The organism is Arthrobacter zhaoxinii (genome assembly GCF_024385505.1).
GTDB lineage: Bacteria > Actinomycetota > Actinomycetes > Actinomycetales > Micrococcaceae > Arthrobacter_B > Arthrobacter_B zhaoxinii.
On record NZ_JANFLT010000006.1, the window covers coordinates 742,994 to 788,745 of the forward strand.

A 45,752-nucleotide genomic window follows, 5' to 3' on the forward strand; every position below is an offset into this window, starting at 1 on the left:
GGATTCTGCGGACAGCTCCACGCCGGAACTGAGCCCTTCGGACATCCAAGGGGTCATCGACAGGATCCTCGCCAAGGACAGCGCTGTGGAAACCAAGTCCGCCGCTGCCGGTGATTCTCCGCGCGGGCGCGCCCTGGCACTGTCCGACAGCGACGCCGAGCACTCGTCCCACGACGGTGAGCAGCAGGATCTGGCCGAACGCCGCGCACTGCGCCGCGTCGCAGGCCTCTCCACCGAACTCGAGGACGTCACCGAGGTTGAATACCGCCAGCTGCGGCTGGAGCGGGTTGTCCTCGCAGGCCTGTGGAGCGAAGGCACCGCAGCCGACGCCGAAAACTCACTGAAGGAACTCGCCGCACTGGCGGAAACCGCAGGATCGGAAGTCCTCGACGGAATCATCCAGCGCCGGCCGAAGCCGGATCCGGGCACGTTCCTGGGCTCCGGCAAGGCGCAGGAACTCAAAGAGATCGTGATGGCCACCGGTGCCGATACGGTCATCGTCGACAGTGAGCTGGCCCCGTCCCAGCGACGCGGGCTGGAAGACATCGTCAAGGTCAAGGTCATTGACCGGACCGCACTGATCCTGGACATCTTCGCCCAGCATGCAAAGTCCCGCGAGGGCAAGGCGCAGGTGGAACTGGCCCAGCTGGAATACCTGCTGCCGCGCCTGCGCGGCTGGGGTGAATCCATGTCCCGCCAGGCAGGCGGCCAGGTCGGCAGCGCCAGCGCCGGCATGGGCTCGCGCGGCCCCGGTGAAACCAAGATTGAACTGGACCGCCGGAAGATCCGCACCCGGATGGCCAAGCTGCGCCGCGAAATCGCCGGCATGAAGCCGGCACGCGAAACCAAGCGGGCCAACCGTCACCGCAACTCGGTGCCTTCAGTAGCCATTGCCGGCTACACCAACGCCGGCAAGTCCTCGCTGCTGAACCGGCTCACCGACGCCGGGGTGCTGGTGGAGAACGCACTGTTCGCCACCCTGGACCCCACCATCCGCAAGGCCCAGACCGAAGACGGCATCGGCTACACGCTGGCCGACACGGTCGGGTTCGTCCGGTCGCTGCCCACCCAGCTGGTTGAAGCCTTCCGGTCAACGCTGGAGGAAGTGGCCGACGCCGATCTCATCCTGCACGTGGTTGATGCCTCGCACCCGGATCCGGAGGGCCAGATTGCGGCCGTCCGCACCGTCCTGAGCGAGGTTGATGCCCGCAAGGTTCCGGAGATCATCGTGCTGAACAAGGCCGACGCCGCGGATCCATTCGTGCTTGAACGGCTCCGTCAGCGCGAGTCCCGGCACGTGGTGGTGTCCGCCCGCACCGGTGAAGGCATCCCCGAGCTGCTGCAGGCGATCTCCGAAGGCATTCCGCGTCCCGGCGTGGATCTGGAGCTGCTGGTGCCGTACGAGCGGGGCGACGTTGTTTCCCGGCTCCACCAGGAGGATGCGGAAATCCTGGCCCTGGAGCACGGCGAGGCCGGTACCCGGCTGCACGTCAAGGTCCGTGAAGGGCTGGCAGCGGAGCTGGAGCCGTTCGTGGCCCATGGGTAGGAAGGGCACGCAGGGACCGGCGCAGGTCCTGGAACTGCTTGATACAGCGGTTTCGGCCATGGGCGGGCAAAACCGCCCGGGCCAGCATGAGATGGCCCGGCAGGTGGCTGAGGCCATCGAGTCCGGCGACCACCTGCTGGTCCAGGCCGGGACCGGCACGGGCAAGTCCCTGGCCTACCTGGTGCCGCTGATTGCGCATGCCCTGGAGAGCGACAAGCCTGCACTGGTCTCCACCGCCACCCTCGCCCTGCAGTCCCAGATTGTGGGACGTGACCTCCCGCGCCTGCTGAAGACCCTGGAGCCGAAGCTTCCGCGGGAGGTTGATGTGGCTCTGCTCAAGGGCCGCAGCAACTACGTCTGCCTGCACAAGACAGGCGGCGGCTTCCCGGAAGAAGACGAAGCCGGGACGCTGTTTCTGCTCGGCGACGAGCAGGCCGTTTCGCACCCGGCACCGACCGCCGGACCGAGCTCCGCCCTGGGGCGCGACGTCGTCCGGCTGCAGGAATGGGCGCAGGAGACGGAAACCGGCGACCGCGACGAGCTGCTGCCCGGCGTCAGCGACAAGGCCTGGCGCCAGGTCTCCGTCACCTCGATGGAGTGCCTGGGCGCCCAGAAATGCCCGGTTGCCGAGCTGTGCTTCAGCGAACGTGCCCGGGCCAAGGCCGCCGAAGCGGACCTGGTGATCACCAACCACGCCATGCTGGCCATCAGCGCCTTCGAAGGCCTGGCGGTCCTGCCCGACTATGACGTGGTGGTGATCGACGAGGCCCATGAACTGCAGGACCGCGTCACCGGCGCCGTCACCGGGCAGCTCTCAGGGACCATCATCTCCGCAGCGGTTTCCGCCGCACGCAAGCACACGTCCGCGACCATGGAGCCCCTTGCCGCTGCCGGACGGGCCTTCGACCTGGTGTTCGCACCGGTCCCCTCGGGCCTGCTGGCGGCAGGACTGTCCGAAGACCAGGAACTGGTGCTGGGACAGGTGCGGGAAGCCTGCCGTACTGCCCTGTCCGATTCCAAGCCCGAAGGCTCCGACTCCGTTGACGGCGGCCGCCAGATGGCACGCTCCCGGCTGATGGCGGTCCTGGAACTGTGCGAACGCATCCTGGACGCAGTGAATTCGGGAGAGGTGCTGTGGGCCTCGCGTGCCAGCACCTTCTCTCCCGGGGCCGGTTACACCGCGCCGGAAGAAGATGCCGCGCCCACCATCAACGTCGCACCGCTGTCCGTAGCCGGGCGGCTGCGGGAAGGCCTGTTTGACGGGCATACCGTGGTGCTGACCTCGGCAACCCTGGCCATCGGCGCGGAATTCGGTCCCGTCGCCGGAGCCCTGGGACTGCTGGGCGCCGGTGCACCGAAATGGACCGGAACCGACGTCGGAAGTCCCTTTGACTACCCCCGGCAGGGCGTCCTGTACGTGGCGAAGGACCTGCCGAAACCGGGACGCGGTACGTCTGAAGAGCAGCTGGATGAACTGGAGGCGCTGATCAAGGCCTCGGGCGGCGGTGCTTTGGGGTTGTTCTCCTCCCGCCGGGCGGCGGAGGAAGCCGCCGACGCCCTGCGGTCACGGGTGGACTTCCCGATCCTCTGCCAGGGGGAATCCACCATGTCCGCCCTGGTCCAGCAGTTTGCCGACGACGACGCGACCTGCCTGTTCGGAACCATGTCGCTGTGGCAGGGCGTGGACGTTCCGGGAGCGTCATGCCGGCTGGTGATCATTGACCGGATTCCGTTCCCGCGTCCCGACGATCCGCTGATGACTGCCCGGACCCGGGCGGTCGCGAAGGCCGGCGGAAACGGCTTCATGAGTGTCTCCGCCACCCATGCCGCCGTCCGGCTGGCCCAGGGAGCCGGCCGGCTGATCCGCGCCTCCGGTGACAGGGGAGTGGTGGCCATCCTGGACTCACGCCTTGCCACCGCCCGCTACGGCAGTTTCCTGCGGGCGGCCCTGCCGCCCTTCTGGTCAACCACCGACCGTTCCGTGGTGCTCCAGGCCTTGCAACGGCTCTCGGCCGAACCGGCGGGCTCGAAGAAGTAGCCGCAGGCCGGGCTAGACAAGAACCCGGGCAGGGCAGGAACAAAAAAGCAGCGCCGCCGGCAGGAAGTTGCCGGCGGCGCTGCTTTTTGTTTGCTTCGTACGGGCTGTCCCAGAGCGTCTAGAGCGAACGCATGACCGATACGACCTTGCCCATGATGGTGGCTTCGTCGCCGAGGATCGGCTCGTAGCGGGTGTTCTGAGGCAGCAGCCAGGTGTGTCCGTTGCGCTGCCGGAAGGTTTTCACCGTGGCTTCATCCTCGAGCAGGGCGGCAACAATGTCACCGTTTTCGGCGGTGGGCTGACGCCGCACAACCACCCAGTCGCCGTCGCAGATGGCGGCATCCACCATGGAGTCGCCGGCGACGCGCAGCATAAAGAGATCGCCGTGCCCGACGAGCTGGCGCGGAAGCGGAACCATCTCTTCGACCTGCTGGTCCGCGAGGATGGGACCGCCGGCGGCGATCCGTCCGACCAGCGGAACCATGGCCGTGTCAATTGCAGTCGTGAGGTCGGACACGCTCTTTGCCGCTGTCTTGCTGTTTCCCTCAGCGGCGCCGTTCGCCTCCGCAGGCGCCGGCGTGGTGCCTGCCTCTGCCGCACCGGCGTTGCCTCGGCGTGCGGGAGCATCACGGAGCAGGAGCGGGACGAGGATTTCCATTGCGCGGGGGCGCTTGGGATCCCGGCGGATATACCCCAGCTTCTCCAGCTGGCTCAGCTGGTGGGTGACGCTGGAAAGGCTGGCGAGACCGACAATGTCACCGATTTCCCGCATGGACGGCGGGTATCCGTTGGCGTTCACCGAACGCTGAATTGTCTCCAGGATCTTGGTCTGACGGGCGGTCAGCCCCTTGGTGCGGCCAGCCGGCGAGGGCGCGGCAGGGGAGGGGGTGCTGCCATTGGTAACACGGGCCACGTCGGCTTCCCTTCACAGTCGGCCCGTGGACGCGGGCCGGATGGTTCTAGCGGTATATCAGGTGTGTTCTGCGGTGATTCTTCGTGCTGAGGTCTTTTTCGTGCGGGGTTCGGCTGCGCTGTTTATGCGCCGGACTGTTTAAACGCCGAACCGTTTTGTCAGTGGCGGATGGTTAGTTGGTTCCAGCCGCTTCCAACAGGTTCAACGCTAGGGGAGCGCAAAGGAATTTTCAAACATATATTCGAGCGAGTCTCGACAATGTTCGTAGATAAGTGCTAGAAATGTTCGAGTACAACTTAGAACATACGTTCGAGTACGGCCCGCCGACACCTCGGCGGGCCAACCAGATGTTCGAATGCAGTTTCGATCCAGGGTGTTTTTCCGGTGCTAGTGCGGGAAGGTCCGGGACCGGCACAGCAGCACTTCGGACCGGAAAGGTATTGACATGTCAGTACACGTACTTCCCTTTACCACCATCACGCCGGCCCGGAGCGTTGCGCCCGAGGCGGCTGCCCGTGAATCCGCACGGCTGCGCCTCACCCGCCGCGGCAGACTGGTCCTGGTGGGCGTGCCCCTGATGCTCGCGGCCGCCGCCCTGCTGGCCTTCATCGGGTTCTTCACCGCCCCGGCCATGGCGTCCGGAGGCTCCCCCGAAGAGACCCGCGCCATCCAGGTGAGTGTTTCCGCCGGAGACTCCCTGTGGTCGCTGGCCACCGAATTCGCTCCGGAACAGGATCCCCGCACCGTCGTCGCCGACATCGTGGAACTCAACAACCTGGCCGATACCACTGTCCCCGCCGGACGCCAGCTGTACGTCCCGGTCTCGCGGTAACCGGTTCCGCCCTCAGGGCAACCTCAGTGCACCGTCCCGGTGGAAGGTCCTAAGCTGTAGTGGTGAACGAACAGCTGGAAAACCTGAACCGACTTCCCCTGCGCGATGATCTGCGCGGCCTGACCCCGTACGGCGCTCCGCAGCTGGATGTGCCGGTCCTGCTGAACGTCAACGAAAATACCCATGGACTGCCCGGGCATGTGCGCCGGGCAATCATGGCCGAAATCGAAGCGGTAGTCGGCGGCCTGAACCGGTATCCGGACCGCGAATTCACCCAGCTGCGCGAAAACCTGGCCAAATATCTTGGGCACGGACTGGCGGCGGAGAATATCTGGGCCGGCAACGGCTCCAATGAGGTCCTGCAGCAGATCCTTCAGGCCTTCGGCGGACCCGGCCGGACAGCCATGAGCTTTCCTCCCACGTATTCCATGTACCCGCTGCTCTCCAGCGGCACCGGCACCACCTACGTCACCGGCACGAGGGAATCCGACTTCTCCCTCAGCGCGGACTCGGCTGCGGAGCAGATCCGGGCACAGGCACCCAACATCGTGATCCTCTGCACGCCCAACAATCCGACCGGAACCGCACTCGGGCTGGACGTCATCGAAGCGGCCTACGAGGCAGGCGAAGCCTCCAACGCCGTCGTTATAGTCGACGAGGCGTACGCGGAGTTCTCCCACGCGGACACCCCCAGCGCCCTGCAGCTGCTCCCCGGACGGGAGCGGCTCATCATCTCCCGCACCATGTCCAAGGCCTTTGCCCTGGCGGGCGCCCGCATCGGCTACTTCGCGGCGGCACCCCAGATCGCCGACGCCCTGCGCCTGGTCCGGCTGCCCTACCACCTGTCGGCAATCACACAGGCCACTGCGAATGCCGCCCTCACCCATGCCGACGCGCTGCTCTCCAACGTCGAGGACATCAAGGGCCAGCGGGACCGGATCGTAGCGGAACTGCGCGGACTCGGACTGGAACCGGCACCGTCGGATTCCAACTTCGTCCTGTTCGGCGGACTGGAAAACCCCCGCGCCGTGTGGAAAGGGCTGCTCGAAGCAGGGGTCCTGGTCCGGGACGTCGGCATCGAAGGCCATCTGCGCGTCACGGCAGGCACCGAGGCCGAAACCACCGCGTTCCTGGACGCGCTGCGGCAACTGCTGCCGGCCTGAGCAGCCAAGGAAGGGACGCTCCGGGCTGCGCAGGCCGGAAGCCGGCCGCGCACCCTCCATGTCCCTCGATGGCGGCGGTTTCGGGGAGTCGGCGCGTTCGGGACTAAACTGATGACCTGCCGGGGCTTTGCCTATTGCCCCGACCCCGATCTTCGTGAAGGAACCCCATGACTGTGGAGACCGCCACCGGACGCACCGCCCGCCTAGAGCGGACTACCAGCGAATCGTCCGTCATCGTCGAGCTGGACCTGGACGGCACCGGCCGCGCCGACATCAGCACCTCGGTGCCGTTCTATGACCACATGCTGACGGCGCTGGCCAAGCACTCCCTGATGGACCTCACGGTGCGGGCCACCGGCGACACGCATATCGACGTCCACCACACCGTGGAGGACATTGCGATCAGCATCGGCGAGGCGCTGAAGACCGCGCTCGGCACCAAGGCCGGCATCCGGCGGTTCGGTGAAGCCACCGTGCCGCTGGACGAGGCGCTGGCCAACGCCGTGGTCGATATTTCCGGGCGGCCGTACCTGGTGCACTCCGGGGAACCTGCCGGCCAGGAATACCACCTGATCGGCGGACACTTCACCGGGTCGCTGACCCGCCACGTGTTTGAGGCCATCACCCTGCACGCCCAGATCTGCCTGCACATGCGGGTCCTCGGCGGCCGCGATCCGCACCACATCGTCGAGGCCCAGTTCAAGGCCTTCGCCCGCGCCCTGCGTGCGGCCATCGAATCCGATCCGCGCGTCGAGGGCATCCCCTCCACGAAGGGAGCACTGTGAGTCCCCGCAACGTCACCGTCCTGGACTACGGTTCGGGCAACATCCGCTCCGCCGTCCGTGCCCTGGAGCACGCCGGCGCGAACGTTACGCTCAGTGCCAAGCCCGACGACGTGCTGAACGCCGACGGGCTCGTAGTGCCCGGCGTCGGAGCATTCGCCGCCGTGATGCAGGGACTAAAGGACGTGGACGCGATCCGCATGATCGGACGCCGCGTGGCCGGCGGGCGCCCGGTCCTGGGCATCTGCGTGGGCCTGCAGGTCCTCTTTGACGAAGGCGTCGAACACGGCGTCCGGACTCCGGGCATGGGGGAGTGGCCCGGCGTCGTCGAGCGCCTTGCCGCCGACGTCGTCCCGCACATGGGCTGGAACACCGTCACCCCGCCGGAAGGCTCGGCCCTGTTCGAAGGCATCGAGGACCAGCGGTTCTACTTTGTGCACAGCTACGGTGTGCAGAAGTGGGACTTCGATGTCACGCAGCCGGCCATGCGCCCGCCGCAGGTCACCTGGGCGGACCACGGCGGACCGTTCATCGCCGCGGTGGAGAACGGTGCGCTGTCGGCCACCCAGTTCCATCCGGAAAAGTCCGGCGACGCCGGTGCGGCGCTGCTGAACAACTGGCTCAAGACCCTGGGCTAGGCACCGATATGTGGAGCGTTATCCTTATGGGCCTGGCCGGACTGCTGATCGGCGGAGCGGTGTCCTTCCGCAGCCAGGGCATGTCCAAAATCATTGTTATCAGTTTCTGGGTCCTGGCCGGAATGGCCCTGCTGGGTGCCTACCTGCTGACCCTCGACCTCTCCTGACCCCACCACCGAAAGCCGTCACATGCCCTTCAGCGAAACCCCCGTCCTTGAACTCCTGCCCGCCGTGGATGTCGCGGACGGCCAAGCCGTGCGCCTCGTGCAGGGCGAAGCGGGCAGCGAGACCAGCTACGGCGATCCGCTGGATGCGGCCCTGGCCTGGCAGAACGACGGCGCCGAATGGGTCCACCTCGTGGACCTCGACGCCGCCTTCGGACGGGGCTCGAATCTAGACCTGCTCAGCCGCGTGGTGAAGGCAATGGATATCAAGGTGGAACTCTCCGGCGGCATCCGCGACGACGAGTCCCTGGAGAAGGCCCTGGAACTGGGTGCCACCCGGGTCAATCTCGGCACGGCCGCGCTGGAGAACCCGGGATGGACCGCCAGCGCCATTGCCCGCTACGGCCACGCGATCGCCGTCGGCCTCGACGTCCGCGGCACCACCCTCGCGGCCCGCGGCTGGACCCAGGAAGGCGGAGACCTCTGGGAGGTCCTGGCCCGGCTCGAAGAAGCCGGCTGCGCGCGGTACGTGGTTACCGACGTCACGAAGGACGGCACGCTCCGCGGACCCAATCTGGACCTGCTCCGCGAGGTGCTCAAGCGCACCGACCGTCCCGTCGTCGCGTCCGGCGGCATCTCGAGCCTCGATGACCTGGCAGCACTGCGGGAACTGGTTCCGCTCGGCCTCGAGGGCACCATCGTGGGCAAGGCACTCTACGCCGGCGCGTTCACGCTGCCGCAGGCCTTCGACGTCGCCGGGCACCCGGAACGCTGAGCGTGGCCGCACGTGAACTGCCCGGCCACATCGCTGCCGCCCTGGCCGGGGCGGGCGGTCCGGCCGACTCCGCGGGACGGGCCTGGTCCGGACGCGACCTCGCCGGCGAGGGAAATCCGCTGCATAACTTCGACGCCGACAACGGCGAGGCCGACGCCGGTTACACGGCAGCCCTGTCGAAGCTGATCGCCGGGACCGGCAGCGAAGCGGACGTCGTCGCAGCCCTCGCCACCGCCCGCGTTTTCGTACCGATCGTTGCGGTGCTCGGCGAGGAAGCCGAATCGGCCCACGGCCTGGCCGCGGACAAGCAGGCAGACATGGCGCTGGTATCGCTGACCGCTCCGGACGGACGCAAGGCGCTGCCCGTGTTCACCTCGGTGGCCGCGCTGGAACGCTGGCATTCCGAAGCCCGGCCGGTGGCGGTCTATGCCAACCGTGCAGCGCTGTCCGCCGTGGCCGAAGACGCCCAGCTGCTGGTCATTGACCCCGGTGCCGATTTCACCTTTGTGGTGCGGCGTCCGGCCATGTGGGCGCTCGCCCAGCAGCAGGAGTGGACGCCCTCCTATACCGACGCCGGACTGGCGGCCATGGCCGAAGCCGCCGCCGCGCCCGACCCCCGGATCAGAGCGGTTCTCCTGCAGCAGGGACCCGGCACTGCGTCGCGGACCGCCGGCGGTGCGCCGGTGGCGGGAGGCGGGGCAGGTCCCGAGCTTAGAATGGTGCTTCAGCTTGCGCCCGGACTGGATCCGCAGGACATCTCCGCCCTGGCGGCCGGCCTGCAGCAGCGCCTGACTGCCAACCCCGAGTTTGTTGAGCGCGTGGATTCACTGGATCTGAAAATAACGCGCTGACCCGTCCGGCGTAGCCCGCCAGAAGAGAACCGCCGTGAATTTTGGCCTGTACCGCGAAATGCTGCGGATAGCCCCCATCCGCCGTGTCCTGCTGATCGGGATGATCGCCCGTTTCCCGCATTCCGCCGCCGGCGTCCTGCTGACCCTGCACGTGGTCAACACCATGGACCGGGGCTACGCGGCCGCAGGTGCGGTCGCCGCCGTCGTCACCATCGGCATCGCGGTCGGTGCCCCCTGGCGGGGGCGCCGTGTGGACACTGTGGGCCTGAGGCGCGCACTGATTCCCTCGGTCATTGCCGAAGCGGTTATCTGGAGCATTGCTCCGCATGCCAGCTTCGAGTGGCTGCTGGTGCTGGCGCTGATCGGCGGCGTGTTCACCCTTCCGGTCTTCAGCGTCGTGCGGCAGTCGCTCGGCGTCCTGGCCACCGGCGAGCAGCGTCGCACTGCCTTCGCGCTGGATTCCATCGCCACGGAGCTCATCTTCATGATGGGCCCTGCCCTGGGAGCGGTCATCGCAACGCGTTCGTCGGTCGTCGGACTTACCGCAGTGGGGGTGTCCTCCGCAGTAGCGGGGGTGCTGCTGATGTGGTTCAACCCGCCGACCAGGTCCGCGGAACCCCGGAACGCCGTGACCGCAGCGGACGAGCAGGACGCTGCGGCGGCAGCCGCCGTTGCCGTGATCCCGGCAAACGTGCAGGAAGCACCGATGGAACTGACCGGGGCGGGCCTGCCGGACGGGCCGCAGAATCTGTTCGGCAGGCTGCGGAACGGCCTCGCGGGGAACTTCGGCTGGTTCACTCCGAGCGTGGCGGTGGTGTTTGCCGTCTCCGTGGGCGCCGGGCTGCTGCTGTCCAGTACCGACGTCGGCATTGTGGCGCTGGTGGAAACCGGTGGAAACCCGTCCGAGGTCGGGATCGTGTTTGTCGCATGGTGCGCGGCCTCCGCTATCGGCGGAATTCTCTACGGAGCCATGAACCGGCGGATCCCGCCGATGCTGCTCCTGCTGACCATGGCCGTCCTGACCATGCCGATGGCCTTCGCCACCGGAACGCTCAGCCTTGCGCTGCTTTGTATTCCCGCTGGCCTGCTCTGCGCGCCCGTGCTGTCCTCGGCATCCGAGCGGGTGGCTGACCTCGTGTCAGAGGAACGGCGGGGCGAAGCCATGGGCTGGTACGGCTCGTCGATGACAGCCGGAACGGCCCTGGGCGCTCCTGTGGCCGGTCTGGCCATCGACGTCATCGGCCCCTGGTCCGGGTTCCTGATGGCCGGCGGCGCTGCCTCCCTGCTGGTCCTGCTGACGCTGACGGTCCGGCGCTTCGTGCGGCGCCCCGTCGGCGCTGCGTAAAAGAAAAGCCCGAAGAGCCTGTCCGCGGATATCCGCGGTCCGGCGCATCGGCCGGGGTCAGGCTCTTCGGGCCTATAAAGGGAGAAAGCAGGGGAGGGGCGGGATGCCTAGCTGACGGGGCCGGTGAACTTCTCGCCCGGGCCCTTGCCCGGAGCGTCCTGGAGAATCGAAGCCTCGCGGAAGGCCAGCTGCAGCGAACGGAGTCCGTCGCGCAACGGCCCGGCATGCTGGCTGCCGATCTCCGGGGCAGCCGCGGTGACAAAACCGGCGAGGGCGGTGATCAGCTTGCGGGCCTCATCCAGGTCCTTGAGCTCTTCGGCGTCGTCGCCTTCGGCCAGGCCGCACTTCACGGCCGCCGCGCTCATCAGGTGGACGGCCGCCGTCGTAATAACCTCGATGGCCGGCACCTCGGCGATGTCGCGCATCTGCTCGACAACTTCCTGCTGCGCTGCAGCGGCAGATTCGGACTCTGCGGACGTTCCCGGGAAGGAGTGGCGGGTTGCTTCCCCTGCCGGATTGCTCTGTGGGGTACTCATACTGGTAAGCTTGTCACAGACCGACTGGTTGTCGTTACTTTCAATGCCCTTCACGGGCGGGATGAAAATCACACTTTCCTCCTGGAAGCTTCGTCACCGGTATGCAAGCGGAGAACCCTCCCACCCGCGTCAGCCTGACCGCCCTCGTAGGCGGCAGAGTTGCCGGGTTCAGGTCGGCCCCGGACGGGCTGCAGTTTTTACTGCGGTTTATTCCGGGAGCTAACTGCCTTCGAACTGGCTTCGACGGCGGCTACTGCCGACCCTCTCAGGGCCTTCGATTGCGCTTGCAATTGGAGGCCTTCTTCATTTGCAGGCGGTAGCCGTTTTGAACTACACAGGAGCTGCAACATTAGCGAGCCAAGAATCAATGATCGAATCCGCGTCCCCGAGGTGCGGCTGGTAGGTCCGGCAGGCGAACAGGTCGGAGTGGTCCGGATTGAGGACGCGCTTCGTCTGGCTGCCGAGTCTGACCTGGATCTTGTTGAGGTAGCACCGCAGGCCAAGCCTCCGGTGTGCAAACTAATGGACTTCGGCAAGTACAAGTACGAAGCCGCCGTCAAGGCACGCGAAGCCCGGAAGAACCAGACGAACACCGTTCTGAAGGAAATCCGCTTCCGCCTGAAGATCGACACCCACGACTACGAAACCAAGCGCGGACACGCCATGCGCTTCCTGGCCGCCGGTGACAAGGTCAAGGCCATGATCCAGTTCCGTGGACGTGAACAGCAGCGCCCGGAAATGGGTATGAAGCTGCTGAACAAGTTCGCTGAGGATGTCGCTGAAGTAGGTGTGGTTGAGTCCACTCCGCGGATCGACGGCCGCAACATGGTGATGGTCATTGGTCCGGTGAAGAACAAGGCCGAGGCCAAGGCCGAAGCCCGCCGCGCAACGCAGCGGGCCGATGCCAAGGCTGCGAACGAGGCAGTGAAGAACGGCGAGGCTCCGCCGCGCGTGGATACTTCTTCCGAGAAGGCTCCCATGACGCAGAGCCTTGCGGACCTGCTCCCGGACGGACTGCGTCTGGGGTCCTCCGCTGAAGCTGCCGACAAGGCACGCGCAGAGCAGGAACAGGCTGAAAAGGAACAGGCCGCTAAGCGGGCCAAGGCTGCAGCTGCCGAAAAGGCTGCAACCGAGGCACGCCGTGTGGCAGCAGCCAGCAGGCCGGCCGCAGCGCCTGCCCCTGCAGCTGCCGCTCCGTCCCAGCCCGCCGAGGCAGCCAAGCCGGCAGAAGCAGCGAAGCCTGCCGCAGCGCCGAAGCCTGCAGCGGTGCCGAAGCCGACCGCTGCAAAGCCTGCGCCCAAGCCGGCAGCCCGGCCCAAGCCTGCAGCAGCACCGAAGCCTGCCGGCAAGCCGTCCTCCTCGCGGGGGACCACCGGCCAGAACAAGCCCGGAACTGCAGAGTAGTTTTACTGCTCTGCGCCTCGTTCCGGCGTCCAGTAAAAAGCCCTGGCACCCGCAAGGTGTCCGAAGCCCCGCGGGCCTGCCCGCGGAAACCTAAAGGAGATCGGTAGACATGCCGAAGATGAAGACCCACAGTGGCGCCAAGAAGCGCTTCAAGCTGACCGGTACCGGCAAGCTCAAGCGCCAGCAGGCTAACCGCCGCCACTACCTGGAGCACAAGCCCTCCACGCTGACCCGCCGCCTTGCCAACGACAAGATCGTGTCACCGGCGGACGCCAAGGTCATCAAGAAGATGCTCGGCATCTAACTAATCCCCGACGGCTGTCCCACAAGGGCCGGCCTCACCCCATCAAAGCTTTCCCCGCTCCTGGGCCATCCAGGCGCAGTGACTTACCAAGTCGGGGAGATTTACCAAAAGGAGTACGCACGTGGCACGTGTGAAGCGGGCGCTTAACGCCCACAAGAAGCGTCGGGTTATTCTCGAGCGCGCCAAGGGTTACCGCGGACAGCGTTCGCGCCTGGTCCGTAAGGCCAAAGAGCAGCTGCTGCACTCGTTTGTGTACAGCTACGGCGACCGCCGCAAGCGTAAGGGCGACTTCCGCCGCCTGTGGATCCAGCGCATCAACGCTGCTTCCCGCGCCAACGGCCTGACCTACAACCGCCTGATCCAGGGCCTGAAGCTGGCCGAGATCCAGGTTGACCGCCGCATGCTGGCCGAGCTTGCCGTCAATGACGCCAATGCCTTCGCCGCGCTGGTCCAGCTCGCCAAGGACGCACTGCCGTCCGACACCTCCGCTCCGGCCGTCGAGGCTGCTCCGGTTGCCAAGGCCGCTGCTGCCCCCGCCGCCGAGAAGCCGGCTGCTGCCGTTGCCACCGCTCAGGGCGGATTCAAGGCTTCCGAGGGCGACGCCCCGGAAGGCTTCGTCATCAAGGGCAACCTGGGTTCGGGCAAGTACCACGTCCCGGGTTCCACCTGGTACGAGCAGACCGTTGCCGAATACTGGTTCAACTCCGTTGAAGCTGCCAAGGCTGCAGGCCTGGAGCCTGCTGGCGGAGAATCCCGCCAGAAGTTCCAGGGCTAAGTCGGTTCCCTAAACCGATGAACCTTGAAGGGCGCCCGCAGGCACCGCTTATGTCCAACCCCCGAGCTGATCGGGTCCGCGATGTAGCGAAGCTTGCCGGGCGCTCTTCGCGCTTAAAAACCGGCCGCTTCCTGGCCGAAGGGCCGCAGGCCGTGCGGGAGGCGCTCTCTGCGCACCGTGCGGCGGCGGCCGACGGCGCTCCCGCCGTCGTCCACGAGGTCTATGCCACGCAGGCGTGCCTGGACCGGCTTCCCGAACTGGCCGATCTGGCCCGCGGTGTGACGCTTCGCCTGGCCACCGACGAAGTCCTTGCCGCGATGGCCGACACCGTTTCACCCCAGGGCATCGTGGCGGTCTGTAACGTGTCCGCTGCGACGCTGGAGGACGTTCTGGCCTCCGGCGCCAGGCTCATTGCCGTGCTGTGCGAGGTCCGGGATCCGGGCAACGCCGGCACCGTGCTGCGGGCTGCTGATTCCGCCGGGGCGGACGCCGTGGTGCTCACCGCGTCCAGCGTCGATATCTACAACCCCAAAGCGGTGCGTTCCACCGCAGGATCTCTCTTCCATCTGCCCGTGGTGACCGGCGCAGATTTCGCCGCCGTCATGGACGCCGTTCATGCCGCCGGCATCACCGTCCTCGCCGCCGACGGCTACGGCAACGTGAATCTGGACCGGCTCCAGGACCTCAGTGCGGTGCGCCGCTTTGACGGCGCGGAGGGAACCGGGGCCGGCGACGACGACGCCCTGCCGCAGCTCGAGCAGCCCACGGCCTGGCTTTTCGGCAATGAAGCCCAGGGCCTGTCGGATACCGAGCTGGCCGCAGCCGACCACCGCGTAGCGGTTCCGCTCTACGGCCGCGCCGAGAGCCTGAACGTCGGCACGGCAGCTACGGTCTGCCTCTACGCGTCCGCCCGCGCCCAGAACGGATAGCCCAGGCACTTGCCCATGGCGGTCTCCGCTGATGCGGCTGCAGGCTCGTCCGGGAGTACCCGGCGGGCGGAGCAAGGAGCCACCCATCGACTACTGATGCGGGCGCCGCTGCCATGTAGCGTATTTACAGGGGCACCTTTCGGACAGCCGAACAACTAAGCGAACGCCATCAGAGAAACGGGTCCTCCATATGTCTGCCAGCGGTGGAAATAAGGCGATTGTCGCGGCCCTGAGCGCCAACCTGGCCATTGCGGTCATGAAGTTCATCGCCTTCGCCCTCACTCGTTCGTCCTCCATGCTCGCGGAGGCTATCCACTCGCTTGCCGACTCCGGCAACCAGGCCCTGCTGCTCGTGGGCGGTAAGCGTGCACGGCGCCAGGCGAGCCCCGAGCACCCCTTCGGCTACGGCCGTGAACGCTACGTTTACGCGTTCATCGTCTCCATCGTCCTCTTCAGCGTCGGCGGCCTGTTCGCCCTCTACGAGGCCTACCACAAGTGGCAGGATCCGCACCCGATCGAAGGCCGCTGGTGGTGGGTACCGCTGGCAGTGCTCGTCGGCGCGATCATTGCCGAAGCCTTCTCTTTCCGCACGGCCATCCGGGAATCGAACCACACGCGCGGCAAGCAGAGCTGGAAGCAGTTCGTGCGTACGGCCAAGGCACCGGAACTCCCGGTTGTTCTGCTCGAAGACCTGGGCGCGCTTCTCGGCCTGATCTTCGCCCTGTTCGGTGTGAGTATGACCCTGCTGACCCACAACGGCATCTGGGACGCACTGGGCACGGGCATGATCGGCGTCCTGCTGGTCTTTATTGCCGTCATCCTGGGCATGGAGACGAAGTCCCTGCTGCTCGGTGAGTCTGCAACGAAGGAAGACGTCCGCCGGATCGAAGCGGCCCTCCAGGAAGATCCCGATACCCGGATCATCCACCTCAAGACCCTGCACCTGGGTCCGGAGGAACTGCTCGTGGCCGCGAAGATCACCATGGCCAGGAGTGATACCGGCCAGGAAATCGCCGACGGCATCAACGCTGCGGAAGCACGGATCCGTGCCGCGGTACCGATCGCAACCGCTATTTACCTGGAGCCTGACGTATTTACTTCGAAGAACGCTCAGGACGCCGGTCAAGGAACCCGCTGATCAGGGCAATAGCCAAACCGAGCAGGGCGAGTACCGCTCCCACCACAGCGGGGGAGCGGTACCCCCAGCCCCAGGCGATCACGACGCCGCCCAGCAGGGCACCCAGCGCATTGGCCAGGTTCAGGGCCGCATGATTCAGTGACGATGCCAGCGACTCGGCACCGGGCGAAACATCCAGCAGCCGAGTCTGCAGCGGCGGCGTCAGCATTGACCCGATCAGCCCCACCAGGAAAACCAGCACCATCGCAGTCGCAGCGAACTGCACCGCCCACGCGTAGGCCAGCAGGATGACCACCGTGCCGCCCAGGATCGCGTAGATGCTGCCCATGACATTGATGTCGGCCAGGCGTCCGCCGGCCACGTTACCGATCACCTGGCCCACGCCGTAGAGCCCGACGACGACGGGCAGGACATTCTCGGAGATGCCTGCCACCTCGGTCATGGTGGGTGCAATGTAGGAGTACACGGCGAAGAATCCACCGAAGCCGACGGTTCCCACCAGCAGGGCCAGCCAGACCTGGGCCCGCCCGAGGGCGCTGAGCTCAGCCTTGATGCTGGCGCCGGCCAACGTGGGCTGGTACGGCACGAAACGGGCCACCATAGCGACTGTCAGGAGTCCGATGGCCGCCACCAGGACGAACATCCACCGCCACCCGGCCTGCTGGCCCAGCCACGTGGCAAAGGGCACACCCACCACGTTCGCGATACTCAGGCCCAGCATGACCATGGAAATGGCCCAGGCACGGCGGGTAGGAGCCACCAGTGACGCGGCAATGACGGCTGCCACACCGAAGAAGGCACCGTGCGGCAGGCCGGAGAGGAACCGGGTGAAGAGCAGCCAGGAATAATCTGCGGCAAAGAACGAAGACAGATTGCTCAGGGCGAAGAAGAGCATCAGGCCCAGGACCAGCATTTTCCGCGGCACTCTGGCGCCAAGGGCGGCGAGCACGGGTGCTCCCACCACCACGCCGAGGGCATAAGCCGAAATAACGTGGCCGCCCGCGGGAACGGAAATGTCGAGATCGTCCACCATTTCCTGCAGCAGGCCCATGATGCTGAACTCGGTGGTGCCGATGGCAAAGCCGCCCACGGCCAGGGCAGCGATGGCCTTGGCAACTGTGGTGTGGCGGGTGCCGGGTGTGCGCCGGCCGGACGTTGAAAGGGGCGCGGTGGTGCTCCGGGACATGTTCGCTTTCAAAAGTGGGGGGAAGCGGCTGTGCCGCTGCGGACGGCGTTCACGGTCAGCGAGCAGGAGATGCTCCTGCCGGACGCCGGGACGGCTTCGTCCCTTCCAGCCTAGTGCACCGCCGCGCACCCGGAAGGTCCCCCTGCTGCATGCACATATTCGCTGAACCTGCTCGTTTCCTGCTGCCGCGTGCGCGTAGCCGGTAGAACCGCGCACTGGTGCCGGCGGTGTTGGCCTGCCACCATAAACGCGTGCAGAGCTACGGAATTCCTGCGGGACTGGTGTCCCGCCTGCGGGACGCAGGGTGCGTCTACGCCGAAGAAGAAGCGGTCCTGCTCCTGTCCGGCGCCCCCGGCGCAGCGGTGCTGGATCTCATGGTGGCCCGGCGGCTGGCCGGACAGCCGTTGGAGCAGGTTCTTGGCTGGGCGTCTTTCGGAGGTCTTCGGGTAGGGCTGCGGCCGGGGGTCTTTGTTCCACGGCGGCGCACTGAGTTCCTGGCCGAGCAGGCAGTCCATGTGCTTGCAGGACGGAGTACCGCCCTGGTGGTGGAGTTGTGCTGCGGGTCGGGGGCGGTCGCAATGGTGGTCTCGGCGGCGGTGCCGGACTGCCGGGTATACGCCGTCGACCTTCATCCGGACGCCGTCGAATGCGCGCGCAGCAATCTGCCGCAGGCCTCCGTTCTGCAGGGAGACCTCTTTCTCGCGCTGCCTCAGGAGCTGCGCGGGAGGGTCGACCTCGTTGTGGCCAACGCTCCCTACGTCCCCACCGGCGCGCTGGCCACGCTGCCGCGCGAAGCGCGGAACTACGAGCCTGCCGACACCTTCGACGGCGGCCGGAACGGACTCGATACGGTGGGACGCATCATCAGCGAAGCTCCGCAGTGGCTCGGATTCCGGGGGAAGGTCCTGCTCGAGTGCAGCGAGGAACAGGCAGCTGCGGTGGGCGGGCTGCTTGCCGCCGCAGGACTGTCCCCGCAGATACTCCGGAATGAGGAAACCGATGCCACGGTTGCCGTGGGCAGTGCACCACCCCGGAGGATGAAGGGCATCAGGCAAACCGGTTAAGCTCGGTGGATGCATTCACAAGAGAACTCCAGCCAGGCCGGTACGGCAGCTCCCCGCCCATCGCCCGGCGTGCAGGTGGTGGGCGCCGCAATCCTGGATTCCCTGGCCCGGCCCTCGAAGCTCCTGGCGGCACGCCGAAGCGCTCCCGAGGCGCTCGCCGGACTATGGGAGTTCCCGGGCGGAAAGGTGGAACCCGGGGAAGGCTGCACGGAGGCGCTCCACCGGGAACTGGCAGAGGAGCTCGGGATCCGGGTCGAGCTGGGTGCCGAAGTCCCTGGTCCCTCGGAGCAGGGCTGGCCGCTCAACCGCACCGCCGCAATGCGCGTGTGGCTGGCAGAAGTCACCGACGGGACACCCGAGCCGCTGGAAGACCACGACGAGCTTCGCTGGGTGGACCTCACCGAAAACGCACTGATGGAGCTGCCCTGGATCCCGGCTGACCTGCCCATCGTTACCGCCCTGCAGGAAACGGTCGCTGCCGGGCTCTAGAACACTGCCGGGCTCTAGAACAGTGCCTCCTGGCTGACAGCCGGCGCGGCGTCCGGCCTTCCCGCGCCGGGAACCGTTTCCCCCGCCGGCCGCAGGAACCGGGCGCCGCCGGTGAAGCCGTACTTGGCTTTGAAGAACCGGATCCGCCCGGCCAGCCAGTCCCGGTATTCCTTGGATGCGTAGGTGCCTTTTCCGTAAAGCCGGGCGTACTTGCCGGAGAGCTCCGGGTAGTGCCGGGCCAGGAACTCCAGATACCACTCCCGTGCCCCGGGCCGCAGATGCAGGGCACCCGCAGTGACTCCCGTGGCTCCGGCTGCTGCAAGCGCGGAGAAGAGGGCGTCCAGGGATTCGTCGCCGTCGGTAAGCCACGGCAGGATGGGCATGGCCATGACCGAGCACGGCAGGCCGGCGTCCCGGAGGCGGCTGATCAGCTCCAGCCGGGCACGGGGCGTGGGCGTTCCCGGCTCTGCCCGCTTCGCCAGTTCCGGGTCCACCAGCGCCAGCGAAATGCCCATCCCGATCTCGGTCTGCGCGGAGGCTTCCTTCAGGAGCGGGATGTCCCGTGCCAGCAGGGTGCCCTTGGTCAGGATGGAGAAGGGGGTGCCGCTGTCCGCCAGCGCACGGATGATGCCGGGCATCAGCTTGTAGCGGCCCTCGGCACGTTGGTAGGGATCAGTGTTGGTTCCCATGGCCACATGGTGGTGCTGCCAGGCGGGCCGTGCGAGTTCCCGCCGCAGGACCTCGGCAGCGTTGACCTTGACCACGAGCTGGCTGTCGAAATCGGCGCCGCTGTCCATATCCAGGTAGGTGTGGGTTTTGCGGGCGAAGCAGTAAACACAGGCATGGCTGCAGCCGCGGTACGGATTGACAGTCCATTCAAAGGGCATGTTCGACCCGCCGCCCACCTTGTTCAGGACCGATTTGGCGAGAACCTCGTGGAACGTCACCCCGGCAAAGTCCGGCGTGCGTACGGAGCGGACCAGGCCCTGCAGCGGAATCAGCGGATCCGTGGTGCCGGGCACCGCCGGCAGGGGCAGTGCCGAGGCAGTTGCCGCCGTGCCTGGAGCGTCCGTGTCCGGCGGCGTTGCCCGGGAAGCTGTGCCGCAACCGGTGCGGCTATCGTCGCCCTGCACGGGCGGTGCATTGAGTTCCTGACCTTGCCACCTCATTCCCTCATTAGAACATATGTTCGAATAAGGGGGTACTTCTATCTGCTGCGGGACCGGCGGCGGGGCCGGTCCGGACCGGCAGCCCGGGCGCGCCGCCGCGGCCTTCCGGGACGGTAGCCGCCGTCGCGCAATCCTGCCAGCCGTTCAAACGGATTGGCCGACGCCGGATCCCCGGCGAAGGCCTGGGAGAGGGCCGAGGCGGCGAAGTAGGCAGGCAGGAAGAACGGACCCAGGAGCGCGTACTGCGAGCTGTGCCGGATCTCGTGGCGCAGCAGCGGGCTGTCCGGCGCGTGGATGCGGCGGGCCGAGGAGGAACGGTAGAGGACCACGTTGCCGACGGTGAACGCGGCCGCACGGGGGAGGGGCAGCGGATAGCCCCCGGCGAGGGTGGTCTGCTGCGGCCCCGGGGTCATGCTGCACCCGGTCGCACGGGCCAGCAGCACACCCGCAGGGGTGGAGAGATTCAGCAGGTTGATCCAGCGGCGGATGGAAACGGCACGCGGGCGGAGAACGACACGCGGGCGGAGAACGATCGGTACGGACGGCATGGCACCTCCCTGCGGCAGTATGACGGCCCTGCTGGGCTCGTCTACTAGACTTGCAATGATAAGCCAGAACCCAACTAGGGCCGGAAACAGGTAAGCACAGTACATGTCTAACTCCACACCGGGGACCGGTTCCCCAGATACTTCCCCTGAGGGCGCCCTGCCCGAGCCGCCGAATCCGCTGGATGAAGCCGCTATTGCCGCCGCCGTCGAGCAGGCGCTCGCCGCCATTGCCGCTGCCGCGGACCTGAGTGAACTCAAGGAGGTCCGGATTGCCGTCACCGGCGAGAAGTCGCCGCTGAGCGGAGCGAACCGGACCATCGGCAAGCTCCCCAAGGACCAGAAGGCCGCCGCCGGCAAGCTCGTGGGCCCCGCCCGCGGCCGGATCAACTCCGCGCTCGCCGCCCGTACCGTTGAGCTCGAAGCCGAGCGGGACGCCCGGATCCTTGTTGAAGAGGCCGTGGACGTCACTGCAGCTCCCCGCCGCCGGCACATCGGCGGCCGGCATCCCATCTCCACCCTGCAGGACCGGGTGGCGGATGTGTTCGTCGGGATGGGCTGGGAAATCGCAGAGGGCCCCGAGGTGGAATCCGAGTGGTTCAACTTCGACGCGTTGAACTTCAAGCCGGACCACCCCGCCCGCGAAATGCAGGACACTTTCTTCGTGGAGCCGCCCGAGGCGCACCTCGTTATGCGGACGCACACTTCTCCGGTCCAGGTCCGTTCCATGCTCGAACGCGACCTGCCGATCTACGTGCTGTGCCCCGGCAAGGTGTTCCGCACCGATGAGCTGGACGCCACGCACACCCCGGTCTTCCACCAGTTCGAGGGCCTGGCCATCGACAAGGGCCTGACCATGGCCGACCTGGTCGGCACCCTGGAACACTTCACGCGTGTTCTTTTCGGCGATGAGGCGAAGGTCCGGCTCCGCCCGAACTACTTCCCCTTCACCGAGCCCAGCGCCGAGCTGGACATCTGGCACCCGGGCGCCAAGGGCGGCCCGCGCTGGATCGAGTGGGGCGGCTGCGGCATGGTCAACCCCAACGTGCTCCGTGCCGCCGGGATCGACCCCGAGGTCTATACAGGATTTGCCTTCGGCATGGGCATTGACCGTGCCCTCATGTTCCGCAACGAGGTTTCGGACATGCACGAAATGATCGAGGGCGACGTACGTTTCAGCGAACACTTCGGGATGGAGATCTAAGTGAGAATCCCACTTTCCTGGCTGCGCGAGTATGCCCAGGTTCCGGCGGACGCAACCGCCGAAGACGTGATGGAAGACCTCGTGAAGGTCGGCCTGGAGGAAGAGGACGTCCACCGTCCCACCGACGCGCTGCAGGGACCCATTGTGGTGGGCCAGGTGCTCAGCATGGAGCCCGAGCCGCAGAAGAACGGCAAGACGATTAACTGGTGCTCGGTCCGCGTGGTGCCGGAAGGCGCCGGACAGACCCTCACCGGTGACGGCATCGACCCCTCCGGCGTGCAGGGCATCGTCTGCGGCGCGCACAACTTCAAGGTGGGGGACAAGGTTGTTGTCACCCTGCCCGGCGCCGTGCTGCCCGGAGACTTCCGGATCAGCCCGCGAAAGACCTACGGCCACGTGTCGGCGGGCATGATTGCCTCCGTGCGTGAACTCGGCATCGGCGAGGACCACGACGGCATCCTGGTGCTCTCCACCCTGGGGCTGGACCCCGAGGTGGGCACCGATGCGATGGAACTGCTCGGCCTGTACGACCAGGCGGCGGAAATCAACGTCACCCCGGACCGCGGCTACGTCTTCTCCATCCGCGGCGCCGCCCGCGAGTACGCCCACGCCACCGGCACCAAGTTCACCGACCCGGCCGCCGCCGTCGTCGTTCCGCAGGCAGACGGCAACGGCTACCCGGTACGGCTCGACGACGCCGCTCCCATCTACGGCAAGCCCGGCTGCGACCGGTTCGTGGCCCGGATCGTCCGCGGCGTCGACACTTCCCGGCCCACCCCGCCGTGGATGTCCTCGCGCCTGCGCCTGGCCGGCATGCGGTCCATCTCGCTCGTCGTCGACATCTCCAACTACGTGATGCTCGAGCTCGGCCAGCCGCTGCACTTCTACGACCTGGACAAGCTCACCGGCGAGATCGTGGTCCGCCGCGCCGCCGAGGGCGAAACGCTGAAGACCCTGGACGAGAAGGAACGCCGGCTCTCCCCGGAGGACCTGCTGATCACTGACGGGTCCGGTGCCATCGGCATCGCCGGCGTGATGGGCGGGGCCGCCACCGAGGTTGCCGGCGGAACGCAGAACGTCCTGATCGAAGCCGCCCACTTCGAAGAAGTCAGCATTGCCCGCTCCCGCCGCCGGCATAAGCTGCCCTCCGAAGCATCCAAGCGCTTCGAACGCGGCGTGGACTGGAACGTAGCCGACGTCGCCGCACAGCGTGCAGTCGACCTGCTGGTGGAACTCGCCGGCGGCACCGCCGACGAGTCCATCACCGACGTCGGCACCGCCCCCGCGCCGCGGCGCATCGACCTGCCCGCACAGTTCCCGGCCCGGTTGATCGGCCTGGACTTCACCGAGTCGCAGATCACCGGCACGCTCGAGGACCTGGGTGCCGCCGTCGAAAAAACCGGCGACGGCTACCTGGTGACGCCCCCGAGCTGGCGCCCGGACCTGGAGACGCGTGAGGACCTCACCGAGGAAATCATCCGCCTGGTGGGCTACGACAAGATCCCGTCCGCCCTGCCGGTGGCTCCTCCCGGACGCGGTCTGACCCGCCTCCAGCAGCAGCGCCGCCGCCTTATGCAGTCCCTGGCCGCGGCCGGACTCACCGAGGTGCTGGCCTATCCGTTCGTGACCGAGGCGGACAACACCACCTTCGGGGCGCCGGAAGGCACGCGGCCTGCGCTCAAGCTGGCCAACCCGCTCAGCGCCGAATACGGTTACCTGCGCACCTCGGTGCTGCCCGGACTGTTCGAGGTTGCCAAGCGGAACATGTCCCGCGGCTTCCGGGATTTGGCCCTGTTCGAATCGGGCACGGTCTTCCTGCCCGGCGAGCATCTGGGCACCGAGAGCATCCCGCCGCTGGGTGCCAAGCCGTCCGACGACGTCCTTGATGAGCTGTACGCCGGAATTCCGGACCAGCCGCTGCACGTGGGTGTCCTGCTGGCCGGCCACGAATCCGCCCCCGGTGCCGGCTCCACGCCGCGCGCCTGGGACTGGGCCGACGCCGTCGACTTCGCCAAGCTGATGGGCGACGTCCTCGGCGTGGAACTCGTGGTGGAACAGGGTACCCACCAGGCGTTCCACCCCGGCCGCACCGCACGGATTGCACTGCGCAGCGGCGAAACCGTGGGCTACGCCGGCGAACTGCACCCCAAGCTCCTGGCCGCACGGGACATGCCCGCCCGCACGGTGGCTGCGGAACTGAACGTGGATGCGGTTTTCGACGCCGCCCCTGACGTCATCGTCGCCCGTCCGATCTCCAGCTTCCCCATCTCCACGCAGGACGTGGCCCTGGTGGTGGCAGAGGATGTTCCCGCCGAGCAGGTCCGCGAGGCGCTGCGCGAGGGAGCCGGCGAGCTGCTTGAAGACGTAGCCCTGTTCGACGTCTACGCCGGCTCCGGTATTGAGCCCGGGCACAAGTCGCTCGCGTTCGCGCTGCGCTTCCGTGCCCCGGACCGGACGCTGACGGCAGACGAAGCCTCCGAGGCCCGTGCGGCCGCCGTCGCACTGGCGGCTGAGCGGTTCGGCGCCGTTCAGCGGTAGGTTTACCCTGCCAAGCGGCAGGCCCCGACGGATGTTCCTCTCCGGCGGGGCCTGCTGCGTTTAAGTCCTGCTTCGCCGGATCCTGCCGGGAACCGGACACGGCTCCGCGCTCCGGACCGTTCGCTAAGCTGTGGCGATGACTCCGCGAACGTACTGGTACCTCTTCGATTACGGCATGGTGATTTCGACGGCTCCCGCTCCGGAGGACTGGAGGCTGCTGGAACAGGCCACCGGCCGCCGGGAGCTGGAGCCTGGCACGAGCCCGTATTGGGAACGGCGCGAAGACTTTGACGCCGGCCGGCTGACCCCGGCGCAGTACTGGGGAAGCGTGCTTGGCCGGGATGCGGGGCCGGACGAGGTGGAGACACTGGAGGAGCTGGACGCAGCGCAGTGGGCGCATTTGAATCCCCGGACGCTGGAGGTCCTGGAAACGCTGCACCGCTCGGGTGCCAACCTGGCCCTGCTCTCCAACATGCCGGACCGTATGTCTCGCAGGTATTCCGCCGAGTCGCCCTGGGCGAACCGCTTCTCGAAGCTGTACTTCAGCGGGCAGATGGGCCTGGTGAAGCCGGATCGGAGGATCTTCGACCGGGTGGCTGCCGATCTGGGGGCGGCGCCCGAGGGCATCGTCTTCATTGATGACAACCCGCAGAACATCTCGGCGGCACGGGCCCTGGGGTTCCAGACGGTGCTCCACACCGGCGGAACGGACCTGCGGGCAGAGCTGGCCCGGCTCGGCCGGTAGGAGCGGACCCGGCACTGCCCTTCCGGGGTTCTTCGGGCGTTAGCAGGGCTGTCTCGAGGCACCGAGGTCCAGAGGCTTCAGCATGGAGGTCAGACCGAGTTGCCGTGTCTCGGCGCAGAAATCCAGGGTCCCGGCATATTCAACATGCAGAACGGCTTTGCCGGCATCGGTGAACGGCAGATACAGGCTGCACTCGTCATAGCGGACGCATTCCTCGTTGACGGCGAAGTCGAAACTGTCCACGAGCTCGGGAATCTGGTCGACGTCGTTCTTCAACGCCACCGACAAACCGCGGGAGTGGGCCAGCTCTGCAACAGCGCGGTTGTACGCCAGCTGGTCCTCGGCCGTCAGCGGAAATCCGGTCTCGTTGACGTACCCGTCCAGGTTGTCCGGCTCAACAGCATCGAAACCCTTCGCAGCGCAGGTATCCATCCGTGCTGCCATGATCGGCAGGAGAACGTCCGTCTGCCGGATGTCGAGCCACTCTTCGTCCGGCCAGCCGTCCAAGGGCTGCCCTCGGACGGCGACAGGAAACTCTCCTGCATCACTGCGGTATTCCTCCCGCGACCCGGCGGAGAAGTAACAGATCAGCCGTCGTCCATGCTGCTTCAAAGCGTCAATCTCTTCCGGGGTGGTGGTTTCAAAGTCCACGTCGAAAACCGCAGCGTCTACGTCCAGATCGAGTCTGCCGCTGAGCTGCCACTGCCAAGTGGAACCGGGCGGGGGCAGCCACAGCGGGACGCCGGGCTCCGCAGAGGCACCGGCGCCCCGGGCACTGCTCTCCGCGGGAGCACTGCTGTCCGCCGGAGCACATGCCGGCGAAACTGCCGCGAGGAGCAGCACCAGCATCAGCGGGACGAACTTCCCCGCAGCGCCGCCGGGCCTCCGCCGGCTATTCTTCCTCACGGGACCAGTAGTACCTTCCCCGTAGTCCTGCGTCCCTCAAGGTCTGCGTGCGCCCGGGACGCTTCTGCCAGCGGATAGGTCTGTCCGATCCGTACGTCCAGTTTCCCCGCCAGGACCGCGTCAAACAGCTCGCGGACCCGCCACTGTCGTTCCTCGGGCGTGAGCAGGTGGTGCGCCACGGTAGGCCGGGTCAGGAACAGCGAGCCGGAGGAGTTCAGCCGCTGGATGTCGAACGGCGGGACCTGCCCGGAGGCGGCGCCGAAGAGCACCATCATGCCCCGGGTGCGCAGGCTCGCCAGCGAGCCGTCGAAGGTGGCCTGCCCGACGCCGTCGTACACCACGTCCACACCCTGTCCGCCCGTGAGGGCACGGACCTGGTTCGCGAACCCGTCATAGTGCAGCACATGGTCGGCCCCGGCGCCGCGGGCAAGCTGCTCCTTTTCCTCGGTGGACACGGTGGTGATCACCGTTGCGCCCTTGGCCTTGAGCAGCTGGATCAGCAGCAGTCCCACGCCGCCGGCCCCGGCATGCACCAGCGCGGTCTGACCTTCCTGCACGGGAAAAGTGGAGTTGCACAGGTAATGCGCGGTAATACCCTGGAGCAGCAGTGCGGCCGCGGTGTCGTCCCGGATCCCGGCAGGCACCGGCAGCGCCACGTCTGCATCCAACAGCATGTACTCGGCGTAGGCGCCGCGGCCCTCCGCGGTGGCTACCCGGTCGCCTTCGCGGAAGCCCGATTCAAGTCCGGCGGACACCACGGTTCCGGCGGCTTCGGAACCGGGTGTGAAGGGATATGACATCGGATAAACGCCGCTGCGCTGATAGGTGTCGATGAAGTTCACGCCCGCTGCCGCTACTTTGACCAGGATCTCGCGGGGTCCGGGCTGGGGAAGGGCAACGTCTTCATAGCGCAGGATTTCCGGTCCGCCGGGCTGCGGGACGACAATGGCTTTGTGCATGGCATGGCCTCTTTTGCTTCGCTGTTACGTGCCGGGCAGTGCGGTGCCGCCCAATGTGGTTCCAATCATAGGTCTTGCATAAATATTGGAAGCAGTGCATAAGTGTGCTGTAGGGTGGGGGCATGACGATTTCCGTAGCAGTCTCGGGCGCCAGCGGCTATGCCGGCGGCGAAGTGCTGCGCCTGCTGGCCGGCCATCCGGAAGTATCCATTGGTGCCATTACGGCCCACAGCAACGCGGGCAGCCGGCTGGGGGAGCTGCAGCCGCACCTGCATTCCCTCGCTGACCGGGTGCTGGCGGACACCACAGTCGAAACCCTGGCCGGACACGACGTTGTGTTCCTTGCCCTGCCGCACGGTGCCAGCGCCGGGATTGCGGCACAGCTGGATCCCGGCACCCTGGTCATCGACGCCGGTGCGGACCACCGGCTCGAGGATCCCCTCGCGTGGGAAAAGTTCTACGGTTCCGAGCATGCCGGGACCTGGCCGTACGGGCTGCCCGAACTGCCCGGCCACCGTGAACGCCTCAAAGGCGCCCGCCGGATTGCCGTGCCCGGCTGCTACCCCACAAGCTCCCTCCTGGCTCTGACTCCCGGATTCACCGCCGGGCTGCTGGAGCCGGAGGACGTCGTCATCGTTTCGGCTTCCGGCACTTCCGGCGCAGGCAAGGCCGCCAAGCCGCACCTGCTGGGTTCGGAGGTCCTGGGCGGCATGAGCCCGTACGGAGTGGGCGGCAGCCATCGGCATACCCCTGAAATCGAACAGGGCCTGTCCGCGGCTGCCGGCGAGTCCGTGGCCGTGTCCTTCACGCCCACGCTGGCGCCGATGGCCCGCGGCATCCTCACCACCGCCACTGCGAAAGTGCGCCCCGGCGTCGACCCGGCAGCTCTGCGTGCGGCGTGGGAATCCGCGTATGCCTCGGAGCACTTTGTCCGGGTGCTGCCGGAAGGGCAGTGGCCCGCCACCAAGATGGTGGTCGGCTCCAACTACGCCGTGATGCAGCTGGCCTACGATCCCCATGCGAACCGGGTGATTGTCAGCTGCGTGATCGACAACCTCAACAAGGGAACTGCCGGCGGCGCCGTGCAGTCCATGAACATTGCCCTCGGCCTGGATGAAACCGCGGGACTGACACAGCAGGGGGTGGCACCGTAATGAGTGCCGAATCAGCTACCGGATCGACTACCGGCAGCGCCACCGGAACCACCGGAATCACCGCTCCGGCGGGCTTCCGCGCCGCCGGCGTGGCCGCCGGCCTGAAGGATTCCGGCGGACGCGACGTCGCCCTGGTGGTCAACGACGGTCCGTCGAAGGCAGCAGCAGCCGTCTTTACCCGGAACCGGATCACGGCGGCCCCTGTCCTGTGGTCCCGGCAGGCGGTGTCCGACGGACGGGCCGACGCCGTTATCCTCAACTCCGGCGGCGCCAACGCCTGCACCGGCACCGAAGGGTTCCAAAACACCCACACCACCGCCGAACACACTGCGGAACTCCTGGGACTCAGCGCCGCAGACGTCCTCGTCTGCTCCACCGGCCTGATCGGCGTCCAGCTGCCCATGGACAAGCTGCTGTCCGGTGTCCGGGCCGCAGCCGAGGCACTGTCGGACGACGCCGGTGCTGACGCAGCGCATGCCATCATGACCACCGACACGGTGGCCAAGCAGGCGCTCTTCACCGGCACGGACGGCTCCGGCCGGACCTACCGGATCGGCGGGATGGCCAAGGGCGCCGGAATGCTGGCCCCCGGACTGGCCACAATGCTGGTGGTCCTGACCACCGACGCGGACCTGTCGGCACCTGCCCTGGACTCGGCGCTGCGGGCCGCGACGGCCGTGACCTTCGACCGGACCGATTCGGACGGCTGCATGTCCACGAATGACACCGTGATCCTGATGGCTTCCGGCGCCTCGGGTGCCGGGCCCGAAACAGTGGACTTCGCCAGCGGACTCACCGACGTCTGCCTCTCGCTGGCGCAGCAGCTCATCACGGATGCCGAAGGTGCCAGCCACGACATTGCGATCACCACGGTCAACGCCGCGACGGTCGCTGACGCGGAAACGGCTGCACGCGCCGTCGCCCGCTCCAACCTGTTCAAGACCGCCATTTTCGGCAATGACCCGAACTGGGGCAGGGTGCTGTCCGCGGTCGGCACCACCGACGCGGCGTTCGAACCGGATCTGATCGACGTCACGATCAACGGGGTGCAGGTCTGCCGGAACGGCGGGATCGGTGATCCCCGGGAAAACGTGGACCTGGCACCGCGCGCCGTGAACGTGGAAATCGATCTGCACGCCGGCACGGAAAGCGCCACCATCTGGACGAACGATCTCACCACGGATTACGTCCACGAGAACTCTGCGTACAGCAGCTGACCGGGGGACAGCCATGATCACACCAGCAGCGGCCGGCGAACGGCTGCGGGCGCAGGACAAAGCAGAAACGCTGATCGAGGCGCTACCCTGGATCCAGCGCTTCGCGGGCACCACCATGGTCATCAAGTACGGCGGCAATGCCATGGTCAATGAGGACCTTCGGCGCGCGTTTGCCGATGACATCGTGTTTCTCCACCACGCGGGCGTACACCCGGTGGTGGTCCACGGCGGCGGTCCGCAGATCAGCGCCATGCTTGACCGGCTCGGTATTGCCTCCGAATTCCGCGGCGGGCTGCGGGTGACTACTCCCGAGGCGATGGACGCCGTGCGCATGGTCCTGACCGGCCAGGTGGGCCGCGAGCTCGTAGGGCTCGTCAACGCGCACGGTCCCTACGCCGTGGGACTGTCCGGCGAGGACGGCGGCCTGCTGGAGGCTGTGCGGACCGGCGCCGTGGTGGACGGCGTGGAAGTGGACCTGGGCCTGGTCGGGGAAGTAGTGGGGGTCAACCCCGGTGCCATCCTGGACATCATTGCCGCCGGACGGATCCCGGTGATCAGCACGGTGGCACCTGAGGTGAACGCCGACGGCGGCACCACCGGACAGGTGCTCAACGTCAACGCGGACACGGCCGCCTCCGCCCTGGCAGTAGCCCTGGGGGCCTCGCGGCTGGTGGTGCTGACGGACGTGGAAGGCCTCTACGGGGCATGGCCGGATAAATCCTCGCTGATCTCCTCGCTGACCACCACGGAACTGCGGACCATGCTGCCCGGCCTTGAATCTGGCATGATCCCCAAGATGCAGGCGTGCCTGGCCGCCGTCGAGGGGGGAGTGGACCGTGCCGCGGTCGTCGACGGCCGGATGGCGCACTCCATGCTGCTGGAAATCTTTACCGAAGCAGGGATCGGCACCCAGGTAGTACCGGAGGAACAGCCATGAGTAACCAGGAACCCCAGGGCACGCCGCCCGGGGCCGCAGCACCAGCGACGCAGCAGGCCTGGCTGGACCGCTACGACTCATCCCTGATGGGCGTCTTCGGCGCTCCGCAGCGGGCGCTCGTGAGCGGCAGCGGCTGCTACGTGGAGGACGCCGACGGAAAGCAGTACCTCGACTTGCTGGGCGGCATTGCGGTCAACTCGCTGGGCCACGCACATCCGGCGCTCGTAGCGGCTGTGTCCGATCAGCTCGCCACCCTCGGCCATGTCTCCAACTTTTTCACCAGTCCTTTGCAGGTGCAGCTCGCCGAACGCCTGCTTTCGCTCGCCGGCGCCCCGCAGGGGTCGAAGGTGTTCTTCGCGAACTCCGGTGCCGAGGCCAACGAGGCTGCCTTCAAGCTGGCCCGGCGGAATTCCGATCCCGCTGCCGGCCGTACCCGCATCCTGGCACTCGAGGGAGCGTTCCACGGCCGGACCATGGGAGCGCTGGCACTCACGGCCAAGCCTGCCTACCGGGAGCCGTTCGAGCCGCTGCCTGCCGGCGTGGAGCACCTTCCGTTCGGCGACGTCGATGCGCTGCTGGCGGCCGTGGACGAAACCGTGGCCGCCGTCTTCCTGGAACCCATCCAGGGCGAGGCCGGTGTGCGGCCGCTGCCCGAGGGCTACCTCCGCGCCGCCCGTGATGCCACCCGCGCTGTGGGAGCCCTGCTGGTCATTGACGAAGTACAGACCGGGATTGGCCGCACGGGCAAGTGGTTCGCTTCCGAAGGCGTTCTTCCGGACGCCATGACCCTGGCCAAGGGGCTGGGCGGCGGGTTCCCGGTCGGTGCGCTGCTGACCTTCGGCGAAACGACGTCCACCCTGCTGGCTGCCGGGATGCACGGGACCACCTTCGGCGGTAATCCCGTGGCCGCCGCTGCGGCCCTGGCCACCCTCTCGGTCCTGGAATCCTCGCAGGTGCTGGCCAATGTGCGTGCCACCGGGGAATACCTGCGCCGGGAACTGGCGGCCATGGAGTCCGTGGCCGAGGTGCGGGGCGAAGGCTTTCTGATCGGCATCGACCTGGACGAGGACGTTGCTCCGGCAGCGGTCGCGGCTGCATTGGACGCCGGCTTCATCATCAACAGCACCGGCCCGGCAACCCTGCGGCTGGCTCCTCCGCTGATCCTCACCGCAGAACAGGCCGGGAGCTTCCTGGATGCGCTGCCGGGCATCCTGGGTGCGGCCCGGGCCGCATCAGCAGCACCCGCTTTCTCCAGCACAACCACTGAAGGAAAACCATGACCCGTCATTTCCTGGTCGACACCGACCTCACGCAGGCGGAGCAGGCCGAAGTCCTGGATCTGGCCGATGCCCTGAAGAAGGACCGCTACAAGCACCAGCCGTTCGCCGGCGAATCGACCGGCCGCAAGACCGTCGCGGTCATTTTCGACAAGACCTCCACCCGGACCCGGGTGTCCTTTGCCGCCGGCATTTCGGACCTGGGCGGCGTGTCGCTGATCATCGGTGCGGGGGAGTCCCAGCTGGGACACAAGGAGAGCGTCGCGGACACCACCAAGGTGCTCGAACGCATGGTCTCCACCATTGTCTGGCGGACCTATGCCCAGTCCGGCCTGGAGGAAATGGCAGCGAACTCCTCGGTGCCGGTCATCAACGCCCTGTCCGACGACTACCACCCCTGCCAGCTCCTCGCGGATCTCATGACCATCCGCGAGCACAAGGGCACGCTCGCCGGCCTCACTCTCGCCTACGTCGGCGACTGCGCCAACAACATGGCCAACTCCTACCTGCTCGCCGGTGTCACCGCAGGCATGCACGTCCGGGTTGCCGGCCCGCTGGGCTACCTCCCTGATCCGCGGATAGTGGACGCCGCTGCCGCCCGGGCGGAAGAGACCGGCGGCTCCGTCACCATCACGACCGACGCCGTGGAAGCCCTGGCCGGAGCCGACGTCGTCGCGACCGATACCTGGGTGTCCATGGGGCAGGAAGCCGAAAAGGCCGCCCGGCAGGAGCTGTTCCGCAGCTACGCCGTGGACGCCGACGCCATGGCGTCGGCCGCGGAAGACGCCGTCGTGCTTCACTGCCTGCCCGCCTACCGCGGCTACGAAATCTCCGCCGACGTGCTTGACGGACCGCAGTCCGTGGTGTGGGACGAAGCCGAGAACCGCCTGCACGCCCAGAAAGCCCTGATGGTCTGGCTCATGGCGCAGTCCGGCCTCACCGGGATTCCGGAGGCTCGGTCATGACCATGCCGGCGACAAAGACCGCCCGCCAGGCGCGTATCCGTACCCTGCTGACCGGCCTGTCCATCCGTTCCCAGGCAGAACTTGCCGCACTGCTGGCCGACGACGGCGTGCAGGTGACGCAGGCGACCCTCTCCCGCGACCTGGTGGAACTGGGAGCGGTGCGCATGCGCGGCAAGGACGGTGCCCTGGTGTACGCCGTTCCGTCCGAGGGCGGGGAGCGGGCGCCCAAGTCAGGCGTCACCCAGGAAGTCCTCGACGCCCGGCTGGCCCGGCTCTGCGGAGAGCTGCTGGTCACCGCCGAGGCGTCGGCGAATATCGTGGTGCTGCGGACTCCGCCCGGTGCCGCGAATTTCCTGGCGCTGGCGATCGACCATTCCATCCTGCCGTCCGTGCTGGGCACCATTGCCGGTGACGACACCGTCATGATGGTGACGCGGGACCCCGAGGGCGGGCCCGACCTGGCCGCCCGCTTCCTGCGCATTGCCGACGAAGCCAGCAACAACGGCTCCGCGCCCGAGAGCCGGATCCTGTAACCGAAGGTCCGCTGAGCAGCGGACCTTCCACCAACTTTCATCCTGAACCAACCAGCGGACCGTACGGGCCGCGACCAATGCAAGAGGAGCAAAACCTGTGAGCGAACGTATTGTTCTGGCCTATTCCGGTGGCCTGGATACGTCAGTGGCCATTGGCTGGATTGCCGAGGCAACCGGTGCTGAAGTCATCGCCGTAGCCGTGGACGTAGGGCAGGGCGGCGAGTCCCTGGAAACCATCCGCCAGCGGGCCCTGGACTGCGGCGCCGTCGAAGCCTACGTGGCGGACGCCCGCGAGGAATTCGCCACCGAGTACTGCATGCCCGCGCTGAAGGCCAACGCCCTCTACATGGATGCCTACCCGCTGGTCTCGGCACTTTCCCGCCCCGTGATCGTCAAGCACCTGGTGGCTGCTGCCCGCCAGTTCGGCGCCACCACCGTCTCCCACGGCTGCACCGGCAAGGGCAACGACCAGGTACGCTTCGAAGTCGGCATCCAGACCCTGGGCCCGGACCTGAAGTGCATTGCACCGGTCCGCGACCTGGCCCTCACCCGCGACAAGGCCATTGCCTTCGCGGAGGAGAAGAACCTGCCGATCGCCACCACCAAGAAGAACCCCTTCTCCATCGACGCCAACGTCTGGGGACGTGCCGTGGAGACCGGTTTCCTGGAAGACATCTGGAACGGCCCCACCCCGGACGTCTACGAGTACACCTCCGATCCGGCGTCCGCTCCGGCTCCGGATGAAGTTGTCATCACGTTCAAGGAAGGCGTGCCGGTAGCCATTGACGGCAAGCCGGTCACCCCGCTGCAGGCCATCGAGGAAATGAACCGCCGCGCCGGCGCCCAGGGCATCGGCCGGATCGACATCGTCGAAGACCGCCTCGTGGGCATCAAGAGCCGCGAAATCTACGAAGCTCCCGGTGCCATGGCCCTGATGGCAGCACACCGCGAGCTGGAAAACGTCACGGTCGAGCGCGAGCAGGCCCGCTTCAAGAAGACGGTCGGCCAGCGCTGGACCGAGCTGGTCTACGACGGCCAGTGGTTCTCCCCGCTGAAGCAGTCCCTGGACGCCTTCATCGGCGACACCCAGAAGTACGTCTCCGGCGACATCCGCATGACCCTCGACGCCGGCCGTCCGGTAGTGACCGGCCGCCGCTCCGAGTCATCCCTGTATGACTTCAACCTGGCCACCTACGACACCGGTGACAGCTTCGACCAGTCCATGGCCCGCGGCTTCATCGAGCTGTTCGGGATGTCCTCCAAGGTGGCCTCCGGCCGCGACCAGCGCCTAGCAGAAGGTAAGTAAGCACATGAGCCACGGCAAGTCGCCAGAAGAAGCAGCGGGCGCCGGGTCCTCCGGTTCAACCGTCCAGGGTGCCCTGTGGGGTGGCCGGTTCGCCGGCGGCCCGGCAGACGCCCTTGCGGAGCTGAGCAAGTCCACCCACTTCGACTGGCGGCTTGCCGGCTATGACATTGCAGGCTCCCGGGCGCATGCCCGGGTACTGCACAAGGCCGGCCTGCTCGACGACGCAGAGCTGGAGGGCATGCTCGCCGCCCTGGACCAGCTTGACGACGACGTAAAGTCCGGCGCGTACCAGCCTGCGCCGTCGGATGAGGATGTGCACGGCTCGCTGGAACGCGGACTGATCGAACGGGCCGGCACCCAGCTGGGCGGCAAGCTTCGGGCCGGCCGGTCCCGCAATGACCAGATCGCCACCCTCGGCCGGATGTACCTGCGGGACCATGCCCGCATCATCGGTGCCGGCGTGCTGTCTGTGATCGATGCCCTGGTGGGCCAGGCGCAGACGCACCTCGGGGTGGCCATGCCCGGGCGCACCCACCTGCAGCACGCCCAGCCGGTCCTGCTCAGCCACCACCTGCTGGCCCATGCCTGGTCCCTGCTGCGCGATGTGCAGCGGCTGGCCGACTGGGATAAGCGGGCGGCAGTCTCTCCCTACGGTTCCGGTGCCCTGGCCGGCTCCTCGCTTGGCCTTGATCCGAACGCCGTGGCGGCGGACCTGGGGTTCGATTCCGCGGTGTGGAACTCCATTGACGGCACCGCTTCCCGCGATGTCTACGCCGAGTTCTCCTGGATCGCGGCCATGATCGGCGTGGACCTGTCACGGGTCAGCGAGGAGATCATCATCTGGGCCACGAAGGAGTTCTCCTTCATCACGCTCGACGACGCGTACTCCACCGGGTCCTCGATCATGCCGCAGAAGAAGAACCCCGACGTCGCCGAACTTGCCCGCGGCAAGGCCGGACGGCTCATCGGGGACCTGGCCGGGCTGCTGGCCACCCTGAAGGGTCTTCCGCTGGCCTACAACCGTGACCTGCAGGAAGACAAAGAACCGGTCTTCGACGCCGCCGACACCCTTGAGGTACTGCTTCCGGCGGTGTCCGGGATGATTGCAACCCTGAAGTTCAACACCGAGCGGATGCAGTCGCTGGCACCACAGGGCTTTGCCCTGGCCACCGACATTGCCGAGTGGCTGGTCCGCCAGGGTGTGCCCTTCCGGGAAGCGCATGAACTCTCCGGATCCGCGGTGCAGCTGGCCGAGGGCCGCGGCGTCGAACTCTGGGACTTGACCGATGAAGACTATGCCGGAATCTCACCGCATCTGACGCCCGAGGTGCGCACTGTGCTCAGCACCGAAGGCTCGCTGGACAGCCGCAGCTCCCAGGGCGGCACCGCCCGGTCCGCTGTGGAGCTGCAGCTTGCGGAACTGAACCGGCAGGTCGGCGAGGTCCGCGGCTACGCGGGCTGATTCTGCCCGACCTTGATGGCGGACCCCGCGGAGAGCCTCCGCGGGGTCCGTTCTTTTCGGTGCCGGGCTCCGGGACAGGTGGAGCAGCGGCACCGGCATCCAGCTACGCTGGGCGGCATGAGTGATTCCTTCCGGGCCCGGCTGCGCGCCCTGCCGGACTTTCCCGAGGACCTTCCCGACTTCGATCCGGCCGCGGCAGCGCAGGACCCTGCGGAGTTGTTCCGCCAGTGGCTTTCCGATGCCCTGGCCGCCGGGGTGCGGCAGCCGCATGCGTTCTCCCTTGCCACCGCCGACGCGGACGGGCATGTTTCCTCACGGATGCTCATCCTCAAGGACATCGACGACGACGGCTGGCAGTTCGCCACGGCCCGCACCTCGCGCAAAGGCGGGGAGCTGGCGGAGAACCCGAACGCTGCAATGAACTTCTACTGGCCGGAACTTGGCCGGCAGATCCGGGTGGCCGGGGCCGTGGTGCAGCTGTCAGCCGAAGCGTCGGCTGCCGACTGGGACGCCCGGCCGGCATCGGACGGGAGCTCGAACCCGGCATGGCAGCTCTACGCGCTGAAGCCGCGGGAGATCGAATTCTGGCAGGCCCGGGCAGACCGGCATCACATCCGGCATCGGATGGTGTTCTGAAACTCAGCCAGCTCCGAGCCTGCATCCGTGCCGCTGGAGACCCTCCGTTCCGTCGTTAGAACGGGGGTGAGGTTTCGTGGGGCCGGGTCTCCTGCGGCGGTGGTTCCGCCCGGTGCTCAGGAGGCTCATGGCCGTTGGCGCGCAGGCGGAGTTGGGGCGTGGTCTGGTAGGTCCGGCCCAGCGGTGAGGTCCATTCCAGGATCCCGGAACCCGGTCCGGCAGTTGATTGGGATGCTTTCCAGTGGCCGAGAGTCTTGAATCGATGATGCTTCCGGCACAGGTGTGAGAGGTTCGTGTGGTCGGTTGTTCCTCCCCGCGCCCAGGGGACGGTGTGGTCGATTTCGGTGGTGGAGTGTCCTGATGCAGGTGTCTCACAGCCCGGGAAGCGGCACGTTCCGTCGCGGGCCTGGAGCCAGCGCCGCAGGCCCGGCGGGATCCGGCGGCGTTTCCCGACCCCAAGGATGTCCCCGGTGGCCCTGTCCTGCACGAGGCCGGTGAGGTGGGAGGCGTTTTCGGCCAGCCGGCGGGCGGTTTCCGCGCTGATGGGTCCGTAGCCGTTGAGTTCCGCGGGCTGATCATCCAGGCCCAGGAGGGTGTCGGCGTTGACGAGGACCATGATCTCAGTCCGGGCACCCGCACCCGCACCGGCACGGGAACCGGCCGGCGTCGGTTCGCTGACCGGATGCTTGTCGTGACCTGCCGGCCTCCGGTGCGGTGCCTGCGGTGTCTGCAGACCCGGCGCTTCGTGCCTGGTAACAGGTGCGCCGGTCAGTAACGAGGCGAGGATGTCTGCCCGGAGCTGGCCAACGCTTCGGGGGTCTCCGGCGGCCTGCTCCCCGCGGGCAGCGGTGGTCAGGGCACCGTAGATGAGTTGTCCCTGTTCGGCGGCGAGGTAGGCGCCGAGTTCGGCCATCCCGTCGGGCCGGGCTTCGAACCAGACCTTCCGTGCCTCCAGGGCTTTGCGGTGGCGGGGAATGATGGTTTCGGGGTGCAGGCGTTCGCGCAGCCCTACCGCGGTCCGCGTGAACTGCGCGTCTGTGTGTCCGGGAGCGCGGGCAAGTAAGTCCGCCTCGAAGCGGGTTTGTTCGGCTCCGTCCAGGAACCGGCATTGGTCCAGGATGGTTCCGGCCTGCCGGCAGGACAGATTTCCCGCTTCAAGGGCGCCAAGAGAAGCAGTGAAGCCGGTGCAGAGGTCCAGGGCATCGGCCAGCAGCCGGGCCGCTGCCTGGTAGGAGAGGCACAGCAGGGTCTGGACCTCCGTGGCGGTCAGGCTGAACACCTGAGAAGGGTCCGTACGTTGTCCCGCATCCGGCGCTCCCGCCCCCGATGCTCCCGCACCCGACGCTCCCGCCCCCGATGCTCCCGCTGTGCAGGCGTCCCGGACGTGTTCGTGCAGCCGGTGCAGGGTGCGGGCCTGCTGGGCGTACCGCCAGGCGTCCAGAGTGTGCAGGCGCTGCAGGACGGTCGAAACGGCTTCCCCGTTCAGGCGGGCGGGGTTCTGCAGCGCCAGGGTGCCGGTGAACCCGTCCGGGAACCGGGTCCGGCGTTCCGGGCTGTTGGGCCGGGCATAAAACACCCCGGCAGCGGCTCGGCCTCCGAGCCCGCCTCCGGTTTCGTATCCGTGCTTTTCCATACCCCAAGACTTTCAGCCGGCACCGACATTTCCGGCCCGAAAACCTGCTCGATCACGCCGCACCCGGCACCCCCGGATACCCGTCTTTTCGGCTCGACTACCTACCCGCCCCTCCCTGCGGCGTACCTGCCGAAGCTACCCTTGGAAGAACCCCAGGAGGACACGCCATGACCGAGTCCAGCGCCCTTGAAACGCCGGTTCCCACCGGAAGAATCGAGCGCCGCCCGGACGGGTACAGCCTGGTCTTTGAGCGCCGTTTCGATTTCCCCGCGGGCCACATCTGGGAGGTGCTGACCAACGGCGACAAGGTGGCCCAATGGCTCGGCATGGTGAGTCCCGGCTGGCAGCTCGGCAAGGAATACCGGCTGGACATGGGCACCGCGGAGGTCACCGGAACCGTACTGCAGATGAGCCCCGGACTTAGCCTGCAGTTCACCTGGGAGGACCCGCTGGGGGACGAATCCGTCCTCGACTGGCAGGTGCTGGAAACCCCCGACGGTTCATTGCTGCAGCTCCGCACCCATGAGGAAAGTGCGGATTTCCTCACCGAAGGCGCCGCCGGGTGGCAGGGGATCCTGGACGTGTTCGACGACGTCGCGTCAGGCAGGGAACCTGCCCGCACGTCCATGGACCAGTGGCAGGCCCTCCGCGACGCTTACGCCGAGGAATTCGATGTCTCGCCCACCATGGGCCGCGTGGATGCTGCCGGGATCGTCTTCGAACGCTGGTTCAACGCCGCTGCCGGCGATGTCGGCAGCGCCCTGGACCGGGCGACGTCGGACCTCGGCATCGGCGCGGAGGCCTCCGTCGACATTACGGACGACGGCGGCCGTACCCGCGTCGTCGTCCGGCAGCCGCTGAGCGGTGGAACCGGCGGATCAGACGCGGCGTCCGCCCTCCTCGCCGCCTGGCACGAGGCCCTGGACGCAGCCGGAGACCACCTTGCAGGCAATCCCTGGCATCCCAGCTCCCGGAGGCGGGCTGCCCTGAAGGAGTTCTACGGGGCGTCAGCCGGAAACAGCTGAGCAGCACCCCGAAAAACCTCCTCGCCGAAGCTTGCTACCGTCAAAGTATGGCTTTTGCGAGTGAACGAGAACGTCTTGCCGTCCCTGCCACCTCCGCGGCACCCCAGCTGTTGGGCGCGGTCCTGACCCACGACGTCGACGGCGAACGCGTCAGTGTGCGGATCACCGAGGTGGAGGCCTACATGGGTGACGCCGATCCCGGCTCCCACGCGTTCCGCGGCCAGACCGCGCGGAACGCCACCATGTTCGGCCCGGCCGGGCACCTGTACGTGTACTTCACCTACGGCATGCATTACTGCGCCAACATCGTCTGCGGAACGGAAGGCGATGCCACCGGGCTGCTGCTGCGCGCGGGCGAGATCGTCGAGGGGGCCGATATCGCGGCGGTGCGGCGGGGAAACCCGCGCAACCCGCTCGACCTCGCGCGCGGCCCGGCACGGCTCGCCCAGGCCCTGGGCATTTCCCGGCCGCTGGACGGCGCGGATGTGTTCGCGCACCCCCTGCACCTTGCATTGCCGGCCGAACCGGTGAGCCGGGAACTCCTGTCAACCGGACCGCGAGTGGGGGTCAGCGGCCCCGGCGGCTCAGACGAATATCCGTGGCGGTACTGGCTCACGGGTGACCCGACTGTGTCCAAGTACCGTCCCGCCCAGCCGCGCAGGCAGCCGGCGTCCGCGGGAGCCGCGGCTCTGCGGCCGTGAAACACAGAACGGCGCCCCGGGAAACCCGGAACGCCGTTCTGTGAAGCTGCCGCTAGGAGCGCGGAAGCGGAGCCTGCGCGGAAATGAGCTTCTTTTCCAGCAGTTCGTCCCAGAACGCACCCGGGATCTCGGCCTTCATCGCCGCGACATCCTCTGCGACGCGTCCGGGCCGGCTGGAGCCCGGGATGACCGCAGCCACGGCGGGGTGAGCGGCGGAGAACTGCAGGGCAGCTGCCTTCAGGCTCACATCGTGCCGGGAGGCGACCGAGGTCAGCTCGGTGATCCGGGCCTGGACCTGCGGAGGAATCTCTCCGTAGTCGAACGTGTCGCCGCCCAGCAGGGCACCGGAGTTGAACGGACCGCCGACGACGATACCTACGCCCTTTTCCTGTGCCTTGGGCATCATGCGCTGCAGGGCACGCTCGTGCTGCAGCAGCGTGTACTGAGTGGCGGACAGGCTCATGGTCGGAGCAGCCTCGTCCATGTCCATGGCCAGCTCGATGGGCTCGGTGGTATTGACGCCGAGGCCCCAGCCGTTGATGACGCCCTCATCCTGCAGGCGGGCGAGTACCCGGAACGCACCGGTCCGCGCCTCGTCGAACTTGGAGATCCACTCGTCGCCGAGGAAGTCGCGGGACGTGTCGTGGATGAACACGAAGTCCAAACGGTCCGTCTTGAGCCGGTTCAGGCTCTCCTCGATGGACCGCAGAGTGGCGTCCGTGGTGTAATCCGTGGCGATCTTGTTCGAACGCCCGTGGGTGAAGAGGCCGGAGCCCTTGTCTTCTTCCTCGTCCAGGATCAGCCGTCCCACTTTGGTGCTGAGCACGTACTCGTCGCGGTTGTGCTGTGAGAGCACCTCGCCCAAACGGGATTCCGCCAGACCGGCGCCGTAGAAGGGAGCGGTGTCGAAGTAACGGATCCCTTCGTTCCAGGCCGCCTCGACCGTTGCCAGCGCCTCATCCTCCGGGATGTTCCGGAACATGTTTCCCAGCGGGGCTGTGCCGAATCCGATCTTGTTCTTGAGCACTTCGTGCAGGTTCGCCATGCGTTGAAATCCTTGACTGTTGGTGCGGTAACTTCCGGGTCCTTCCGAGGGGCCCGGAAGGTGCAAACCGGCGGCCGCTGCCCTTTATTCCTCCCACTGGTTCTCCACCGGCCGGTTCCCGCGGTGCGGACACCCGGAGAGACAAGCCCCACAGCCGGGCGTACGGCCCGGGCGCGGACCGGGCGGAACGGGTAAGGTGGACGGGTGAAAGATGCCCCGGCAGAACCGGATAACCACGAGTCCATTGAACAAACCATCGAACGCCTGGGCGCTGTAATCCCCGATTACCCCAAGCCCGGTATCGTCTTCCGGGACCTGACCCCGGTCTTCGCAGACGGGCCGGCCCTCCGCGGCGTCGTGGATGCACTGATTGCCCCGTTTGAGGGACAGTTCGACTTCGTCGCAGGAGTGGAAGCCCGGGGCTTCCTCCTCGCCGCCGCCGCAGCCTACGCGTCCGGGAAGGGCGTCATCACCGTACGCAAACCCGGCAAGCTGCCCCGCGAAGTGTTCTCCGAGAGCTACTCCATGGAATACGGAGACAGCACCCTCGAACTGCACCGCGACGACATGCCCGTCGGCTCGCGCGTCCTTATTCTCGACGACGTCCTGGCCACCGGCGGAACCCTTGGCGCTGCTGCCCGCCTGATCCGCAAGGCCGGCGCTGAAGTGGCCGGATTCGGCGTCGTGCTGGAACTGGGCGACCTCGGCGGCCGGGACCGCCTCGGCGACACCCCCGTCACCGCGCTGATCCGTTACTAGGGTCCGCCCCTTTCCAAGGGGCGGTGCCGGATGGTGCGCGACACGCTCATCACAGGCAGCAGCGTGAGAGATAAACCGCATACATTAGTGACCTGCAAAAGTCCAAATGCACTGTAAGATTGACGCTCTGCCTTTGCGAGAGGGAACTCGAACATGCCTGAAACACCTTCAGCTTCCAACGAGCTGGAACACGAGCGTCAGTACGTCGCCGGTCTCTACTCACGCCTCGATGAGCTGCGTGAGGAGAAGCGGGAACAACTGGCCGCGATCCGGCGCAGCCATGCCTCCGGTTCCCACCAGAACCGTTCCGAACGGGACGCCTTTGCCACCATGTACGAGGACCGCCTCGCGCAGCTGAACGCCGTCGACGACCGGCTCGTGTTCGGCCGGCTGGACCTCGACGACGGCGAGGAACGCTACATCGGCCGCATCGGCCTCTCGACGGCGGAGCTGCAGCGGTTGATGGTGGACTGGCGCGCCCCCGAAGCGGGCACGTTCTACCAGGCCACCGCCTTCGAACGCCAAGGTGTACGACGCCGCCGGCACCTGATCCTCAAGGGCCGCAACGTGCAGGCCATCGAGGACGACGTGCTGGATTACTCCATGCTCGAGGATGAGGAAGCGCTGCAGGGCGAAGGGGCGCTCCTCGCTGCCTTGAACTCCAAACGGACCGGACAGATGTCCGACATCGTGGGCACCATCCAGGCCGAACAGGACCGCATCATCCGGGCTCCTCTGTCCGGAACCCTGGTAGTCCAGGGCGGTCCCGGTACGGGCAAGACCGCCGTGGCGCTGCACCGCGCCGCGTACCTGCTCTACACCCACCGCGAACGGCTGAAGTCGGCCGGCGTGCTGCTGGTGGGACCGTCCAACGCCTTCATCCGCTACATCGAACGCGTGCTGCCCTCCCTGGGCGAGACCGGCGTCGTGATGTCCAGCCTGGGACAGCTGATGCCCGGCATCACTGCCGCCCACGAAGAGGACCCGGCCACCGCGGAGGTAAAGGGCCGGCTGTACATGGCCGACGTCGTCGCCCGGGCGGTTGCCAACCGGCAGCGCCTGCCGCGCGAACCGCGGAAGCTGAACGTCGAGGGCACCATCCTGACCTTGACGCCCAAGCAGGTGCAGCGTGCCCGGGACAAGGCCCGCGCCACCGGGAAGCCGCACAACGAGGCCCGCGTGACCTTCGTGAAGATCCTCCTGCGCGAACTGACCGAACAGCTGACCGAACAGCTCGAGGAATCGGCGGGAGCCGGTAACAGCACCGATCGGGCCTACCTCGCCGAGGACGTGCGCAGTGCCCGCGACGTCCGCGTCGCCCTGAACCTGTGCTGGATGCCGCTGACCCCGGAAAAGCTCATCACCGAGCTGTTCAGCAAGCCGGGGCACCTGGAATCAGCCGCACCGGACCTCACCGATGCGGAACTGGACCTGCTCCGCCGCAGCCCCGACGCCCCCTGGACCGAATCCGACGTCCCCCTGCTGGACGAAGCCGCGGAACTGCTCGGCGAGCTGGATGCCTCGGCCGGGCGTGAGAACGCCCTCCGCGAGGAACAGCGCAAGCGCGACCTCGCCAATGCCGAAAGCGCCATTGCCAACACCGAAGGCTTCCTGGAGGACTCCGGTGCCCACGGCATCCTGTCCGCAGAGGACCTGGCGGACCACAACGCGGTGGGGGAGCAGCGGCTGACGGCTGCCGACCGCGCCGCCGTCGACCGGACCTGGGCCTTCGGGCACATCGTGGTTGACGAAGCGCAGGAACTCTCCGCCATGCAGTGGCGGCTCCTGATGCGCCGCTGCCCGCTGAAGTCCTTCACTGTGGTGGGCGATATTGCCCAGACCAGTTCGGCTGCAGGGGCAACGTCCTGGCAGGCCGCACTGGATCCGTTCGTGGGGGAGCGCTGGACCCTCGAGGAGCTCACCGTGAACTACCGCACCCCGGCGCAGATCGCCGAGGCCGCAGTACGCATGGCCAATGCGGCCGGCCTGGTGGTCTCGGCTCCGAAGGCCGTGCGCGAGGGCCGCTGGGCGCCGTTCATTGACGAGGTCTCCGAAGACAGCCTGCTCCAGCGGCTGCTGGACACCCTGCCCGAGGATCTGGACGCGCTCGACGGCGGCCTGCTGGCGATCATTGCCGAGGACCACCGCCTCGCTGCCGTCCGCCGCGCCGTGACCGAAGTGTATGGTCCCCGCGTTGGTTCCGGCGCCGGCGGTCTGGAGCAGGACATCGTGGTGACCTCCCCGCGGGAGGCCAAGGGCCTGGAGTTCGACGGCGTCGTCATCCTGGAACCGTCCGAACTGCTGACCGCAGCAGCCGGCAAGGTAGGGGACCTGTACGTCGCCATGACCCGCCCCACCCAGCGGCTGCGCCTGATCGCCGCCAACGGGATCCCCGCGGGCATTCCCGAAGACTGATAATTTAGAAAGCGTGTCAGACAACATCGTGAACCTCGAAGGCCTCAGCGCCCAGCAGAATGACTCCTCCTTTGCCAACATCTGGCAGGAACTGAAGTGGCGAGGCCTGGTGCAGGTCTCCACCGACGAGGCGGAGCTGGAAAAACTTCTCGCCGGGGGACCGATCACGTATTACTGCGGCTTCGACCCGACGGCGCCGAGCCTGCACCTGGGCAACCTGGTGCAGCTGCTCACCATGCGTCGCCTGCAGCTCGCCGGCCATCGGCCGCTGGCCCTGGTCGGCGGTTCCACCGGTCTGGTCGGCGACCCGCGCCCGACGGCGGAACGCACCATGAACACCAAGGAGACAGTCGGGGAGTGGGTCGGGTACCTGCAGGGACAGGTGCAGCGCTTCCTGAGCTTCGACGGTGAAAACTCCGCCCGCATGGTGAACAACCTGGACTGGACCGCTCCAATGAGCGCCATCGATTTCCTGCGCGACGTCGGCAAGCACTTCCGGGTGGGGACGATGATCAAGAAGGAAATCGTTTCCTCGCGCCTGAACTCCGATGAAGGCATCAGCTACGCGGAGTTCAGCTACCAGGTGCTGCAGGGCATGGATTACCTTGAGCTCTTCCGCCAGTACAACTGCGTGCTGGAAACGGGCGGATCGGACCAGTGGGGCAACCTCACCAGCGGCACCGAACTGGTGCGCAAGGTCGAGGGCAAGACGGTCCACGCACTGGGCACCCCGCTGATCACCAACAGCGACGGCACCAAGTTCGGCAAGAGCGAAGGCAATGCGGTCTGGCTGGACGGCACCATGACCAGCCCCTACGCCATGTACCAGTTCTGGCTCAACACTTCCGATACCGACGTGGTCGACCGCCTCAAGGTCTTTACCTTCATGAGCCGGGCCCGGATCGAGGAGTTGGCACGTGCTGTCGAGGAGGCGCCGCACAAGCGCGAGGCACAGCGGGCCCTGGCCTACGACGTGACGTCGCTGATTCACGGCACTGAGGCAACCGACAAGGCCATTGCTGCTTCGGCTGCGCTGTTCGGCCAGGGTGACCTGACCGAACTCGATGAAGCTACTTTGAAAGCCGCGACGGAACAGCTGCCGAGGGCCGTGGTGTCCCCGGATTCCCTGGGCATCATCGACCTGCTTGTCGCGTCGGAGCTTTCCAAGACCAAGTCCGAAGCCCGCCGCACGGTGTCCGAGGGCGGTGCCTACGTAAACAACGTCAAGGTCACTGACGCCGAAGCCGTAGTGGATTCGAAGGACCTGCTGCACGGCCGGTACTTGGTCCTGCGCCGCGGGAAGCGGACCCTTGCAAGCGTCGAGGTCTCTGCCGTATAGTTTTAATGCTTCCTTCGGGAGGCGGGTAAGCGGTCCGCGTGAGCGGTTTGGGCTTGTGTGGCGGATCACTTCGATCCGGTTTGCAAGGACTGGAACCGATGTGTAAAGTTACATGAGTCGCCGCGGCCGGGATGCTGGAAAAGCGCCCGAGCATGGCGGCCAAACCCCAACAAAAAACAGAGTCCTACCGGTGCGTGCCCTTTGCAGGGCCGGCGGGAAAGACTCCGGTTGGTGTGGGGTCCGGAAGAGCGGAAACGCTTTTGCGGTAAAACACTGCAGCGAAGAAGAAAGGGAAAACATTGTTTTCCCGAGTATTTTCGGATTGCGTCTGTTGTTTGAGAACTCAATAGTGTGCCAAGTTTATTGATACCAATTTATTTATATTGATTGGTTGAACAGGCCGTTTCCGC

Annotated in this window: 43 protein-coding genes (1 of these 43 cut by a window edge); 34 read left to right on the forward strand and 9 right to left on the reverse strand. The window is 66.9% G+C overall.

Features of this window, described 5'->3' with window-relative positions:
• A protein-coding gene (hflX, locus tag NNX37_RS14830) for a GTPase HflX (protein ID WP_255793476.1) crosses the window boundary here: on the forward strand, positions 1–1,546 show its 3' portion. Its footprint begins 26 nt before the window's first position; 1,546 of the gene's 1,572 nt are visible here — the last part of the coding sequence; its start codon lies off the left edge, out of view; the stop codon is at positions 1,544–1,546.
• Positions 1,539–3,584 (forward strand): ATP-dependent DNA helicase, encoded by a 2,046-nt coding sequence (locus tag NNX37_RS14835; protein ID WP_255793477.1) that lies wholly within the window; start codon positions 1,539–1,541, stop codon positions 3,582–3,584. Before hflX ends, NNX37_RS14835 begins: the two co-directional genes overlap by 8 nt.
• A 118-nt stretch (positions 3,585–3,702) precedes the next feature.
• Here the strand turns inward: NNX37_RS14835 and lexA are convergent, their stop codons facing one another.
• Positions 3,703–4,428, reverse strand: a complete 726-nt coding sequence (lexA, locus tag NNX37_RS14840) for a transcriptional repressor LexA (protein WP_255793564.1) — start codon at positions 4,426–4,428, stop codon at positions 3,703–3,705.
• A gap of 514 nt (positions 4,429–4,942) precedes the next feature.
• Here lexA and NNX37_RS14845 point away from each other — a divergent pair.
• The 8 genes from NNX37_RS14845 to NNX37_RS14880 all read left to right on the forward strand — a co-directional run bounded on the left by NNX37_RS14845 (position 4,943) and on the right by NNX37_RS14880 (position 11,047).
• Positions 4,943–5,329: a LysM peptidoglycan-binding domain-containing protein gene (locus NNX37_RS14845; RefSeq protein WP_255793478.1), complete on the forward strand. Its 387-nt coding sequence runs from the start codon at positions 4,943–4,945 to the stop codon at positions 5,327–5,329.
• Between the two features lie 62 nt (positions 5,330–5,391).
• A complete protein-coding gene (locus tag NNX37_RS14850; RefSeq protein ID WP_255793479.1) occupies positions 5,392–6,492 on the forward strand; it encodes a histidinol-phosphate transaminase in 1,101 nt (366 codons plus the stop codon).
• 167 nt (positions 6,493–6,659) lie between these two features.
• The gene (hisB, locus tag NNX37_RS14855) at positions 6,660–7,277 is read left to right on the forward strand and encodes an imidazoleglycerol-phosphate dehydratase HisB (RefSeq protein WP_255793480.1); all 618 of its coding nucleotides are present in this window, start codon (positions 6,660–6,662) and stop codon (positions 7,275–7,277) included.
• Positions 7,274–7,912, forward strand: a complete 639-nt coding sequence (gene hisH / locus NNX37_RS14860; protein WP_255793481.1) for an imidazole glycerol phosphate synthase subunit HisH — start codon at positions 7,274–7,276, stop codon at positions 7,910–7,912. The genes hisB and hisH overlap by 4 nt, the downstream gene beginning before the upstream one ends.
• Before the next feature lie 8 nt (positions 7,913–7,920).
• A complete protein-coding gene (locus NNX37_RS14865) occupies positions 7,921–8,079 on the forward strand; it encodes a hypothetical protein (protein WP_227924525.1) in 159 nt (52 codons plus the stop codon).
• Positions 8,080–8,101: 22 nt separating this feature from the next.
• Positions 8,102–8,851, forward strand: a complete 750-nt coding sequence (priA, locus tag NNX37_RS14870) for a bifunctional 1-(5-phosphoribosyl)-5-((5-phosphoribosylamino)methylideneamino)imidazole-4-carboxamide isomerase/phosphoribosylanthranilate isomerase PriA (protein ID WP_255793482.1) — start codon at positions 8,102–8,104, stop codon at positions 8,849–8,851.
• 2 nt (positions 8,852–8,853) lie between these two features.
• The gene (locus NNX37_RS14875; protein WP_255793483.1) at positions 8,854–9,702 is read left to right on the forward strand and encodes an SseB family protein; all 849 of its coding nucleotides are present in this window, start codon (positions 8,854–8,856) and stop codon (positions 9,700–9,702) included.
• A 34-nt stretch (positions 9,703–9,736) separates the two neighbouring features.
• Positions 9,737–11,047, forward strand: coding sequence for an MFS transporter (locus NNX37_RS14880; RefSeq protein ID WP_255793484.1), 1,311 nt, complete (start codon positions 9,737–9,739; stop codon positions 11,045–11,047).
• Between the two features lie 107 nt (positions 11,048–11,154).
• Here NNX37_RS14880 and NNX37_RS14885 read toward each other — a convergent pair whose 3' ends face one another.
• The gene (locus NNX37_RS14885) at positions 11,155–11,583 is read right to left on the reverse strand and encodes a DUF1844 domain-containing protein (protein ID WP_255793485.1); all 429 of its coding nucleotides are present in this window, start codon (positions 11,581–11,583) and stop codon (positions 11,155–11,157) included.
• Positions 11,584–11,973: 390 nt separating this feature from the next.
• Here NNX37_RS14885 and infC point away from each other — a divergent pair, with 390 nt between their 5' ends.
• From infC to NNX37_RS14910, 5 genes are all read left to right on the forward strand, one after another.
• Entirely contained in the window at positions 11,974–12,987 is a 1,014-nt protein-coding gene (gene infC / locus NNX37_RS14890) for a translation initiation factor IF-3 (protein WP_407079968.1), read from the forward strand.
• Between the two features lie 109 nt (positions 12,988–13,096).
• Entirely contained in the window at positions 13,097–13,291 is a 195-nt protein-coding gene (gene rpmI / locus NNX37_RS14895) for a 50S ribosomal protein L35 (protein WP_230026300.1), read from the forward strand.
• Positions 13,292–13,412: 121 nt separating this feature from the next.
• Positions 13,413–14,066 carry a 50S ribosomal protein L20, sunset domain variant gene (gene rplT, locus NNX37_RS14900; RefSeq protein WP_255793486.1) on the forward strand — a complete coding sequence of 218 codons (654 nt, stop codon included), beginning with the start codon at positions 13,413–13,415 and terminating at the stop codon, positions 14,064–14,066.
• Between the two features lie 17 nt (positions 14,067–14,083).
• Positions 14,084–14,995, forward strand: a complete 912-nt coding sequence (locus NNX37_RS14905; RefSeq protein WP_255793487.1) for a TrmH family RNA methyltransferase — start codon at positions 14,084–14,086, stop codon at positions 14,993–14,995.
• Between the two features lie 190 nt (positions 14,996–15,185).
• Entirely contained in the window at positions 15,186–16,133 is a 948-nt protein-coding gene (locus NNX37_RS14910; protein WP_255793488.1) for a cation diffusion facilitator family transporter, read from the forward strand.
• On the opposite strand, the gene NNX37_RS14915 is transcribed toward NNX37_RS14910, so the two are convergent.
• Complete coding sequence (locus NNX37_RS14915; RefSeq protein ID WP_255793489.1) at positions 16,090–17,319, reverse strand: MFS transporter; 1,230 nt, start codon at positions 17,317–17,319, stop codon at positions 16,090–16,092. The genes NNX37_RS14910 and NNX37_RS14915 overlap by 44 nt on opposite strands.
• Before the next feature lie 251 nt (positions 17,320–17,570).
• Here NNX37_RS14915 and NNX37_RS14920 point away from each other — a divergent pair, with 251 nt between their 5' ends.
• Both NNX37_RS14920 and NNX37_RS14925 read left to right on the forward strand, forming a co-directional pair.
• Positions 17,571–18,383: a putative protein N(5)-glutamine methyltransferase gene (locus tag NNX37_RS14920; RefSeq protein ID WP_255793490.1), complete on the forward strand. Its 813-nt coding sequence runs from the start codon at positions 17,571–17,573 to the stop codon at positions 18,381–18,383.
• 9 nt (positions 18,384–18,392) lie between these two features.
• The gene (locus tag NNX37_RS14925) at positions 18,393–18,872 is read left to right on the forward strand and encodes a (deoxy)nucleoside triphosphate pyrophosphohydrolase (RefSeq protein WP_255793491.1); all 480 of its coding nucleotides are present in this window, start codon (positions 18,393–18,395) and stop codon (positions 18,870–18,872) included.
• A gap of 14 nt (positions 18,873–18,886) precedes the next feature.
• On the opposite strand, the gene NNX37_RS14930 is transcribed toward NNX37_RS14925, so the two are convergent.
• Positions 18,887–20,041: an Rv2578c family radical SAM protein gene (locus tag NNX37_RS14930; protein WP_255793492.1), complete on the reverse strand. Its 1,155-nt coding sequence runs from the start codon at positions 20,039–20,041 to the stop codon at positions 18,887–18,889.
• 38 nt (positions 20,042–20,079) lie between these two features.
• A complete protein-coding gene (locus NNX37_RS14935; protein ID WP_255793493.1) occupies positions 20,080–20,589 on the reverse strand; it encodes a hypothetical protein in 510 nt (169 codons plus the stop codon).
• Positions 20,590–20,692: 103 nt separating this feature from the next.
• Between NNX37_RS14935 and pheS the strand changes: the two genes are divergently transcribed.
• The 3 genes from pheS (at position 20,693) to NNX37_RS14950 (ending at position 25,073) form a co-directional block, all read left to right on the forward strand.
• Positions 20,693–21,790, forward strand: coding sequence for a phenylalanine--tRNA ligase subunit alpha (pheS, locus tag NNX37_RS14940; protein WP_255793494.1), 1,098 nt, complete (start codon positions 20,693–20,695; stop codon positions 21,788–21,790).
• Positions 21,791–24,328 (forward strand): phenylalanine--tRNA ligase subunit beta, encoded by a 2,538-nt coding sequence (pheT, locus tag NNX37_RS14945; protein WP_255793495.1) that lies wholly within the window; start codon positions 21,791–21,793, stop codon positions 24,326–24,328.
• A gap of 136 nt (positions 24,329–24,464) precedes the next feature.
• Complete coding sequence (locus NNX37_RS14950) at positions 24,465–25,073, forward strand: HAD family hydrolase (protein WP_255793496.1); 609 nt, start codon at positions 24,465–24,467, stop codon at positions 25,071–25,073.
• A gap of 39 nt (positions 25,074–25,112) precedes the next feature.
• On the opposite strand, the gene NNX37_RS14955 is transcribed toward NNX37_RS14950, so the two are convergent.
• Both NNX37_RS14955 and NNX37_RS14960 read right to left on the reverse strand, forming a co-directional pair.
• The gene (locus tag NNX37_RS14955; protein WP_255793497.1) at positions 25,113–25,979 is read right to left on the reverse strand and encodes an endo alpha-1,4 polygalactosaminidase; all 867 of its coding nucleotides are present in this window, start codon (positions 25,977–25,979) and stop codon (positions 25,113–25,115) included.
• Positions 25,976–26,938: a quinone oxidoreductase family protein gene (locus tag NNX37_RS14960; RefSeq protein WP_255793498.1), complete on the reverse strand. Its 963-nt coding sequence runs from the start codon at positions 26,936–26,938 to the stop codon at positions 25,976–25,978. The genes NNX37_RS14955 and NNX37_RS14960 overlap by 4 nt, the downstream gene beginning before the upstream one ends.
• Before the next feature lie 122 nt (positions 26,939–27,060).
• On the opposite strand from NNX37_RS14960, the gene argC reads away from it, so the two are divergent.
• From argC to NNX37_RS15005, 9 genes are all read left to right on the forward strand, one after another.
• A complete protein-coding gene (argC, locus tag NNX37_RS14965) occupies positions 27,061–28,092 on the forward strand; it encodes an N-acetyl-gamma-glutamyl-phosphate reductase (RefSeq protein ID WP_255793499.1) in 1,032 nt (343 codons plus the stop codon).
• Positions 28,092–29,309, forward strand: coding sequence for a bifunctional glutamate N-acetyltransferase/amino-acid acetyltransferase ArgJ (argJ, locus tag NNX37_RS14970; RefSeq protein WP_255793500.1), 1,218 nt, complete (start codon positions 28,092–28,094; stop codon positions 29,307–29,309). The genes argC and argJ overlap by 1 nt, the downstream gene beginning before the upstream one ends.
• Positions 29,310–29,322: 13 nt before the next feature.
• On the forward strand, positions 29,323–30,246 hold the full coding sequence (gene argB, locus NNX37_RS14975) for an acetylglutamate kinase (protein WP_255793501.1): 924 nt from the start codon (positions 29,323–29,325) through the stop codon (positions 30,244–30,246).
• Positions 30,243–31,526 (forward strand): acetylornithine transaminase, encoded by a 1,284-nt coding sequence (locus NNX37_RS14980; RefSeq protein WP_255793502.1) that lies wholly within the window; start codon positions 30,243–30,245, stop codon positions 31,524–31,526. The genes argB and NNX37_RS14980 overlap by 4 nt, the downstream gene beginning before the upstream one ends.
• Positions 31,523–32,488: an ornithine carbamoyltransferase gene (gene argF / locus NNX37_RS14985; protein WP_255793503.1), complete on the forward strand. Its 966-nt coding sequence runs from the start codon at positions 31,523–31,525 to the stop codon at positions 32,486–32,488. The genes NNX37_RS14980 and argF overlap by 4 nt, the downstream gene beginning before the upstream one ends.
• Complete coding sequence (locus tag NNX37_RS14990) at positions 32,485–33,021, forward strand: arginine repressor (protein ID WP_255793504.1); 537 nt, start codon at positions 32,485–32,487, stop codon at positions 33,019–33,021. The genes argF and NNX37_RS14990 overlap by 4 nt, the downstream gene beginning before the upstream one ends.
• A 97-nt stretch (positions 33,022–33,118) precedes the next feature.
• Positions 33,119–34,327, forward strand: coding sequence for an argininosuccinate synthase (locus NNX37_RS14995; RefSeq protein WP_255793505.1), 1,209 nt, complete (start codon positions 33,119–33,121; stop codon positions 34,325–34,327).
• Between the two features lie 4 nt (positions 34,328–34,331).
• Complete coding sequence (gene argH / locus NNX37_RS15000; RefSeq protein WP_255793506.1) at positions 34,332–35,789, forward strand: argininosuccinate lyase; 1,458 nt, start codon at positions 34,332–34,334, stop codon at positions 35,787–35,789.
• Between the two features lie 117 nt (positions 35,790–35,906).
• Positions 35,907–36,425: a pyridoxine/pyridoxamine 5'-phosphate oxidase gene (locus NNX37_RS15005; protein WP_255793507.1), complete on the forward strand. Its 519-nt coding sequence runs from the start codon at positions 35,907–35,909 to the stop codon at positions 36,423–36,425.
• Positions 36,426–36,480: 55 nt separating this feature from the next.
• Here the strand turns inward: NNX37_RS15005 and NNX37_RS15010 are convergent, their stop codons facing one another.
• The gene (locus tag NNX37_RS15010) at positions 36,481–38,058 is read right to left on the reverse strand and encodes an HNH endonuclease (protein WP_255793508.1); all 1,578 of its coding nucleotides are present in this window, start codon (positions 38,056–38,058) and stop codon (positions 36,481–36,483) included.
• Between the two features lie 167 nt (positions 38,059–38,225).
• Here NNX37_RS15010 and NNX37_RS15015 point away from each other — a divergent pair, with 167 nt between their 5' ends.
• Both NNX37_RS15015 and NNX37_RS15020 read left to right on the forward strand, forming a co-directional pair.
• Positions 38,226–39,083, forward strand: coding sequence for an SRPBCC domain-containing protein (locus tag NNX37_RS15015; protein ID WP_255793509.1), 858 nt, complete (start codon positions 38,226–38,228; stop codon positions 39,081–39,083).
• Between the two features lie 47 nt (positions 39,084–39,130).
• On the forward strand, positions 39,131–39,784 hold the full coding sequence (locus NNX37_RS15020) for a DNA-3-methyladenine glycosylase (RefSeq protein ID WP_255793510.1): 654 nt from the start codon (positions 39,131–39,133) through the stop codon (positions 39,782–39,784).
• A gap of 52 nt (positions 39,785–39,836) precedes the next feature.
• Here NNX37_RS15020 and NNX37_RS15025 read toward each other — a convergent pair whose 3' ends face one another.
• On the reverse strand, positions 39,837–40,829 hold the full coding sequence (locus tag NNX37_RS15025) for an aldo/keto reductase (protein ID WP_255793511.1): 993 nt from the start codon (positions 40,827–40,829) through the stop codon (positions 39,837–39,839).
• A gap of 204 nt (positions 40,830–41,033) precedes the next feature.
• On the opposite strand from NNX37_RS15025, the gene NNX37_RS15030 reads away from it, so the two are divergent.
• The 3 genes from NNX37_RS15030 to tyrS all read left to right on the forward strand — a co-directional run bounded on the left by NNX37_RS15030 (position 41,034) and on the right by tyrS (position 45,342).
• Positions 41,034–41,588, forward strand: a complete 555-nt coding sequence (locus NNX37_RS15030; protein WP_255793512.1) for an adenine phosphoribosyltransferase — start codon at positions 41,034–41,036, stop codon at positions 41,586–41,588.
• 153 nt (positions 41,589–41,741) lie between these two features.
• The gene (locus NNX37_RS15035) at positions 41,742–44,003 is read left to right on the forward strand and encodes a HelD family protein (RefSeq protein ID WP_255793513.1); all 2,262 of its coding nucleotides are present in this window, start codon (positions 41,742–41,744) and stop codon (positions 44,001–44,003) included.
• 13 nt (positions 44,004–44,016) lie between these two features.
• Positions 44,017–45,342 carry a tyrosine--tRNA ligase gene (tyrS, locus tag NNX37_RS15040; protein ID WP_407079969.1) on the forward strand — a complete coding sequence of 442 codons (1,326 nt, stop codon included), beginning with the start codon at positions 44,017–44,019 and terminating at the stop codon, positions 45,340–45,342.
• Positions 45,343–45,752 lie beyond the last annotated feature (410 nt).

Excerpts from the sequence above, each read along its gene's own strand:
- NNX37_RS14835 (WP_255793477.1), top strand. The coding sequence starts at position 1,539 with ATGGGTAGGAAGGGCACGCAGGGACCGGCGCAGGTCCTGGAACTGCTT.
- NNX37_RS14845 (WP_255793478.1), top strand. The coding sequence starts at position 4,943 with ATGTCAGTACACGTACTTCCCTTTACCACCATCACGCCGGCCCGGAGC.
- hisB (WP_255793480.1), top strand. The coding sequence starts at position 6,660 with ATGACTGTGGAGACCGCCACCGGACGCACCGCCCGCCTAGAGCGGACT.
- NNX37_RS14865 (WP_227924525.1), top strand. The coding sequence starts at position 7,921 with ATGTGGAGCGTTATCCTTATGGGCCTGGCCGGACTGCTGATCGGCGGA.
- priA (WP_255793482.1), top strand. The coding sequence starts at position 8,102 with ATGCCCTTCAGCGAAACCCCCGTCCTTGAACTCCTGCCCGCCGTGGAT.
- NNX37_RS14885 (WP_255793485.1), bottom strand. The coding sequence starts at position 11,583 with ATGAGTACCCCACAGAGCAATCCGGCAGGGGAAGCAACCCGCCACTCC.
- rpmI (WP_230026300.1), top strand. The coding sequence starts at position 13,097 with ATGCCGAAGATGAAGACCCACAGTGGCGCCAAGAAGCGCTTCAAGCTG.
- NNX37_RS14905 (WP_255793487.1), top strand. The coding sequence starts at position 14,084 with ATGAACCTTGAAGGGCGCCCGCAGGCACCGCTTATGTCCAACCCCCGA.
- NNX37_RS14910 (WP_255793488.1), top strand. The coding sequence starts at position 15,186 with ATGTCTGCCAGCGGTGGAAATAAGGCGATTGTCGCGGCCCTGAGCGCC.
- NNX37_RS14915 (WP_255793489.1), bottom strand. The coding sequence starts at position 17,319 with ATGTCCCGGAGCACCACCGCGCCCCTTTCAACGTCCGGCCGGCGCACA.
- NNX37_RS14925 (WP_255793491.1), top strand. The coding sequence starts at position 18,393 with ATGCATTCACAAGAGAACTCCAGCCAGGCCGGTACGGCAGCTCCCCGC.
- NNX37_RS14930 (WP_255793492.1), bottom strand. The coding sequence starts at position 20,041 with ATGAGGTGGCAAGGTCAGGAACTCAATGCACCGCCCGTGCAGGGCGAC.
- NNX37_RS14935 (WP_255793493.1), bottom strand. The coding sequence starts at position 20,589 with ATGCCGTCCGTACCGATCGTTCTCCGCCCGCGTGTCGTTCTCCGCCCG.
- pheS (WP_255793494.1), top strand. The coding sequence starts at position 20,693 with ATGTCTAACTCCACACCGGGGACCGGTTCCCCAGATACTTCCCCTGAG.
- NNX37_RS14950 (WP_255793496.1), top strand. The coding sequence starts at position 24,465 with ATGACTCCGCGAACGTACTGGTACCTCTTCGATTACGGCATGGTGATT.
- NNX37_RS14960 (WP_255793498.1), bottom strand. The coding sequence starts at position 26,938 with ATGCACAAAGCCATTGTCGTCCCGCAGCCCGGCGGACCGGAAATCCTG.
- argC (WP_255793499.1), top strand. The coding sequence starts at position 27,061 with ATGACGATTTCCGTAGCAGTCTCGGGCGCCAGCGGCTATGCCGGCGGC.
- argJ (WP_255793500.1), top strand. The coding sequence starts at position 28,092 with ATGAGTGCCGAATCAGCTACCGGATCGACTACCGGCAGCGCCACCGGA.
- argB (WP_255793501.1), top strand. The coding sequence starts at position 29,323 with ATGATCACACCAGCAGCGGCCGGCGAACGGCTGCGGGCGCAGGACAAA.
- NNX37_RS14980 (WP_255793502.1), top strand. The coding sequence starts at position 30,243 with ATGAGTAACCAGGAACCCCAGGGCACGCCGCCCGGGGCCGCAGCACCA.
- argF (WP_255793503.1), top strand. The coding sequence starts at position 31,523 with ATGACCCGTCATTTCCTGGTCGACACCGACCTCACGCAGGCGGAGCAG.
- NNX37_RS14990 (WP_255793504.1), top strand. The coding sequence starts at position 32,485 with ATGACCATGCCGGCGACAAAGACCGCCCGCCAGGCGCGTATCCGTACC.
- argH (WP_255793506.1), top strand. The coding sequence starts at position 34,332 with ATGAGCCACGGCAAGTCGCCAGAAGAAGCAGCGGGCGCCGGGTCCTCC.
- NNX37_RS15005 (WP_255793507.1), top strand. The coding sequence starts at position 35,907 with ATGAGTGATTCCTTCCGGGCCCGGCTGCGCGCCCTGCCGGACTTTCCC.
- NNX37_RS15010 (WP_255793508.1), bottom strand. The coding sequence starts at position 38,058 with ATGGAAAAGCACGGATACGAAACCGGAGGCGGGCTCGGAGGCCGAGCC.
- NNX37_RS15015 (WP_255793509.1), top strand. The coding sequence starts at position 38,226 with ATGACCGAGTCCAGCGCCCTTGAAACGCCGGTTCCCACCGGAAGAATC.
- NNX37_RS15020 (WP_255793510.1), top strand. The coding sequence starts at position 39,131 with ATGGCTTTTGCGAGTGAACGAGAACGTCTTGCCGTCCCTGCCACCTCC.
- NNX37_RS15025 (WP_255793511.1), bottom strand. The coding sequence starts at position 40,829 with ATGGCGAACCTGCACGAAGTGCTCAAGAACAAGATCGGATTCGGCACA.
- NNX37_RS15035 (WP_255793513.1), top strand. The coding sequence starts at position 41,742 with ATGCCTGAAACACCTTCAGCTTCCAACGAGCTGGAACACGAGCGTCAG.